General features: G+C 62.2%; 37 protein-coding genes and 2 tRNA genes (1 of these 39 running past the window's edge). 23 read left to right on the top strand and 16 right to left on the bottom strand.

All coding sequences use genetic code 11. The features are described from left to right. A protein-coding gene (gene pgi / locus BLS57_RS10565; RefSeq protein ID WP_093742015.1) for a glucose-6-phosphate isomerase crosses the window boundary here: on the top strand, nucleotides 1-1,256 show its 3' portion. The gene continues 337 nt to the left of window position 1, outside the view; the window shows 1,256 of its 1,593 coding nt (coding positions 338-1,593); the start codon falls outside the window, past its left edge; the stop codon is at nucleotides 1,254-1,256. A 129-nt stretch (nucleotides 1,257-1,385) separates the two neighbouring features. Beyond that, the gene (locus BLS57_RS10560) at nucleotides 1,386-3,014 is read left to right on the top strand and encodes a long-chain-fatty-acid--CoA ligase (protein ID WP_093742013.1); all 1,629 of its coding nucleotides are present in this window, start codon (nucleotides 1,386-1,388) and stop codon (nucleotides 3,012-3,014) included. A gap of 56 nt (nucleotides 3,015-3,070) precedes the next feature. Here BLS57_RS10560 and parA read toward each other — a convergent pair whose 3' ends face one another. The 5 genes from parA to BLS57_RS10535 form a co-directional block, all read right to left on the bottom strand. Next, nucleotides 3,071-3,706: a ParA family partition ATPase gene (gene parA, locus BLS57_RS10555; RefSeq protein ID WP_093742011.1), complete on the bottom strand. Its 636-nt coding sequence runs from the start codon at nucleotides 3,704-3,706 to the stop codon at nucleotides 3,071-3,073. A gap of 175 nt (nucleotides 3,707-3,881) precedes the next feature. After that, nucleotides 3,882-5,891, bottom strand: a complete 2,010-nt coding sequence (locus BLS57_RS10550; RefSeq protein WP_244153662.1) for an ATP-binding protein — start codon at nucleotides 5,889-5,891, stop codon at nucleotides 3,882-3,884. A 238-nt stretch (nucleotides 5,892-6,129) separates the two neighbouring features. Further along, nucleotides 6,130-6,203, bottom strand: a tRNA-Gly gene (locus BLS57_RS10545). Nucleotides 6,204-6,244: 41 nt separating this feature from the next. Beyond that, nucleotides 6,245-7,087 (bottom strand): class I SAM-dependent methyltransferase, encoded by an 843-nt coding sequence (locus BLS57_RS10540; RefSeq protein ID WP_093742007.1) that lies wholly within the window; start codon nucleotides 7,085-7,087, stop codon nucleotides 6,245-6,247. After that, nucleotides 7,084-9,141, bottom strand: a complete 2,058-nt coding sequence (locus BLS57_RS10535) for an ASKHA domain-containing protein (RefSeq protein WP_093742005.1) — start codon at nucleotides 9,139-9,141, stop codon at nucleotides 7,084-7,086. Before BLS57_RS10535 ends, BLS57_RS10540 begins: the two co-directional genes overlap by 4 nt. Nucleotides 9,142-9,332: 191 nt before the next feature. Between BLS57_RS10535 and guaB the strand changes: the two genes are divergently transcribed. After that, the gene (gene guaB, locus BLS57_RS10530) at nucleotides 9,333-10,781 is read left to right on the top strand and encodes an IMP dehydrogenase (RefSeq protein WP_093742003.1); all 1,449 of its coding nucleotides are present in this window, start codon (nucleotides 9,333-9,335) and stop codon (nucleotides 10,779-10,781) included. Nucleotides 10,782-10,850: 69 nt separating this feature from the next. Here the strand turns inward: guaB and BLS57_RS10525 are convergent, their stop codons facing one another. After that, nucleotides 10,851-12,395, bottom strand: coding sequence for a PAS domain S-box protein (locus BLS57_RS10525; RefSeq protein WP_093742001.1), 1,545 nt, complete (start codon nucleotides 12,393-12,395; stop codon nucleotides 10,851-10,853). 352 nt (nucleotides 12,396-12,747) lie between these two features. Here BLS57_RS10525 and BLS57_RS10520 point away from each other — a divergent pair, with 352 nt between their 5' ends. Together BLS57_RS10520 and BLS57_RS10515 are read left to right on the top strand one after the other, a co-directional pair. Continuing rightward, nucleotides 12,748-13,908 carry an RsmB/NOP family class I SAM-dependent RNA methyltransferase gene (locus BLS57_RS10520; protein ID WP_093742361.1) on the top strand — a complete coding sequence of 387 codons (1,161 nt, stop codon included), beginning with the start codon at nucleotides 12,748-12,750 and terminating at the stop codon, nucleotides 13,906-13,908. 787 nt (nucleotides 13,909-14,695) lie between these two features. Next, nucleotides 14,696-16,330 carry an ATP-binding protein gene (locus tag BLS57_RS10515; protein WP_244153666.1) on the top strand — a complete coding sequence of 545 codons (1,635 nt, stop codon included), beginning with the start codon at nucleotides 14,696-14,698 and terminating at the stop codon, nucleotides 16,328-16,330. A gap of 17 nt (nucleotides 16,331-16,347) precedes the next feature. On the opposite strand, the gene BLS57_RS10510 is transcribed toward BLS57_RS10515, so the two are convergent. Next, complete coding sequence (locus BLS57_RS10510) at nucleotides 16,348-16,941, bottom strand: gamma-glutamyl kinase (RefSeq protein ID WP_093741998.1); 594 nt, start codon at nucleotides 16,939-16,941, stop codon at nucleotides 16,348-16,350. 214 nt (nucleotides 16,942-17,155) lie between these two features. On the opposite strand from BLS57_RS10510, the gene recA reads away from it, so the two are divergent. The 5 genes from recA to BLS57_RS19605 all read left to right on the top strand — a co-directional run bounded on the left by recA (nucleotide 17,156) and on the right by BLS57_RS19605 (nucleotide 22,530). Continuing rightward, nucleotides 17,156-18,226 carry a recombinase RecA gene (gene recA, locus BLS57_RS10505; protein WP_093741996.1) on the top strand — a complete coding sequence of 357 codons (1,071 nt, stop codon included), beginning with the start codon at nucleotides 17,156-17,158 and terminating at the stop codon, nucleotides 18,224-18,226. 139 nt (nucleotides 18,227-18,365) lie between these two features. Continuing rightward, nucleotides 18,366-21,023 carry an alanine--tRNA ligase gene (gene alaS, locus BLS57_RS10500; protein WP_093741994.1) on the top strand — a complete coding sequence of 886 codons (2,658 nt, stop codon included), beginning with the start codon at nucleotides 18,366-18,368 and terminating at the stop codon, nucleotides 21,021-21,023. A gap of 5 nt (nucleotides 21,024-21,028) precedes the next feature. Beyond that, nucleotides 21,029-21,316, top strand: a complete 288-nt coding sequence (locus tag BLS57_RS10495) for a DUF1330 domain-containing protein (RefSeq protein WP_093741992.1) — start codon at nucleotides 21,029-21,031, stop codon at nucleotides 21,314-21,316. A gap of 61 nt (nucleotides 21,317-21,377) precedes the next feature. Beyond that, nucleotides 21,378-22,109, top strand: a complete 732-nt coding sequence (locus BLS57_RS10490; RefSeq protein ID WP_093741990.1) for a phosphatase PAP2 family protein — start codon at nucleotides 21,378-21,380, stop codon at nucleotides 22,107-22,109. Nucleotides 22,110-22,206: 97 nt separating this feature from the next. Then, a complete protein-coding gene (locus BLS57_RS19605) occupies nucleotides 22,207-22,530 on the top strand; it encodes an RcnB family protein (RefSeq protein WP_167356407.1) in 324 nt (107 codons plus the stop codon). A 95-nt stretch (nucleotides 22,531-22,625) separates the two neighbouring features. Here BLS57_RS19605 and typA read toward each other — a convergent pair whose 3' ends face one another. From typA to BLS57_RS10470, 3 genes are all read right to left on the bottom strand, one after another. Continuing rightward, nucleotides 22,626-24,443, bottom strand: coding sequence for a translational GTPase TypA (gene typA, locus BLS57_RS10480; RefSeq protein WP_093741986.1), 1,818 nt, complete (start codon nucleotides 24,441-24,443; stop codon nucleotides 22,626-22,628). A 146-nt stretch (nucleotides 24,444-24,589) separates the two neighbouring features. Continuing rightward, nucleotides 24,590-24,919: a DMT family transporter gene (locus tag BLS57_RS10475; protein WP_093741984.1), complete on the bottom strand. Its 330-nt coding sequence runs from the start codon at nucleotides 24,917-24,919 to the stop codon at nucleotides 24,590-24,592. A gap of 15 nt (nucleotides 24,920-24,934) precedes the next feature. Continuing rightward, nucleotides 24,935-25,393: an Lrp/AsnC family transcriptional regulator gene (locus tag BLS57_RS10470; protein WP_093741982.1), complete on the bottom strand. Its 459-nt coding sequence runs from the start codon at nucleotides 25,391-25,393 to the stop codon at nucleotides 24,935-24,937. A 115-nt stretch (nucleotides 25,394-25,508) separates the two neighbouring features. Here BLS57_RS10470 and BLS57_RS10465 point away from each other — a divergent pair, with 115 nt between their 5' ends. Further along, nucleotides 25,509-25,715 (top strand): DUF6356 family protein, encoded by a 207-nt coding sequence (locus tag BLS57_RS10465; RefSeq protein ID WP_093741980.1) that lies wholly within the window; start codon nucleotides 25,509-25,511, stop codon nucleotides 25,713-25,715. Nucleotides 25,716-25,953: 238 nt separating this feature from the next. On the opposite strand, the gene BLS57_RS10460 is transcribed toward BLS57_RS10465, so the two are convergent. The 4 genes from BLS57_RS10460 to BLS57_RS10445 form a co-directional block, all read right to left on the bottom strand. Next, a complete protein-coding gene (locus BLS57_RS10460) occupies nucleotides 25,954-27,168 on the bottom strand; it encodes an NADP-dependent isocitrate dehydrogenase (protein WP_093741978.1) in 1,215 nt (404 codons plus the stop codon). A gap of 96 nt (nucleotides 27,169-27,264) precedes the next feature. Further along, nucleotides 27,265-27,849: an HD domain-containing protein gene (locus tag BLS57_RS10455; protein WP_093741976.1), complete on the bottom strand. Its 585-nt coding sequence runs from the start codon at nucleotides 27,847-27,849 to the stop codon at nucleotides 27,265-27,267. After that, nucleotides 27,846-28,082: a hypothetical protein gene (locus tag BLS57_RS10450; protein WP_093741974.1), complete on the bottom strand. Its 237-nt coding sequence runs from the start codon at nucleotides 28,080-28,082 to the stop codon at nucleotides 27,846-27,848. The genes BLS57_RS10455 and BLS57_RS10450 overlap by 4 nt, the downstream gene beginning before the upstream one ends. Continuing rightward, nucleotides 28,082-28,735: an alpha/beta hydrolase gene (locus BLS57_RS10445; protein ID WP_093741973.1), complete on the bottom strand. Its 654-nt coding sequence runs from the start codon at nucleotides 28,733-28,735 to the stop codon at nucleotides 28,082-28,084. The genes BLS57_RS10450 and BLS57_RS10445 overlap by 1 nt, the downstream gene beginning before the upstream one ends. A 173-nt stretch (nucleotides 28,736-28,908) precedes the next feature. Here BLS57_RS10445 and iscR point away from each other — a divergent pair, with 173 nt between their 5' ends. From iscR to BLS57_RS10385, 12 genes are all read left to right on the top strand, one after another. Beyond that, nucleotides 28,909-29,370 (top strand): Fe-S cluster assembly transcriptional regulator IscR, encoded by a 462-nt coding sequence (gene iscR, locus BLS57_RS10440; protein ID WP_093741971.1) that lies wholly within the window; start codon nucleotides 28,909-28,911, stop codon nucleotides 29,368-29,370. Further along, nucleotides 29,367-30,461, top strand: coding sequence for a cysteine desulfurase family protein (locus tag BLS57_RS10435; protein WP_093741969.1), 1,095 nt, complete (start codon nucleotides 29,367-29,369; stop codon nucleotides 30,459-30,461). The genes iscR and BLS57_RS10435 overlap by 4 nt, the downstream gene beginning before the upstream one ends. A 35-nt stretch (nucleotides 30,462-30,496) precedes the next feature. Then, entirely contained in the window at nucleotides 30,497-32,020 is a 1,524-nt protein-coding gene (gene sufB, locus BLS57_RS10430; protein WP_093741967.1) for a Fe-S cluster assembly protein SufB, read from the top strand. Further along, nucleotides 32,020-32,826 (top strand): polysaccharide pyruvyl transferase family protein, encoded by an 807-nt coding sequence (locus tag BLS57_RS10425; RefSeq protein WP_093741965.1) that lies wholly within the window; start codon nucleotides 32,020-32,022, stop codon nucleotides 32,824-32,826. The genes sufB and BLS57_RS10425 overlap by 1 nt, the downstream gene beginning before the upstream one ends. Nucleotides 32,827-32,910: 84 nt before the next feature. Further along, complete coding sequence (gene sufC, locus BLS57_RS10420) at nucleotides 32,911-33,666, top strand: Fe-S cluster assembly ATPase SufC (RefSeq protein WP_093741963.1); 756 nt, start codon at nucleotides 32,911-32,913, stop codon at nucleotides 33,664-33,666. Then, the gene (locus BLS57_RS10415; RefSeq protein WP_093741961.1) at nucleotides 33,666-34,946 is read left to right on the top strand and encodes a SufB/SufD family protein; all 1,281 of its coding nucleotides are present in this window, start codon (nucleotides 33,666-33,668) and stop codon (nucleotides 34,944-34,946) included. Before sufC ends, BLS57_RS10415 begins: the two co-directional genes overlap by 1 nt. Beyond that, entirely contained in the window at nucleotides 34,946-35,428 is a 483-nt protein-coding gene (locus BLS57_RS10410) for a hypothetical protein (protein ID WP_093741958.1), read from the top strand. Before BLS57_RS10415 ends, BLS57_RS10410 begins: the two co-directional genes overlap by 1 nt. 19 nt (nucleotides 35,429-35,447) lie before the next feature. Then, nucleotides 35,448-36,008: a YIP1 family protein gene (locus tag BLS57_RS10405; protein WP_244153661.1), complete on the top strand. Its 561-nt coding sequence runs from the start codon at nucleotides 35,448-35,450 to the stop codon at nucleotides 36,006-36,008. Between the two features lie 3 nt (nucleotides 36,009-36,011). Next, on the top strand, nucleotides 36,012-37,232 hold the full coding sequence (locus BLS57_RS10400) for a cysteine desulfurase (RefSeq protein WP_093741954.1): 1,221 nt from the start codon (nucleotides 36,012-36,014) through the stop codon (nucleotides 37,230-37,232). Between the two features lie 248 nt (nucleotides 37,233-37,480). Then, nucleotides 37,481-37,557: transfer RNA gene (locus BLS57_RS10395), tRNA-Arg, on the top strand. Nucleotides 37,558-38,315: 758 nt separating this feature from the next. After that, on the top strand, nucleotides 38,316-38,666 hold the full coding sequence (locus BLS57_RS10390) for a hypothetical protein (RefSeq protein WP_093742359.1): 351 nt from the start codon (nucleotides 38,316-38,318) through the stop codon (nucleotides 38,664-38,666). A 130-nt stretch (nucleotides 38,667-38,796) separates the two neighbouring features. Further along, the gene (locus tag BLS57_RS10385) at nucleotides 38,797-39,792 is read left to right on the top strand and encodes a JmjC domain-containing protein (RefSeq protein WP_093741952.1); all 996 of its coding nucleotides are present in this window, start codon (nucleotides 38,797-38,799) and stop codon (nucleotides 39,790-39,792) included. Nucleotides 39,793-39,797: 5 nt separating this feature from the next. On the opposite strand, the gene BLS57_RS10380 is transcribed toward BLS57_RS10385, so the two are convergent. Together BLS57_RS10380 and BLS57_RS10375 are read right to left on the bottom strand one after the other, a co-directional pair. After that, the gene (locus BLS57_RS10380; protein WP_093741950.1) at nucleotides 39,798-41,234 is read right to left on the bottom strand and encodes an aminopeptidase; all 1,437 of its coding nucleotides are present in this window, start codon (nucleotides 41,232-41,234) and stop codon (nucleotides 39,798-39,800) included. Then, complete coding sequence (locus tag BLS57_RS10375; RefSeq protein WP_167356406.1) at nucleotides 41,234-57,598, bottom strand: non-ribosomal peptide synthetase; 16,365 nt, start codon at nucleotides 57,596-57,598, stop codon at nucleotides 41,234-41,236. Before BLS57_RS10375 ends, BLS57_RS10380 begins: the two co-directional genes overlap by 1 nt. Nucleotides 57,599-57,671 lie beyond the last annotated feature (73 nt).

The raw sequence follows: 57,671 nt of genomic DNA, 5'->3' as shown, positions 1-57,671 counted from the left end.
ACACTTTGGCCCGGATGCGTCGCTTTGCCGATGAGGTCCGCGAAAGTGGCATCACCGATGTGGTCAACATCGGCATCGGTGGATCCGACCTTGGCCCCGCCATGGCGACCCGTGCGCTGTCACCCTATCACGACGGGCCGCGCTGCCATTTTGTCTCCAACGTCGACGGCGCCCATATATCGGATACGTTGCGCGGGCTGGAGGCGAAAACGACGCTGGTGATCGTCGCGTCAAAGACCTTTACCACCATTGAGACCATGACCAACGCCCGCACCGCCCGCGCATGGATGCAGGATCATGGAGGCGACCCATCGCAACAGTTTGCCGCGCTGAGCAGCGCGGAAGAGAAGACGGCTGAGTTCGGCATCGACCCGTCGCGCGTCTTCGGGTTTGAAGATTGGGTCGGGGGGCGCTACTCGCTCTGGGGGCCGATTGGCCTGTCGCTGATGATCGCCATCGGGCCTAAGGCCTTTGACAACTTCCTGCGCGGCGGGCAGGAGATGGACCGCCACTTCCGCGCCGCCGCGCCGCATGAAAACATGCCGATGATGCTGGCCTTGGTTGGCGTCTGGCACAATCAAATCTGCGGCTACGCGACCCGCGCCGTGCTGCCCTATGACCAACGGCTGGAAATGCTGCCGGATTACCTTCAGCAGCTCGAGATGGAATCGAACGGCAAAAGCGTTTTGATGAACGGTGAGGGCAGCCCACGCGACACCGGTCCGATTGTTTGGGGCGCTGCGGGGACCAATGGACAGCATGCATTCTATCAGTTGATCCACCAGGGCACGCGCGTCGTGCCTTGCGAATTCCTCGTCGCGGCCAACGGACATGAGCCGGATCTGAAGCACCACCATGATCTGCTACTTGCCAACTGTCTGGCCCAATCCGAAGCGCTGATGCGCGGTCGCTCTCTGGACGAAGCCAGCGCCCTTATGCGCGACAAAGGGCTGGCGGGGGCGGAGCTAGAACGCCAAGCTCGCCACCGCGTGTTCCCCGGCAATCGCCCTTCGACCACGCTTATCTACCCGCGGCTTGATCCGTTCACGTTGGGCCAGATCGTTGCACTTTATGAGCATCGGGTCTTTGTCGAAGGTGTGATCCTCGGGATTAACTCCTTTGACCAATGGGGTGTGGAATTGGGCAAGGAACTCGCCAAAGCATTGCAGCCGCTGGTGGAAGGCGAAGCCTCTGCTGATGGCAAGGACGGCTCGACAGCAGGGTTGATCGATTACATCCACCGTCACCGCGACTGAGCAGCCACGCTGCGCAAGTTGGGCAACTTTGCGTAACGCAGCGTCCTACCGGCGCGGAGCCCTTGCAAGACCCCCGCCCTTTGGTCACGCTGCCGCCTGACACAGATCAAACGAGGAGGGGAGCCCAATATGCTTGGCCAAATGATGACGCAGCCGCTGCTGATTTCGAGCCTGATCGCCCATGCTGAACGCTATCATGCGGAAGGCGAGATCATTTCGGTCAACACCACTGGCGGGGTGGAGGAAACCAACTGGGGCACGGTGGCTGAGAACGCGCGGCGGCTTGCCTCGGCGCTGACCAATCTCGGGCTGCCCGCGCAGGCGCGCTGCGGCACAATTGCTTGGAACAACCGGCGGCATCTTGAGATCTACTTTGGCACCTCGGGCGCGGGCTTTGTCTGCCATACGATCAACCCGCGGCTGTTTCCTGAACAATTGGTCTATATCCTCAACCACGCCGCTGATGAGGTTCTCTTCATCGACAAGACCTTTGTGCCGCTGGTCGCTGCGATCCGTGACAAGCTGGAGCATCTCAAACATCTCGTACTCATGTCCGGGCCTGACGCGGAAGCCGCCGAAGCGGTGCCGGGGCTGATTTTTTATGATGAGCTGGTCGCCTCCGGCGATGCCGGGTTTGATTGGCCCGAACTGGATGAAAATACGGCGTCGAGTCTTTGCTACACTTCCGGCACCACGGGCAACCCAAAGGGCGTTCTCTATTCCCATCGCTCCACCGTGTTGCACTCCTTTGGCATCAACATGGCCGACAGTATCGCTATTTCCGCGCGGGATATCGTCATGGCCGTGGTGCCGATGTTCCACGTCAACGCTTGGGGCAGCCCCTATGCCAGCGCCATGACCGGCGCGCGGATGGTGCTGCCGGGGCCGAACCTTGACGGGGCGTCGCTGGTCGGGTTGATCGACGATTACCGCGTCTCCCTGGCGCTCGGGGTGCCGACGATCTGGCTGGGGCTTTTGGGCGCGGCCAAACAGTCGGGCAGCAAGCTGGAAAGCCTTGAGCGCACGGTTGTGGGCGGCTCGGCCTGTCCGCCGTCGATGATCAAGACCTTCCGCGAGGACTACGGTGTTGAGACGATCCACGCTTGGGGCATGACCGAGATGTCACCGGTGGGCAGCGTCAACAAGCCGCTGGCCAAACATGCCGATTTGCCTGAAGCGGAGCAGCACAAGCTGCGCGAAAACCAAGGCCGCCCGGTTTTTGGCGTCGAGTTGGACATTTGGAGCGATGACGGCAAACCGCTGCCCCATGACGGTGAAACCCAAGGCGCGCTGGTAACGCGGGGGCATTGGATTTTGGACGCCTATTACCGCTCGGACCGCGACAGCACCCTGCGCGATGGTTGGTTTGACACCGGCGATATCGCCACGATGGACGCCGACGGCTATGTCACCATCCGCGACCGGGCCAAGGACATCATCAAATCTGGAGGCGAATGGATCAGTTCGGTTGAGCTTGAGAACATTGCCATCGCCCATCCCGATCTGGCGGATGCCGCCGTGATCGGTGCAACCCATCCCAAATGGGATGAACGTCCCGTGCTGGTGGCGGTCAAGGCCGAGGGGGCCAACCCGTCTGAGGCCGATGTGCTTAAGGTCTTCGAAGATCAGATTGCGAAATGGCAGGTGCCGGACCGCGTGGTCTTTACCGACGCACTTCCGCGTAATGCGACGGGCAAAGTGCTCAAGCGTGACCTGCGGGATCAGTTTGGCGATGTGTTGATGGATGCAGAAGGCTAGGGCGCAAAGGCCTTAGTGGTCAAACGGCGGCAGCGGGGAAGGTTTCGCTGCCGCCCTCAGGGGGCAAGGAGCGCCGCAACCTCCTGTGCAAGCGCGCGCACCTCATCTGCCGCAGGGCCGGACTTTTTGGCTTCGATCACACCCAAACCACGTCCAAGCGCCTCGGCATAGATCACCCTATTGGCCAGCGCGGTCTGCAGCGGTGCAACGCCCAACTCGGCAACCGACGCCGCCACCTCGGCGCTGACGCGGGTGCCGGCGCGGGCGCGGTTCATTACGATATGGCGCGGTTTCCCCGCCCGTTCGGCAAGGTCCAGCACGTCATGGGTTGCCCAGACATCCGCTTGGCTGGTTGAGACTGGCACAAGCACCAGATCCGCTTCGCGCAGAACCCATCGCACGTCACTGTCGGCTTTGGGGGGCGTGTCGATCAGGATCACATCGACGGCGCTCATTTTCCGAATGGCGCGGGAGATGCCATAGGCGGTGGCGGTGGCAAACTGCAGCTTTGGGTCTTCCCCCAGCGTCTCTTCACGCACATCCAGCCATTTGCCGAGACTGCCCTGCGGATCGGTGTCGAACAGCGCCACGCTCTTGCCCTGCGCCAGATAGGCGGTGGCGAGGTTGGACACGAGGGTGGTCTTGCCAGCGCCCCCTTTCTGTTGGGCGATACAGATGATACGCGCGCTCATGGCTCAGGCCTCCAATGCTTCCTCTGCAGCGCAGCATACCGTGGTCGGATAAGCAAGCCTAAGAACCATCCGGGAGGTGTTTTGCCCCCCGCGCGGTTGGTTTTCGCGCAGGGGAGAGGATGTGCAGCGGTACGGCGTTAGACGATCCGCTGCCAATCAGAACGACAGCTGCGCCTTAGGCCGACTGGCGTACTTCGCAGTCCACCGCAGGGCGCGGGAGGGTCAGGCGGAAGGTGCTGCCGATTTCGACTTCGCTTTCCAACGCCAGCGCACCGCCGTGGAGCGAGGCCAATTGCTCGGCAATTGCCAAGCCCAGCCCAAGCCCGCCATTTTCGCGCGACATGGAGCCATCGACCTGCTGGAACCGCAGGAAGACACGGTCGAGGTTCTCAGGCGAGATGCCGCAACCGGTGTCGGTGACGCTAAAGGTGATCTCTTCCGCGTCCTGCACCATCGACAGGTGGATATTGCCGGTCTTGGTGAATTTGATCGCGTTGGAAATGAGGTTGTAGAGGATCTGGCGCAGGCGCACCGGGTCAGCATTAACGATAGCCGTGCCATTGTCGTCATAGGTCAGCGTCAGGCCCTTGGCTTCGGCATCAGGGCGCAGGTCTTCGGCGACGGAGCGGGCGATGTCGCTGGCTTCAATCTCTTGCAGGTCCAATTCCATCTTGCCGCGCGCAACTTTGGTCCAGTCGAGCAGGTCTTCGACCAGACGCAGCATATGTTTGGAAGACCCCGCGATGCCGCCTGCCTGTTCGGAAACGAAGGTCTGATAGTCTTCGACACCCCCGCGAATTTCCGGGGACGTGCCGGTGCTGTTGTCGAGCGCGGTCTGCAGACGGCGTGCCTGCGGCAGGCGCTCGGCATGTTGTAGGAAGGTGGCGCGGCCCGAGATCACCGTGAGCGGGGTGCGCAGCTCGTGGCTGACATTGTTGAGGAATTCGGTCTTCTCGCGGTCGGCGGCTTCAGCCGCGTCGATGGCCCGCTTTTCGGCGGTGATATTTGTCCAGATGCCAACGGTATAGCCATGGGGCGTCTTAGCCTCATTGACCTTGACCCAAAAGTCCTTGGTCACTTCGAGCAGGAAAGATCCGGTTGGATTGCGGAAGCGCGCCATGCGTTTGGCGATCCATTCCTCGCGTTCACTGATCTCAACGGGGAATTGGTTTTTCTCAACCCAGAGGCGGAGCAGTTCTTCCATCGTGCGGCCCGGAACCATGCCATCCGCGATCTTGGGATGATATTCGAGGAACTTCTGGTTCACAGATACCAGACGTTCCTTTTCATCAAAGGCGATAAAGCCTTCCTGAATGGTGTTAATCGCCTCCGTCAGCAGGGTGTGCGCTTCCTGTTTTTTCAGCGTCACCCGACGGAAGGCCCAGAGGCCAGCAAGCAGCGCGATCGTGGCGAAAAGGGCGAAGGCCACCAGATAGGGGCTTTGCGGCGAGTAGGGCGGCAGGCCGTGTGTAAGGCGTGCGGTGGCTTCCCATGTCTTGCCGTGCAACTCGAAACGGCTGCTGACGACATGGGAGTTGGCGGCCTCGGCCTCACTGGGCAGCGCGGCAGGGCTGTTGGCGGGCAGGGCGCTAAGGCCAAAAGTGTATTCGCCAGAAAGATGCGGGTTGTTCTGCTGCAGGTTAAAGAGCGTGTCGCAATCGAAGACGATGGAAATAACACCCCAGAACCTTGGCGCGCCAAGACCTTGCGGGCGTTCGAACACGGGGTAGTGCATGATGTAGCCCTTGCCGCCTTGGACCAGCGGCAGTGGGCCTTCGATCACCGGGGTTTGACGGCGGTAGGCATTGGCGACACCCGAGAGCTGAGCGGGTATGTTCTTGTATTCGAGGCCGACAACCTTGCTGTCAGGTGTCTCGGGGAAACTACGGGTGATCTTCAGCCCGGGCGCGAGCGCATAGGCGATGATTCCGGGATTTTGCTCAAGCAGATCATTGATCAGCAGTTCGATCTTCTTGTCCTTGAAAGACTCACTCGACAGCAGAATATTCTCGATATTCTTGGTCACCAGCACGGTTTCCTGAAACTGGTGTTGGACCTGATTGGTGACTTCATGCAGCGCCTGCCGCGCGTCTTGGCGCAGGCTGGCGATATGTTGTTCGTGATCCAGTTTGATGATCGAATAGGTAATGCCTGCGACACAGCACAGCACGATGATGTTCAGCACGATATATGCCTTAGATCTCGCGTTCTCCCGAAACGTGTTTGCCACGCTTTTATCCTTTTTCCTGGGCGCGGTGGTCGGTCTGTGCCGACTGCGCTGCCATTAAATGTCCTGCTCTGAGGTCACCTTTGTGCGAAAAAATGGCAGAATAAGGACAGAAAGCGGCTAATCCCGGGGTAAGGGCCGGATGACCTAGGGGAAACTAGCGAGAATTGCTTGGATATATTGGAGAGGAAAGCGCTGGAGCGGGTAACGAGAATCGAACTCGTAACTAAAGCTTGGGAAGCTGCCGTGATACCTTTTCACCATACCCGCGCGCTGAGGCTGAGATAATCGGCAGGGCCGGAAACGTCAAGTCAGGGTTTGGTCGCGGTGACGAAATTGATCTGTGCGGGCAGGTGGAATGTGTCGTTCTGGGCAAAGGGTTGCAGGGCATCCGCGATGGCTTGGCGAAGGTCCGCGATTTGCGCTTCGGTGGCGTCAAAATGCGTAATCGCACCGCCCGCCGGGCCGATGTCGCACATTTGGTCGGCGAGGTCGTCTGGGCCGCCAACCGGTGTGAGATTTAGCGCCACCACTTCGCAGGTGATCTCCTTCCATCCCGCATCATGTAGAACTTGCTCAATGCGCTCGGGATCTCGAAACGCGAAGGGGCCGGGCGCGTCCGGATCGCTTTTCGGCATTGCACCGAGCGTTTCACGCGCCGCGCGGGCGGGCAGGGTGAAGAACGGGTTTTCGGGGATCTGCCCCCATGCCGCAAAGCTGAGCTTTGCGCCGGGGTGCATTTGTCGCGCCAACTGGGCGAAGCTCGCAGCCGGGTTGGAGAAGAACATAACGCCGAAGCGGGAAATGAGCCGATGATAGGGTGGGTCGAGGTCTAACTCAGTGGCGTCCCCGTGGTGGAAGTTGACATGGGGCAGGTCGGCTGCCCGCTCGCGGGCGAGGTTTAGAAGTGGCGGAGACACATCGACCCCCAGCACCGCGCCCGCATCGCCCACCGCCTCTGCCGCCGCAAGACTGGCCGCTCCGGAGCCGCAACCAATGTCGAGCACCCTATGTCCGCTATGCAAATCCGCCCGCGCCAAGATGCCATCCAACACCGGTTGCATCAGAGCGTCCAAGCTTGTTTGCCGCCGGACCCATTTCTGACCGACGTGGCTGCTCCAGAACTCGACCTGATCGCGGTTTTCCTGGCTCATGTGCTCGCCTTTCTCCGCCGCCGACGCCCGCCGCGCTCGCCTCCTGCACCGCCGGACCCGCCGGTGTTGAAGTTCACATCCGGCAGCGCCACGAGACTGTTGAGAATTGGGAAGGGTTCGACGGCGTTGGGGATCGCGGAGGCATTGACGAAATGCTCCTGAAAGCGCGGCTCGACGGCGGTTTCGACCTTGTGGATCGCTTTCACAGTGGCTTCGATCTCGGCCCGCGCTTCGGTGTTCAAAAGCGCAATTCGCGCGCCGGTGCCTGCGGCGTTCCCTGCACTGGTGACCTTGTCGAGCGGGGCGTCGGGGATCATGCCCAGCACCATCGCATGGCGCGGGCTGATATGCGCACCAAATGCGCCTGCGAGCACCACGCGGTCCACCTTGTCGACGCCGAATTTGTCCATCAAGAGCCGCGCGCCGGAATAGAGCGCCGCTTTGGCCATCTGGATTTCGCGGATGTCGCGGTTGGTCACGGTGATCTTGGGGCCGCCCTTGTCGGTGCCGTCATAAACCAGATAGCTGTTGGTGCGGCCATCGGCAAAGACGGACGGTGAGCCCGTCTGTTCCGCCGTGCCGATCAGCCCCGGTGCGTCGACGATGCCATGAATGCGCATCTCGGCGACCATTTCGATAATGCCCGAGCCGCAGATGCCGGTAATGCCAGTACTGGCAACGGCCTCCTCAAAACCTTCGTCGTCGGACCAGATGTCACAGCCAATCACCTTGAACCGTGCGACCTTGGTTTCGGGGTCGATCTCTACCCGCTCAATGGCGCCGGGGGCCGCGCGCTGGCCGGAACTGATCTGCGCACCTTCAAACGCGGGGCCGGTGGGGGAGGAACAGGCCAGCACCTTTTCGCGGTTGCCCAGCAGGATTTCCGCATTGGTGCCCACATCGACGACCAACATCAGATCTTCGGACTTCTCTGGCGCCTCGGACAGCGCCACAGCTGCCGCATCCGCGCCCACGTGGCCCGCGATACAAGGCAGCATATAGACCCGCGCTGAGGGGTGAATGTTCAGGTCCAGATCATCCGCCCGCAAGCGCATCGCGCCGGAGGTCGCAAGCGCGAAGGGGGCTTGGCCGAGCTCGAACGGATCGATGCCCAAAAGCAGGTGGTGCATTACCGGGTTACAGACAAAGACCGCATCAACGATCAGGTTCTTGTCGACATTGCCCTCAGTGGCGATTTGGCTGAACAGCCCGTTCATGCCTTCACGCACGGCGCGGGTCATCTCGTCCGCGCCCTTGGGGTTCATCATCGAATAGCTGACCCGGCTCATCAGGTCTTCACCAAACCGGATCTGGGGGTTCATCACGCCAGAGGAGGCGACGACCTCGCCGGTTTGCAGATCGCACAGATGCGCCGCGATGGTTGTGGAGCCGAGGTCGACGGCCAGCCCGTAAACCGTGCCCTCATAATATCCCGGCCAAATGTTCATGATCCGGGCCGCGTTCTCTTGGTCGCCTAGATGAACAGCAACCGTTACCTTCCATGCGCCTTTGCGCAGAACAGGTTGCATCATTTGCAGAATGTGCAGATCAGCGGTGACCTTTTCCAACTCCCATTGTTCGGACAACGCCTTGCGCAGACGCTCAAGATCTCCGGAGGGTTCATGCATGTCGGGTTCTGTCACCTCGACGTAGAACAGCTTGACCGAAGGGTTCAGCACGATCTCCCGCGCCTCGGCGCGTTTGCGGACCACCTGTTTGTGCACCTGGCTCTCGGGCGGTACGTCGATCACCACATCGCCTTGCACCGTGGCCTGACAGCCCAGACGGCGGCCTTCTTTCAGGCCCCGCTTCTCGTCGTAGCGCGCTTCCACCGCGTTCCATTCGCTCAGCGCATCCGGTTCGACCGTGACCCCGTGCTTGGAGAAGTTTCCATAGCCCGGCGAGACCTGACATTTCGAGCAAATTCCGCGCCCGCCGCAGACAGAATCCAGATCGACTCCCAACTGCCGCGCCGCTGTTAGCACGGGGGTGCCTTTGGGAAAGCGCCCTCTCTTGCCGGAGGGCGTGAAAATCACGAGGGGATCACTGCTCATCGGGGCCGTCCTTTACTGCTTTGCGCCACCATAGCGTTCCGCGCGGCAGGGGAAAGGCGATGGGCGGCAATTAGTGCGCAGCCTGCGTCATTCCAGCTATGCAAGGGGCGCGGGGGAATAGGCCTTTCCAATCTGGACCATCCGTGAAATAGGAAACCGCCAAATGAACCCATCCAGACACGAGGTGTACCATGGAGATTCGTGAGGCCCTGACCTTTGATGACGTATTGCTGGTTCCCGGCGCATCCTCGGTGCTGCCGTCCACCGCAGATACCAGAACAAGGGTCACACAGAGTATCTCTCTGAACATCCCGCTGTTGAGTTCGGCCATGGACACGGTGACCGAAAGCCGCATGGCGATTGCGCTGGCACAGGCTGGCGGCATGGGGGTGGTGCACCGCAACCTCACAATCGAAGAACAGGCCCGCGAAGTGCGCCGGGTCAAACGTTTTGAGTCCGGCATCGTCTACAACCCAATCACCCTACGTCCGGACCAGACGCTCGCGGATGCCAAAGAACTGCAAGAGCGCTACCGCGTGACAGGCTTCCCGGTGGTCGATGAAAAGGGCCGCGTATTGGGTATTGTGACCAACCGCGACATGCGTTTCGCCAGCGATGACCGCACGCCGGTCTCGGTGATGATGACCTCGGACCGTTTGGCAATTCTGCACGAACCCGCAGACCGCGAAGAAGCAATCAGCCTGATGAAATCGCGCCGGATCGAGAAACTGCTCGTTACGGATGCCGAAGGCAAACTCACCGGCCTGTTGACCCTGCGCGATACCGAACAAGCTGTTTTGAACCCAACGGCTTGCAAGGACGACTTGGGCCGCCTCCGGGTCGCCGCGGCCACGACAGTGGGCGATGCGGGCTTTGAACGGTCTGAGGCGCTGGTGGATGCGGGCGTCGATATGATCGTGATCGACACGGCGCATGGGCACTCCGAAGGTGTGGCCCATGCGGTCACACGCGCCAAGAAACACTTCGGCGATGTGCAGGTCGTGGCAGGCAACGTCGCTACCGGTGCGGCCACCCGCGCACTGATCGACGCAGGCGCCGACGCGGTGAAAGTGGGCATTGGCCCCGGCTCCATCTGCACCACGCGGATGGTGGCAGGTGTCGGTGTTCCTCAATTGACTGCCATTATGGATTGCGCAGCGGCAGCGGGCGACGTGCCAATCATCGCGGACGGTGGCATCAAATTCTCAGGCGATTTCGCCAAGGCGATTGCGGCGGGCGCGTCCTGCGCGATGGTCGGCAGCATGATCGCTGGCACAGATGAAAGCCCCGGCGAAGTTGTGCTTTATCAAGGCCGTAGCTTCAAAAGCTACCGCGGCATGGGCAGCATGGGCGCCATGGCGCGCGGCTCGGCGGACCGGTATTTCCAGAAAGACGCGGCCAGTGACAAACTTGTGCCGGAAGGGATCGAAGGGCAGGTGCCTTACAAAGGCAGTGCGGGCAATGTGTTGCACCAACTGGTCGGCGGTTTGCGCGCCGCAATGGGCTATACCGGCTGTGCGACGGTCGAGGACATGCGCCGCGACTGTACGTTCGTGAAGATCACCGGCGCGGGGCTGAAGGAAAGTCACGTGCATGACGTGCAGATCACGCGGGAAAGCCCGAACTACCGTATCGGATAATTTTTCAGACGCACATCCAAGCATCTGCGGTCTTTTCGAAGGTCGCAGATGCAGCACAACTTCCTAAGGCTAGGGCGTTCCGGCCAATTCTTCGCCAGCCCCCTGCGGCGTGCTCTCAGCGTCGCCCGCCAATCGGACCCGCGGAATATGAGCCACCATGCGGAAACCACCCTCGGTGATTTCACGCTCAAACCGGCCCGCCAGTTGTTCTTCGATCATCACTTGCATCAGCGTTGTGCCAAAACCGCTGCGCTCGGGCAGCGTGGCGGCCTGTTGCGGACATTCCCCGGCGGTTTCTTCCCATTCGAGCACGACCTCATCCTTTGCCGGGTCTATCTGTGCATGAATGTTCAACTTTCCGCCCTGCCGATGCTTAAGCGTGTTCGTGGCGAGTTCGTTAAGTACTAGAGCCAGTGGCATCACACTGTCGCTCTGGACCATCATCTGCGGCACATCCACAGTGATGCCGTCGCGGTCAGGAAAGATGTCGATCGCAGCGTCCACCAGGTCCCGCAAGGGCGCGTCATGGCTGGCGTGGTCGAGCGCGAGCCGGCTCGCGCGCGCCACGGCTGTGATGCGGCTGAGGTAGAGCGCGTCGAGTTCGTCTTTGGTCTTTGCCGTGCGTGAACAGCTTCGGTAGATTGAGGACAACACAGCCAGAGAGTTGCCAACCCTGTGGCTCATTTCGCGCCGCAGCGTCTCACGGTATTCAGAATGTTCCTTGCGCCGGATGGCGACCCCGATCTGACTGCCGATGGTCTGGATCATACGCAGCACCTGCGGCTCAAGATGCGACTTCGCAGTGCCGAAAAACTCTAGTACGCCATAGACTTGGCTGCCTTGCCAAAGTGGAAGGGCCACGGCGCAGGACAGTCCGACGCTGGTAAAAATCTTGCGCCGCACGAAGACGGGAGCTGCCGCCACATTCTCCACGATCTGCAACTCGCCAGTTTCCCAAGCCCGACCGGGCACACCTTCGCCACGCCGGAACTTCAGGCGGTGGGTGAAATCGATGACCGGGGCATATTTCTCGTCAGAGAGATGCCAGACATTCGTCGGGTAAAGCCGCGCACCGTCGCCTTTTCCGCGCACAGTCTGCAGATGCCCCGCTTCCATCCCGGTCACCCGACAGATGGTAGCAAGACAGAACTGGGTGAAATCCTCAAGCGAGGTATCGTCGAGCAATTTTTCCGCCACGGCGAGCAGGGCTTTGCCTTCTTCAGCGCGCGCCTCTTGTTCGCGTTGTACCGCCTGTTCAAGCTGGAGGCTGCGGATAAAGGCATAAAAGCTGACGCTGCCTTCTGCGTCTAACATCGGAAAGATGGACAGCTCGATCGGAAGCTCTTGGCCATCCCGGTGCAGCGCCGTGATTGTCACCCGCTTTTCCAACACCGGACCTTCGCCGGTTTTCTTATAGTGTTCCAACCCCTTGGCATGATTTTCCCGATGCTGCAGCGGTACGATCAGATCGCCCATTGAACGCCCAAGCGCCTCATCCCGCGACCAGCCGAAAATCTCTTCGGCTGCCGCATTCCAGGCGATGACCATGCCTTGGTCATCCATGCCGACAACCGCATCGAGTGCGCGTTCAAAAAGGGATTCAAGATGCTTCAACCGTGCAACCTTCCAAGTGTTTCAGCGTCCCTATAGGGTAGCCTGCCGATCAAGGCCACAGTGTCAATATACTTGCAGCAGAGCGCTCAATTTATCCATATTTTTAAGGGCGATTGAGGCGGCAGTTAGGACCCCGAGCCGGGCGGTCGGCGCATTGCCGCCCATCATATTGCACCTTTTCGTGATCTTTTGGCGCGTTGAACCTTAAGAGTGGCCAGATTGGACACAATTCAAGGCGCCCGGCCTCTTGTTATTACAAGACAGGCCGTGCAGATCAGGATGGAATGTTGAGCCCCGCTGCATGCCCACTTCAGCGGTCGGCTCCGACCAGAATAATTACAAGGACGATGCCATGACCCCCGGCGCGCGCGTATCTGCTGCTATTGAAATACTTGATGCCATGTCGGAAGGCCTCGCCGCCGAACAAGCGCTGACGCGGTGGGCGCGGCAAAGCCGATTTGCCGGTTCAAAGGACCGAGCAGCCGTGCGCGACCATGTCTTTGATGTGCTGCGACGCCGCCGTACCGCGGCGTATTACGGGCAGGGGGAAAGCGGCCGCGCGCTGATGGCAGGATTGCTTTATGAACAGGATGCGGATTTAGACAACCTATTCAACGGCCAAGGCCACGCGCCGCAGCCCTTGACTGACCAAGAGCGCGCCTTTCCTTCAGCTCCCGCCGACCGCGCGACGCGGCTTAATTTGCCCGATTGGCTCGTACCGCTCTTCGACCAAGCTCTCGGAGAGAAGGCGGATGCAACCGCACTTGCCTTGCAGGATCGTGCGCCAATCTGTCTGCGGGTTAATCTGGCGCGGACGGATGTTGCGAAAGCTCAAGATTTGCTGCGTGAGGAAGGAGTAGAAACGCAACCTAATCCTCTGGCAGATGCGGCGTTAACCGTAACAGAAGGCGCGCGACGTATCCGCAATTCGCGTGCGTTTTCAGAGGGTTTTGTAGAGTTGCAGGATGCGGCCAGCCAAGCTGTCGTCGCTGCATTGCCCGGCGGCGGTCGCGTGCTGGACTACTGTGCCGGTGGCGGCGGGAAGGCTCTGGCGCTCGCCATGGATGGCACGCGGAAGATTACAGCACATGATATCGATCCCCGTCGCATGGGAGATCTGCCCGCGCGCGCGGCCCGTTCTGGAGTCCAGATCGATACGGCGGCTACGGCAGAGGTAAAGGCTGGTAGACCCTATGATCTGGTGCTTTGTGACGCCCCTTGTTCGGGGTCCGGGGCGTGGCGCCGGGCGGCAGAAGGCAAATGGACCCTTACCGCTGAACGGCTCATTGAACTAAACGGCATTCAAGATATCATCCTCGATGAGGCGGCGACATTGGTGGCGCCGAAGGGGACGCTCGCCTATGCCACTTGTTCGCTGTTACGCGAAGAGAATGAAGACCGCGTCGCCGCCTTTTTGGCGCGCCACGATGGCTGGAAAATTTCGCAAATGCAGCGTTTCGACGTAACCCCCGAAGGCGACGGGTTCTTTTCAACACAGTTGACGCGGGAGTAATTTTCGCCATACTCAATCATAACGTGCAATTAGAGATCGGGTTAAAGGCTGCTTAACCCTTCTTGCGCGTAATAGTCAGACGATTCGCGGATATCGGGGGACTTACGTGCAGCAAGGCGTCCAACATTCTACGGCCCCAAGCGCGCCAATCCTTCCGGGTGTCGGGCGGCTAAAAGTCCTTGTTTTGTTGGCGGTTTTTGCTGGCGGGCTGGCGCTGATCGCACCGCATCCTCTAGCGGTCAAAGGATTGTCCGCCGCCGCGGTTACGCTTGCCGTGATCGCAGGTATTGCTTTTGGCTTTCGGCAACGGTCCGGCCGCGAACAACAGTTGGCATCTGCAGGTGTGGTGGATTTTATCGCCAAAGACAGCACACCTAGCTTCATCACCACGGCCGAAGGTGCAATTCTCAGTCAAAACCAAGCGGCTGATGAACAATTTGGGATACCCCAAGAGGGAACCCTCGCATCGGCGCTCAGAGAGCGTTTCGCCAATCCCGTAGGGATTTTATACCGGCTCCAGTCGCGTGCGGCGGCCACCGGCAGCGCCCGAGAAGAGGTCATTACCCGCCGCGGTACCGTACGACTTCAGGTTCACGAGTTAGCGGAGAATAGTTTCGTCTGGCGGATTGAGGCCGCCTCTGCCCGGGAGGCTCCACGCGCGGCACAGGAGGGGGTAAATCTCCCGATGCTAATGGCCGGACGCAGCGGGGCAATTCTATTTATGAATGACGCGGCCCGCAGCCTCGCAGGCGGACGCATCAAATCTTTGGATCGTCTGTTCACCTCCATGCCGATCACGGCGGGCGCAGTTTCAGAGATCACCACAGCGGAAGGCAACAAACAGGTACTCGTCGCAGAGGTTTCGGCCGGGGCAGGACGTCGCGCGATTTACCTTTTGCCCCCTCCAGAAGGCGCGATGCCCACGGGCGAACAGGGATGGGAAGCCTTACAAGACCTGCCGGTGCCACTGATCAAAGTCGGACCGGACGGAACCGTTCAAACTTTCAACCGTATGGCCGCTAAATTGATCGGTGTGTCTTTGCGCCAAGACATTCAGTTGTCGCACCTCATGGAGGGGCTTGGGCGGTCGATATCAGATTGGTTGGACGACACGCTGGCCGGGCGGCTGGTGCAAAAGTCTGAATTTCTGCGGCTGACCCGAACCGATCGGGAAGTCTTTGTTCAAGTGACCCTCAATCGGATTACCGAAGACGGGCAACCTGCGCTAATCGCGGTGCTGCAGGATGCGACGGAGCTGAAATCCCTAGAGGCGCAGTTCGTGCAGAGCCAAAAAATGCAGGCCATTGGTCAACTGGCCGGCGGCGTGGCGCATGATTTCAATAACCTTTTGACCGCGATTTCCGGCCATTGCGATTTGCTGTTGTTGCGTCATGATCAAGGGGATCCGGATTACAGCGACCTCGTGCAGATTAACCAGAACGCCAACCGCGCGGCGGCTTTGGTCGGTCAATTGCTCGCCTTTTCGCGCAAGCAAACGCTACGCCCGGAAACGCTCGACATGCGCGATACGCTCGCCGACCTAACCCATCTGCTGAACCGTTTGGTGGGCGAGAAGGTAACTCTCACTCTCAGCCACGACCCAGTTCTAGCACCAATCCGGGCGGACAAACGTCAGTTGGAGCAGGTGTTGATGAACCTCGTGGTCAACGCCCGCGATGCGATGCCCGCTGGGGGCGAAATACGTATCGTCACCGAAGTCTGTGAGTTGGACAAACCGCTCGAGCGCGACCGCGTCAGCGTCCCTGCCGGGCAATATGTGACGGTGCAGGTAAGCGATGACGGCTCCGGCATCGCGCCAGATAAGCTGCAAAAGGTGTTTGAGCCGTTCTTTACCACCAAGCGTACTGGGGAGGGGACGGGGCTCGGCCTATCGACCGCTTATGGGATTGTGAAGCAGACCGGCGGTTTCATTTTCGTAGATAGCGTGCCGGGGCAGGGCACCTCCTTCACGCTCTACTTCCCTGTGCTCGAAGCGCAACCGGCTCCCACGCCGCGCGCCGCAGTCTCCCAACCTGAAAAAGGCCCAGCGGAACGCGCAGATGGCGTCATTCTGCTCGTTGAAGACGAAGCCCCAGTACGTGCATTTGCCAGTCGCGCTCTCCGGTTGCGGGGCTATACCGTGTTAGAAGCTGAATCTGCCGAGGCTGCTTTGAAGACTTTGGAAGACGAGAGTCTCGACATTGATGTTTTTGTGACTGATGTGGTGATGCCGGGCATGGACGGGCCCAGTTGGGTGCGCCAAGCGCTCAAAGACCGCCCAGGTGTTCGGGTGGTATTCGTCTCAGGCTACGCAGAAGACAATTTTGGCGAGGCGCAGGCCCGAATCCCCAATTCGGTCTTTCTGCCCAAACCGTTCTCGTTAACGGATTTAACCGATACGGTGCACAACCAGCTTCACTGAACATAAGCTCGGAGTTCTTACGGGATCGAGTCGTATAGTGCGAACTCATCCGCGAATTTGCGCCGGAACCGTTTTTCGACATTCGAGGACAGCTCTAAGTCCATTTCCGGGGATACATTTTCTCGACTGAGCGCAAGCTCCACTTCAAGCCGATCTTGCAGGAACTGCTGCAAGCGCGGCTGATCTTCATATCGAAAATGATGGGTGATCCCGGTCCCGTTGGGCTGGGTCTCCATGAACTTAAGCTGGCTGCCCACATCGGCAAATCCCGGCTTGTTGCCTTTCATATAGGCGAGGACAAACTCATCGAAGCTCACATCAAAGGTGTTGTTCGGCTTCCCCTCCATGAACGGGCGGCGGCGATAGCGATACCAGCTGCCCAACCATGAGATCGGTTCACGCATAACGGCCATCAGCTCAAGCTCTGCATCGCAAACCTTGAGGAACATCGGACGGATGAAGCGATTGTAGCGGTACACCGGCGCGTGTTTCAGCATCGGTGGGTCTGAAATGACCATATCAGCGCGCGGAGCGAGCGCCTTTTCATAGGCCGTGGTCCCAGTCTTTGGCACCGACAGGAAAGCCAGACGCTCTTTGAAGAAAACAATCACTTAAGGCCCATCCCTCGCTTCTTTGACGACATCTCTGACGGGTAAACTATTTCTTTACCCTTGGGGAGGAAAGATGATCTGCAAATAATTTGATTGAAATGTTCTCGCTTTTCCCCCATACGGAACATTAGAGGAACATGAGCGGCGTAACGCACAGGGGACCGCGCAGGCGATTGCCGCCGGGGCGCCACTGTGACACTAAGGGATAAACCTAATGGCAACGGCAGATCTTTTGACAATGGACAGCAAGAAAACCGCAGAAAAGCAAAAGGCGCTCGACAGTGCGCTGGCTCAGATCGAACGTCAGTTCGGCAAAGGGTCGATCATGAAGCTGGGCGCCGAAGGGGCGATCCAGGATATCAAGGCAAGCTCGACGGGCTCGCTTGGCCTCGACATCGCGCTTGGCATCGGCGGTCTGCCGATGGGGCGGATCATCGAGATCTACGGCCCTGAATCTTCGGGTAAGACAACGCTGACGCTGCACTGTGTGGCGGAACAGCAGAAGGCGGGCGGCGTCTGCGCTTTTGTGGATGCGGAACACGCGCTCGATCCGCAATACGCCAAGAAGCTTGGCGTTGATATTGACGAGTTGCTGATCTCGCAGCCCGACACGGGTGAGCAAGCGCTGGAAATCACCGATACATTGGTCCGCTCCGGCGCGGTCAACATGGTCATCGTCGACTCCGTGGCTGCGCTGACGCCGAAGTCCGAGCTAGAGGGCGAAATGGGCGACAGCAGCGTTGGTGTTCAGGCGCGTCTGATGAGCCAAGCGATGCGTAAGCTGACCGGTTCGATCAGCCGCTCAAACTGCATGGTGATCTTCATCAACCAAATCCGGATGAAGATCGGCGTCATGTTCGGCTCGCCTGAGACCACGACCGGCGGTAACGCATTGAAGTTCTACTCCTCTGTGCGTCTCGACATTCGCCGCATTGGCGCGCTGAAAGACCGCGACGAGGTTGTCGGCAACGCGACTAAGGTGAAGATCGTTAAGAACAAAGTCGCGCCGCCCTTCAAGCAGGTCGAGTTCGACATCATGTATGGCGAAGGTATTTCTAAGATGGGCGAGTTGCTCGATCTTGGGGTGAAAGCTGGTGTTGTCGATAAGTCCGGCTCTTGGTTCAGCTATGGCGATGAGCGGATCGGGCAGGGGCGTGAAAACGCTAAGAACTTCCTGAAAGAGAACACGGCGATGGCCTCGGAAATCGAAGATAAAATCCGTGCGGCGCATGGGTTGGATTTCGAAGGCTCAAACAGTGATGACGCGGATATTCTCGAAGCCTGATCCAGCTCAGGCTGGAACAGCTTAATGAAAGGGGGCGTGGCCATGGGCTGCGCCCCTTTTTCATGCGCCGTTGCGGTGGACAGCGCCGAGGCTGGCGGGTATTTGGGACCGATCCAATCTGCCCCGGAAGGCCTCGCCCATGAAGACGCTGAACGACATTCGCTCCACCTTTTTGAACTATTTTGATGCGCAGGGGCATCAGGTCGTGCCTTCCAGCCCGCTGGTGCCGCGCAATGACCCGACGCTGATGTTCACCGCGGCGGGCATGGTTCAGTTCAAAAACCTCTTCACCGGAGTCGAGACGCGCGACTACTCGCGCGCCGCTTCGGCGCAGAAATGTGTGCGCGCGGGCGGCAAGCATAACGACCTTGATAACGTCGGCTATACCGCTCGCCACCACACGTTTTTCGAAATGCTCGGCAATTTCAGCTTTGGCGATTACTTCAAAGCCGAGGCGATCCCTTTTGCGTGGGACCTGCTGACCAAGGAGTTCGGCATTGACCCGGATCGCCTGCTGGTCACGGTTTACCACACGGATGAAGAAGCTGTGAAAATCTGGAAGGCCCACACCGGTCTTTCGGACGATCGGATCATCCGGATTGCGACGGACGATAACTTCTGGTCCGCCGGCCCAACCGGCCCCTGCGGTCCTTGCACCGAGATTTTCTACGACCACGGCGACCACATCTGGGGCGGCCCTCCGGGATCGCCTGAGGAAGACGGCGACCGCTTTGTCGAGATATGGAACCTCGTCTTCATGCAATACGAGCAGTTCGAGGATGGCACCCGCCAGCCGCTGCCGAACCAGTCAATCGATACTGGCATGGGGATCGAGCGCGTTGCGGCGCTCTTGCAGGGCACCAACGACAACTATGCCACCGACCTCATGCGCAACCTGATCGAGGCCAGCGCCCATGCCTCCTCGACCGATCCCGACGGGCCGGGCAAGACCCATCACCGGGTGATCGCAGACCACCTGCGCTCGACGTCCTTCCTGATTGCCGATGGTGTCATGCCGTCCAACGAAGGGCGCGGCTACGTACTGCGCCGCATTATGCGCCGCGCGATGCGGCACGCGCATTTGTTGGGTGTTAAGGACCCGCTGATGCACCAACTGGTGCCGTCGCTGGTGCAGCAGATGGGGGCGGCTTACCCAGAGTTGGGGCAAGCGCAGTCGCTGATCCGTGAGACATTGCTTCTGGAAGAAACCCGTTTCCGTCAAACGCTTGACCGGGGCCTCAAGCTCTTGGACGACGAACTGCGCGACCTGCCCGAAGGTGCGACCCTGCCGGGCGAAGCAGCTTTCAAACTCTATGACACCTATGGCTTCCCGCTTGACCTCACGCAGGACGCGCTGCGCGAAAAGGGCCGCGCAGTGGATACCGAAGGCTTTGACACCGCGATGGAAGCGCAGAAGGCCAAAGCCCGCGCGGCATGGGCCGGCTCGGGCGAAGCTGCGGATGCGACCGTTTGGTTCGACGTGGCCGACAAACACGGCGTCACCGAGTTCCTCGGCTATGACACCGAAAGCGCCGAAGGCCAGATCGTGGCGCTGGTTCAGGGGAACAACCCGGTCGAAGTCGCGGCGATCGATAGCGAAGTTCAGGTCGCCCTGAACCAGACACCTTTCTACGCCGAAAGCGGCGGGCAGGTGGGAGACACCGGTCTCATCCGCACACAGACGGGCCGTGTTAAGGTGACAGACACGCGGAAATCGGCGGGCGTTTTCGTACATTTCGGCCATGTGGTCGAGGGCGAAGTGAAGCCTGGCCAGACCGCTGTGCTCGAAGTGGACGCCAGCCGCCGCACGGCGATCCGGGCCAATCACTCGGCGACGCACCTGTTGCACGAAGCGCTGCGGAATGCGCTTGGCGACCACGTCTCGCAGCGCGGCTCGCTGAACGCGCATGACCGGCTGCGGTTTGACTTTTCTCATGCCAAAGGGCTGTCGGAGGACGAACTGCGTCAGGTTGAGCGCGAGGTAAACGACTACATCCGCCAAAATACCCCCGTGGAGACCCGGATTATGACGCCGGACGACGCGCGGGCGATGGGCGCGCAGGCGCTCTTTGGTGAGAAATACGGGGACGAAGTGCGTGTCGTGTCGATGGGCCAGCTTGATGGTTCGGGCAAGGGCAGCGACAAATCGACCTATTCTCTAGAGCTTTGCGGCGGCACCCATGTGCGGCAGACGGGCGACATCGGTGCATTCGTTCTGCTCGGCGACAGCGCCAGCAGTGCGGGTGTGCGTCGCATCGAGGCATTGACCGGCACCGAAGCCTTAAACTGGCTGCGCGAGCAGGAAGCGGCGCTGAGCCGCGTCGCGGCGGAACTTAAGACGTCGACGAGTGATGTACCGGAGCGGGTGCGGGCGCTGATGGACGAACGCCGGAGCCTTGCCAATGAAGTGGCGCAGTTGCGCCGCGAATTGGCGATGTCGGGCGGCGGCGCCGCCGCGCCGGAAGCGCGCGAGGTCAATGGCGTAAAATTCGTCGCGCAAGTTCTCAACGGCGTCACGGGCAAGGATCTTCCGGGGTTGGTGGACGAACACAAGGCCAAGCTTGGCTCGGGCGCGGTGCTTCTGATTGCGGACACGGGCGGTAAAGCAGCGGTTGCAGGCGGCGTGACCAAGGATTTGACAGAGCGCGTTTCGGCAGTCGACATGGTCAAAGCGGCGGTGGCAGAACTGGGCGGCAAGGGCGGCGGCGGCCGGCCTGACATGGCACAGGGTGGCGGCGCATCGGCTGAAAACGCAGAGGCGGCGATTGCTGCCGCAGAGAATATTTTGAAAGGATAAGGCTCATGGGCGCACTTTGGATTGCACATGTCACCGTCACCGACGAGGAGGCATACAAGAAATACGCCGCGGGAGCTACCGAGGCGATCGCGGCTCATGGCGGCAAGTTTATCGCCCGCGGTGGCCGTTTTGTGCAGCTGGAAGGCAAGGAGCGTCCGCGCAATGTTGTTGCGCGGTTCCCGGATGTAGAGACAGCTGAAAAGTGCTATCATTCAGACGCTTATCAGGCTGCGCTAAGCCATGCGCGCGGCGCGTCGGAACGTGAGTTGATGATCGTCGAAACCGACGAATGATCCAATTCCCCGGGGGCCGCGCCTCCGGGGAACAACCCCTCGCATGTTGAGGTTGGTCCCCATGAACCTCACCCGCATATCAAACTTCGCTCGCTGGTGTCGCAAGCACATCGAAGTCACCACGCTGGTTTTGCTCAGCCTATCCATCGGCGCCGTTTGGACCTTGGCGGAACTGACCGAAGAAGTCGTCGCGGGTAGCACCAGCAGCCTGGACCGCGATATTTTGCTGCTTCTGCGTACACCGGGAGACCTCTCCGATCCGATCGGCCCTTGGTGGCTGGAAGAAATGGGGCGCGACCTCACGGCCTTGGGCGGGGTGGCGGTCTTAGTTCTCACCACTGTCGTTGTTTCGCTTTTTTTCCTGCTGCAGCGGCGTTGGTCGACCATGCTCTATATCCTCGTCACCGTGGGGGGCGGGATTGTTCTGAGCAGCATTGCCAAAGAGTTTTTCGATCGGCCCCGCCCGGATCTGGTGCCGCATGGCTCGCTGGTCCATACGGCGAGCTTTCCGTCGGGCCATTCGATGATGGCCGCCGTGGCCTATCTGACCCTTGGTGCCCTGATTGCCCGTGTGCAACCGCGATTGGCGCTAAAGATTTTCACGCTCTCGGTCGCGGTTCTACTAACACTGTTGGTTGGAATGAGCCGAATTTATATGGGGGTGCATTGGCCAACCGATGTCGCCGCGGGTTGGCTGGCTGGCGGGGCTTGGGCGGTTGCCTGCTTGCTCGCTGCGCGCCAGCTGGCCAAACGCGGGCATATTGAGGATGAGGCGAAGAACAGCGCAGGCTAATCTGCGCGATCTATCGTTCGGCACCTTTTCTAACTTTCTCCGACGGAAAGCCATCGGCCTTTCGTTGAATAAGGAGTTAGAAACGAGGAGGGATCCAATGCGGAATTCAATCAAACGCGGCGTGGCTATTTGTGCTTTGGCAATCGGAGTAGCGTCGATAGTACCGGTGGCGGCCATGGCGGACCGGGTTGTCGTCAAACGCGGGGCGCAGGTTCACACGTCCAAGGTGGTGGTGGTGAAGCAGCAACGTCACAAACATAAAGTGGGCCATCGCTTTCGGAAGCAGGATGTTGTGGTGGTGAAAAACTGGCGTGCGCGTGGTTTGGCAAAACCGGGGCGCAACGAAGTATATGTGGCGAATGGCGACAGTATTTACTTGGCAGCGGCGGCGACGCTCTTGGTGAAGGCTTTGGTGAACTGATCAGCGGGCTGAACTGCGCTAGGAGTCCGGGACCATCTTTACAGTCTTTAAGAACAAAAAAGCCCCCGCGGTGATCCGCGGGGGCTTTTGATTGTTTAGCCTGCTTTGGCCATCCGCTTACGCTCGTGCGGGTCGAGGAAGCGTTTGCGCAGACGGATCGCGTTGGGCGTGACTTCGACCAGCTCATCGTCGTCGATATAGGCAATCGCCTCTTCGAGGCTCAGCGTCATCGGCGTGGTCAGGCGGACCGCTTCGTCGGTGCCCGAGGCACGGACGTTGGTCAGCTTTTTGCCCTTCAGCGGGTTCACTTCGAGATCGTTCTCGCGGGAATGCTCGCCGATGATCATGCCGGTATAGACGTCAGCCTGAGCGCCGATCATCATCTTGCCACGCTCTTCGAGGTTCCACAGAGCGAAGGCCACCGAGGTGCCGTTTTCCATGGAGATCAGAACGCCAGCGCGACGGCCTGGGATCGGACCTTTGTGCGGCGCCCAAGAGTGGAAGACGCGGTTGATGACGCCTGTGCCGCGGGTGTCGGTCAGGAATTCGCCATGGTAGCCGATCAGGCCGCGCGAGGGCACATGGGCCACGATGCGGGTCTTGCCAGCACCGGCGGGCTTCATCTCGACCAGCTCGCCTTTGCGCGCGCCGGTGATCTTTTCGATGACCGCGCCGGAGTATTCGTCATCCACGTCAATCGTGGCTTCTTCGATCGGCTCGTGGCGGACGCCGTCGATTTCCTGAAACAGAACCTGCGGGCGGGAGATCGAAAGTTCAAACCCCTCGCGGCGCATGTTTTCGATCAGAACGCCCATCTGCAATTCGCCACGGCCCGCCACTTCGAAAGCGTCGCCGCCCGGCGTGTCGGAGATTTTGATCGCGACGTTGGATTCGGCTTCTTTCATCAGGCGCTCGCGGATCACGCGGGACTGAACTTTCTTGCCATCACGGCCAGCCAGTGGGCTGTCGTTGATGCCAAAGGTCACGGTGATGGTGGGCGGATCGATCGGCTGGGCCGGGATCGCTTCGCTGACGGAAGCCTCGGCCAGCGTGTCGGCCACGGTCGCCTTGGTCATGCCCGCGATAGAGACGATGTCACCCGCTTCGGCAAGCTCGATGGCCGTCTGCTCCAACCCGCGGAAGGCGAGGATTTTGGTGCAGCGGAAGTTCTCGATCAGCGTGCCGTCACGCGACATCGCCTTGATCGTCTGGCCCGCTTTCAGCGTGCCGGTTTCCACACGACCAGTCAGCAGGCGGCCCAAGAAGGGATCGCCGCCCAATGTGGTGGCCAGCATGGTGAAAGGCTTGTCGGCGTTTTCGATCTGCTTGGGGGCAGGGACGTGCTCAAGGATCAGATCAAACAGCGCGGTCAGGTCTTTGCGCGGGCCGTCAAGCTCGGCATCGGCCCAGCCGGAGCGGCCAGAGGCGTACATATGCGGGAATTCAAGCTGCTCATCGGTGGCGTCGAGGCTGGCGAAAAGGTCAAAGCATTCGTCGAGCGCGCGGTCGGGCTCGGCGTCGGGTTTGTCGACCTTGTTCAGCACAACAATGGGGCGCAGGCCCAGTTTCAGTGCTTTGGAGGTAACGAATTTGGTCTGGGGCATCGGGCCTTCAGCGGCGTCCACCAGCAGAACCACACCGTCGACCATCGACAGGATGCGCTCAACTTCACCGCCAAAGTCTGCGTGGCCGGGAGTGTCGACGATGTTGATGCGGGTGTTGTTCCAGACGACCGAGGTCGGCTTGGCAAAGATGGTGATGCCGCGCTCGCGCTCGAGATCGTTGCTGTCCATGGCCCGCTCGGTGGTGGCCTGGTTTTCACGGTAGGTGCCGGATTGCTTGAGAAGCTCGTCTACCAGCGTGGTTTTGCCGTGGTCAACGTGGGCGATAATTGCGATGTTGCGCAGATCCATTAAGTAAGCCTTTGGATAGGGGAGTGGCGCGCAGGCCAAAAGCCGCGCGAGAGATTGCGCCGCCAATAACGTGCCAAGGCGTTAATTGCTAGCCCTAATGGTGATACCGCAAAAGTTGCGCGGTCTTACGCCACAGTCTGATTGGGCTAATGGGTGCTGGATTGGGAAAACAGATGGATGATCAGAATGCCCGAAATGATCAGCGCCAGCCCCAATAGCGCAGGCCCGTCGAGCCGCTGGTCAAACAGCAGATAACCGATGGCGGCAATGCAGACGATCCCCAGCCCCGCCCAAAATGCATAGACGATCCCCACCGGCATGACCTTGAGCGCCAGCGACATGCAGTAAAAGGACACCAGATAAAAGGCCACGACTGCAACCGAGGGCCAAAGCCGGGTGAACTGCTGCGAGGCTTGCAGCGCGGTTGTGCCGAGAGTTTCCGCGACAATCGCGATGAACAGCCACAGGTAGTGCATGAGGGGTGACCTTATTCAGAGGGGCAGTTGCGTGGTTTCCTTGATCTCTTCCATGACGAAACTCGCCGAGACGTCCGAGAGCGGCACTTTGCGGATGAGATCTTGGTACAGTTGATCGTATCCCGCCATATCTGCAACCCGCGCGCGGATCAAATAGTCCAGATCGCCGGTCATGCGGTAAACGCCGAGGATTTCGGGCATGGCGGCGGTGGCTTTGGAGAATTTCTCGAGCCAGTCGGGGGCGTGGGCGTTGGTGCGCACTTGGATAAAGACGCTGAGTCCAAGGCCGAGCTTGGCGGCATCCAGCAGGGTGACGCGGCCTTTGATGATGCCCGCTGTCTCAAGCGCCCGGATGCGCCGCCAGGAGGCATTGCGCGAAAGGTTCACGCTCTCGCCGAGCGCCTCTAGCGATTGGGTGGCGTCGCGTTGCAGTTCTACCAGAATGCGGCGGTCTATGTCATCAAGCGTTGTCATTAAGGCAATCTGGCGGGAAGATTTCCCAAGGGCAAGCGAAACTGCGCAAGGAATTGAGAAAACGTCACAGGGCGCATGGGGTAGGCTGGGGGAAAGCAAGCTACAGGAGGTCTTTATGATCGCGCGCATTTTTCTGGATCACCCGGCCAAGGTCGATGAGTCGTTTTTCGAGCATATGGCTTTTGCTTTGAAGTTCTCGGGCTTGCTCTTCGCCGCTGCCGGCGCTGCGCTGGTGCATGCGCTGATCCCTTGTTTGTTTGAGAAGACGGCGAGCCGGATCATCGCGACGCTTTACGCGCGGACGCATAACCGGGGCCAGTAAGCCACAAGGGCCAGCGTCTGCCCGCGGGTCGGCGATCCAAAGTTTTGTTCCTGCCACTTTATGGCTCAGCCGTGACGTGACTTAGCCAAGTCTTACCCAGCCTCACCAAATCGCCTACCCGGGGGGCGGGCAGGCGATGGCCCGGCGCCTGCGGCTTGATTCCGGGCTGGGGTGGCGGACTGCACTTGTAAAAAAGGCCGCATCGCTACGGCCCTTTTACGTTCGACGGTCTCAAGGCTTAGCCTTGCAGCGCCTTGCTCAAGTTCTCATCGACCTTCTCAAGGAAGCCCATCGTGGTCAGCCACCCCTGGTCCGGACCAACCAAAAGCGCAAGGTCCTTGGTCATGTGACCCGATTCAACCGTATCGACGACCACCTTCTCCAGTGTCTCGGCAAAATTGATCAGTGCGGCGTTGTCGTCCAGCTTGCCCCGGTGCTTCAGACCCCCCGTCCAAGCATAGATCGAAGCGATAGAGTTGGTCGAGGTTTCCTCGCCCTTCTGGTGCTGGCGGTAGTGACGCGTCACGGTGCCATGCGCCGCCTCTGCCTCGACAATCCTGCCATCGGGGGTCATCAACTGGCTGGTCATCAGCCCGAGCGAGCCAAAGCCCTGCGCCACGGTGTCGGACTGCACGTCGCCATCGTAGTTCTTGCAGGCCCAGACATAGCCGCCGGACCATTTCATCGCCGAGGCCACCATGTCGTCGATCAGGCGATGCTCGTACCAGATGCCCTTTTTCTTGAAGTCTTCGGCAAACTCGGCCTCAAAGATCTCTTTAAACAGGTCTTTGAACCGCCCGTCATAGGCCTTGAGGATCGTGTTCTTGGTCGAGAGATACACCGGCCAGCCACGATTGAGGCCGTAGTTAAACGACGCCCGCGCAAAATCGCGGATCGAATCGTCGAGGTTATACATTGCCATGGTCACACCGGCCGAAGGCGCGTCAAAGACTTCTTTTTCGATGATCTCGCCGTCGTCCCCGACAAATTTGATCTTCAGCTTGCCCTTGCCGGGAAAACGGAAATCGGTCGCGCGGTACTGATCGCCATAGGCATGACGCCCCACGACGATCGGCTGAGTCCAGCCCGGCACAAGGCGCGGCACGTTCTTGCAGATGATCGGCTCGCGAAAGATCACGCCGCCAAGGATGTTGCGGATCGTGCCATTGGGGCTGCGGTACATGCGCTTAAGGCCGAATTCTTCGACGCGGGCCTCGTCGGGGGTGATGGTCGCGCATTTGACGCCGACGCCATATTCCTTAATCGCCTCCGCCGCATCGACGGTGATCTGGTCGTCGGTGGCGTCGCGGGACTCGATGCCCAGATCGTAATATTTCAGGTCCACATCGAGATAGGGCGTGATCAGCTTTTTCTTGATGAAATCCCAGATGATGCGGGTCATTTCATCGCCGTCGAGTTCGACGATGGGGTTTTCTACCTTGATCTTCGACATGGCGAGGTCCTTTGGCTGAGGCTGCGTTTGGCCGGGCTTTAGCCTATTTGGGGCTAAAGGGAAAGATCGTATACCATGGTATGCCGAAAGTCGCGCTTAGGCGCCGACCCCGGCGAAAAAGGCGCTAATCCGGGCGCGGGCATAGGTCCAAAGGGCCGGAGCACCGATGGCGATCTTGCGGCCGACCTTCTCTTCGATCTGCGCTTCGGAAACGTTGTAGTCGGTCCAGCTGCCGCCGCCCGACGCGAGGTTCTGCATCGGCGGCTGAAAGCGGTCCAGCGATTTGGCGAAACGGGCCGAAGGGCTTTCGGCCGCCTCGAACTCTTCCCAGATGCCACGCAACTCGTCACGGAGGTCCGCGGGCAGCAGGCCAAAGATACGGTCAGCGGCGATCTGTTCCTGAGCTTCCATATCCGCGGCGTCATAGTCGCCAAAAATTGGATTGTCGCCCGCATCGATCTCAACCAAATCGTGCAGGATCAGCATTTTGATCACGCGATTAATGTCGACTTCCGGCCCAGCCTGATCGGCCAGCACCAGTGCATAGAGCGTCAGATGCCACGAATGTTCAGCGGAATTTTCGGCGCGGCTGGCATCGCAGAGCGTCGTGCCGCGCAGGATCGATTTCAGCTTATCGGCCTCATTCAAAAAGGCGATCTGCTGGTCGAGCCGTGCCGTCATGCGCCAGCCTTGGCGCGGTGGTCGCGGATCTTGCGCGCCAAAAACGCGCGCGCCTTGTCATTGGCCATGCGCGTGCGCACAGCCGTTAGAAAGGCTTCTTCGAGGGTTTGTGACGAGGTGCCGAGCACCTCGCCGACTTCCATAAACAGGCGGTCATCCCCGATCTCGGCCTGAACGGCGAGACAGTCTTCGGCCAGCTTGTTGGCCAGTTCGAGAACAACCTGATCCGCCATTAGCGCGTGGATTCCGTCAGACGGCGTTTCACATAGTCGCTGGTCGAGGTGATCAGCGTGTCCATATGCGGCTCTTCAAAGAAGTGGCCTGCGCCTTCGACTTCCTTATGGGTGATCGTAATGCCCTTCTGCTCGTGCAGCTTGCTGACCAAATTGGTGGTGTCAGCAGGCGGCGCCACACGGTCGGCGGTGCCGTTGATCACAAGGCCGGAAGCCGGGCAGGGCGCGAGGAAGGAAAAGTCGTACATATTCGCGGGCGGGCTGACCGAGATAAAGCCGGTGATCTCGGGCCGGCGCATGAGCAACTGCATACCGATCCAAGCGCCGAAGGAGAAACCCGCAACCCAGCAATGCTTGGAGTTGTTGTTCATCGACTGCAAGTAATCCAATGCGGAGGCCGCATCCGACAATTCGCCGATGCCTTGGTCGTATTCACCTTGGCTGCGGCCCACGCCGCGGAAGTTAAAGCGCAACACGGTGAAACCCATGTTGTAGAACGCATAGTGCAGGTTATAGACGACCTTGTGGTTCATCGTCCCGCCGAACTGCGGGTGCGGATGCAGCACGATGGCAATCGGGGCGTCGCGTTCTTTTTGGGGGTGGTAGCGGCCTTCAAGGCGGCCTTCTGGTCCGGGAAAAATAACCTCGGGCATGGGTGTCCCTGTCTGGGGGTTCAAAGGTCGCCGCGAATAGTTGACGAATTCGCTAGGCCACCTTAGAACGGTTCTAAATCTGGTTCCGCGCCGTTTCGCGTGGATCAGTCTTTGGACTTAGGCATTTAAGCCGCCCGCGTCAATCAAATGGCGCGGGAGTGAGGGGTAGGACGATGAAGCTGTCAACCAAAGGGCGCTATGCCATGGTCGCTTTGGCCGATATTGCTTTGCAACCCGAAGGCGCGCTGGTTTCGCTGGGCGACATTGCCGAGCGGCAGTCGGTGTCCTTGCCCTATCTTGAGCAACTCTTTGTCAAACTGCGCCGCGCCGAGCTGGTCACTTCTGTACGCGGCCCGGGCGGCGGCTACCGTCTGGCACGCCCAGCGACCGACATTCGCGTGGTCGATGTGCTGGCGGCGGTCGATGAAACCGTGGACGCGATGCACAAGGGCGCGGGCGCTTCTGGCGGCCTCTCGGGCAGCCGTGCGCAATCGCTGACCAACCGGCTTTGGCAAGGCTTGAGCGCGCATGTCTATGTCTTCCTGCACCAGACGCGCCTGTCGGATGTGGTGCAGAACGAATTGGCCCCGTGTCCGGCGGTGCCGAACCTCTTTGCCGTGGTGGATGAGACGTGAGAACCTATCTCGATCATAATGCCACCACGCCGCTGCGGGCCGAGGCCCGCGAGGCGATGATCGCGGCGCTGGACCTGCCGGGCAATCCGTCTTCGGTCCATGGCGAGGGCCGTGCGGCGAAAGCCGTGGTGGAGAAGGCGCGGGGGCAGGTGGCGGCTTTGGTTGGCTGCGATCCAGTGGATGTGATCTTTACTTCTGGGGCGACCGAGGCGGCGGCACTTGCGGCCTCTGTTGGCGCGCGGGTCGTGACCTCGGCCGTGGAACATGACGCGGTTTTGTCATGGGGGCAGGCGGATCGGCTTGGTGTGGACGCGAATGGCATCTGGGACGGCGATCTGACCGCAGCGCAGGGCGCTGATGTGGTGGCGCTTCAGGCCGCCAATAGCGAGACCGGCGTCTTGCAGCAGACCATGCCACTGGCGCAGCAATGTTGGGCGATGAAGACTTCGCCCTACGTTCTGGTCGACGCGGTACAGGCGCTTGGCAAGACCAAGTTCAAGATGGCGACATCGGGCGCGGATTTCATCCTCGTCTCGGCCCATAAACTGGGCGGGCCAAAGGGCATCGGCGCGTTGATCGTCAAGCGCGGCATCGACGTGCAAGCGCTGCTGCGCGGGGGTGGGCAGGAGATGGGGCGGCGCTCTGGGACCGAAAACATCCCGGGCATCGCGGGCTTTGGCGCGGCGGCGGAAGCGGCGGCGGCGGATGTGGCCGCGGGGCGGTGGGAAGAAGTCGCCGAACACCGTGATTTGCTTGAAACAGCCCTTGCGGATGCAACAAAGCTGACTATTTTTGTAGGGAAAGCCGCGCCGCGTCTGCCGAACACATCCTGCATCATCACGCCCGGTTGGAAGGGCGAGACCCAAGTGATGCAGATGGACCTCGCAGGCTTTGCGATTTCGGCGGGCTCCGCCTGTTCCAGCGGCAAGGTCCGGGCCAGTGCCGTATTGCGCGCCATGGGCTTTGATGAAACACAGGCCGCCAGCGCGATCCGGGTGTCGCTGGGCCTGCAAACCACCCGGGAAGATGTCTTGCGGTTCGCGTCAAGCTGGACCGCAAAAATGAAAAAGCACGAAACGCGGGCCGCCTGAGCGCCCCCACGGAAAGGAACGAGACCTTGGATAATATGACCCTGAATGAAAAAGATGGCGTCAAGGAAGGCGTCGATCAGGAGACCGTGGACGCCGTGCGCGAAGTCGGCGGCAAGTACAAATACGGCTGGTCCACGGACATCGAGATGGAATATGCCCCCAAGGGGCTGACGCCGGACATCGTGCGTCTGATCTCGGAAAAGAACGAAGAGCCGGAGTGGATGCTCGAATGGCGCCTCGCGGCTTATGACCGTTGGTTGACCAAGAAAGAGCCCGACTGGGCGATGGTCGACTATCCTGAGATCGATTTTCAGGACCAGTATTACTATGCGCGTCCGAAAAGCATGGCGGAAAAGCCCAAGTCGCTTGATGACGTGGACCCCAAGCTCTTGGATACCTACAAGAAACTGGGCATTCCGCTGAAAGAGCAGATGATCTTGGCTGGCGTCGAAGGGGCTGAGGATGCACCCGCCGAGGGCCGCAAGGTGGCCGTCGATGCGGTATTTGATTCCGTCTCTGTCGGCACGACCTTTCAGGAAGAGTTGAAGAAGGCGGGCGTCATTTTCTGTTCGATTTCTGAGGCGATCCGCGAGCATCCCGAACTGGTGAAGAAGTACCTCGGCTCGGTCGTGCCGGTGTCGGATAACTTCTATGCGACGCTGAACTCCGCCGTCTTCTCCGACGGGTCCTTTGTCTATGTCCCGCCGGGTGTACGCTGCCCGATGGAGCTATCGACCTATTTCCGCATCAACGCCGAAAACACCGGCCAGTTCGAGCGGACGCTGATCATCGCGGACAAGGGTTCTTACGTCAGCTACCTCGAAGGCTGCACCGCACCGCAGCGCGACGAGAGCCAGCTGCACGCGGCGGTCGTTGAGATCATCATCGAAGAAGACGCCGAAGTGAAATACTCCACCGTTCAGAACTGGTACCCCGGTGATGAGAACGGCAAGGGCGGCATCTATAACTTTGTGACCAAACGCGCCGATTGCCGGGGCGACCGGGCCAAGGTGATGTGGACACAGGTCGAGACCGGCTCTGCCGTGACTTGGAAATACCCGTCCTGCATCCTGCGCGGCGACGACAGCCAGGGCGAGTTCTACTCCATCGCCATCGCCAACAACATGCAGCAGGCCGACACCGGCACCAAAATGATCCACCTCGGCAAGCGCACCAAGTCGCGCATCGTCTCCAAAGGGATCTCGGCGGGCAAGGCGCAGAACACCTACCGCGGTCTGGTGTCGATGCACCCCAAAGCCAAGGAATCGCGCAACTATACCCAGTGCGACAGCCTGTTGATCGGCTCGGAATGCGGGGCGCATACGGTGCCTTACATTGAGGTCAAGAACAACTCGAGCCGGGTTGAGCATGAGGCGACGACCTCAAAGGTCGATGATGACCAGATGTTCTACTGCCGCTCCCGTGGCATGGACGAGGAAGAGGCCGTGGCGCTGGTTGTGAACGGGTTCTGTAAGGACGTGTTGCAGGCGCTGCCGATGGAATTTGCCATGGAAGCACAAGCGCTTGTGGCGATTTCGCTCGAAGGCTCTGTCGGCTAATGAGCCTTGACGCGGCGCATACCCCCCTCCGCCTGCATTGGTGGAAGGCGCAGCCGAACTTCGGCGATGCGCTGAGCCCGCTGATCCTGAGCCATGTCTCGGGGCGGCGGGTGGTGCATGCGTCCGTGGATGAGGCTGACGTCTTTGCGCTTGGGTCGCTTTTGCAGATCGTGCGGCGCAATTTCGACACGCCGCGCGACGGCGGCAAGCCTGTGATCTGGGGCAGCGGTTTGCTGCGGCCCCCGGGCGGGCGCGGGTTTTTGAAGAACGTCGAGGTTGCGCTGCTGCGCGGCCCGGTGACAGCGGCGCTGCTGGGGATCGAGACTGACGTCTTTGGTGATCCGGGGCTGCTGGTGAACGCGGTGTTGCCCAGCGATGCACCGCGCAGCGATAAGATCGGCATCGTGCCGCATCACACGCTGGCGGATGACCCGGAGTTGCTGGAGCTTGCGGCGTCCGACAGCGCCTATGTTCTGATCGACCCGCGTGATCCAGCAGAGCAGGTCTGCGCCGCCATCGCCTCCTGCGCCCATGTCTTTGCCTCCTCCCTGCATGGGTTGATCACGGCAGATGCCTACGGCGTGGCGAATACTTGGGTCGCACCTGAAGGGCAGGGACGGCTCAAGTTCCACGACTACGCTGCCTCTCTGGGCCGTTCCATGCGCGCACCGATTGCTCTGGGCGACATCGCTAACGCCCCAAAACCAGACGCGGCGCCGATCTATCAGGACGGCATCGACGCTTGCCGCGCGGCGCTGGTTGAAACCTTTCCCGCCGCGCTATGCGCCCGTCAGGGGGCGGCATGAACTTTAACACGCAGGGGCAAGTCCCTGATAAAACACTGAAATAATGACAATTGCGGCGCGACCCGGCGCCAGAAGGAGACCGAAATGCTGAGCATCAAAAACCTGCACGTGAAACTGGAAGAAGAGGACAAGCAGATCCTCAAAGGCGTCGATCTGGAGGTCGAAGCTGGCAAGGTGCACGCCATCATGGGGCCGAACGGCTCGGGCAAGTCCACGCTGAGCTATGTGCTCTCGGGCAAGGACGGCTATGAGGTCACCGACGGCTCCGCCACGCTTGAAGGCGAAGACCTGCTGGATCTGGAGCCCGAAGAGCGCGCTGCGGCGGGCCTTTTCTTGGCGTTCCAGTATCCGGTCGAAATCCCCGGCGTCGGCAACATGACCTTCCTGCGCACCGCGGTGAACGCACAGCGCAAGGCGCGCGGCGAAGAGGAAATGTCGGCGGCTGACTTCCTCAAGGTGATCCGCGCCAAAGCGAAGGATCTGAAGATCGACGCTGATATGCTCAAGCGTCCCGTCAACATGGGCTTTTCGGGCGGTGAGAAAAAGCGCAACGAAATCTTGCAGATGGCAATGCTTGAGCCAAAGATGTGCATCTTGGACGAGACTGACTCGGGCCTTGATGTCGATGCGATGAAACTAGTTGCCGAAGGCGTGAACGCGCTGCGCACCGAAGGCCGCGGTTTCCTCGTGATCACCCACTACCAGCGTCTGCTCGATCACATCAAACCCGACGTTGTGCACATCATGTCCGATGGCCGCATCATCAAGACCGGCGGCCCTGAGCTGGCGCTCGAAGTTGAAAACAACGGTTACGCCGACATCCTCGCCGAGGTGGCGTAATGGCCGAAGCGAAACTGCAAGAAACCCCGACCGAGGCGATGATCGCGCGGCAAAGCATGCCGCAGGGTGGCTGGGCGCAGGCGGCACGCGAAGACGCGCTGGCGCGTTTGCGCACGATGGGCCTCCCGCAGCGGCGCGATGAATACTGGAAATTCACCCGCCCCGACACGCTGACACAGGCCGAACCGCTGCCCGCAGCGGTGTTTGACCACGGCGACGCGCCCTTGTTTGACGACACCGAGCGTCTGCGCATCGTTTTCGTTGACGGCGCGTTTGACGCCGAAGCCTCTGACGATCTGTCGCTCGAAGGTGTCAGCATCGAACGGCTGGCCACGGCCACAACCGATCTACATTGGGCGCGTGACCTCTATGGTACGCTGGAGAAGGCAGGCCAAAGCCCGGTCGTCCGCCCGCTTGCTGCGCTGAATACGGCTTTTGCGACGGATGGTGTTTTGATCCATGTGACCGGCAAGCCAAGCAAGCCGATCAACTTGGTTTATCAACATAAATCAGAGACTTCTGATGCGATGTTGCACCATGTGGTGAAGCTTGATGCCGGTGCCGAAGTGACGCTGCTGGAGAACGGCCCGGCGGCGGCACGTTTCAACACCGTCATGGAAGTCGACGTGGCCGACACAGCGCGCTTTCACCATGTCCGCGCGCAGGGCCGCGACCATGAACGCCGCGCGGCGACCCATGTGTTTACCCGTCTCGGAACGGAGTCGCTGTTCAAAAGCTTCACCGTCACCGTGAACGGCGCAATGACACGCAATGAGTGTGTGATCGAGTTGACCGGCGATGACGCTTCGGCCCATGTCGCTGGTGCTTGCGTGGGGGACGGCGATTTCCACCACGACGACACGGTCTTCATCACCCATGACGCGGTCAACTGCGAAAGCCGTCAGGTCTTCAAGAAGGTCCTGCGTAACGGCGCGACCGGCGTGTTCCAGGGTAAGATCCTTGTGAAAGAAGGCGCTCAGAAGACCGATGGCTATCAGATCAGCCAGTCGCTTCTCTTGGACGGCGACAGCCAGTTCCTCGCCAAGCCCGAGCTTGAGATTTACGCCGATGATGTGGCCTGTTCGCATGGCTCCACCTCCGGTGCGATCGACGAAGAGGCGCTCTTCTACCTGCGCGCGCGCGGCGTGTCTCACGCCGAGGCAACTGACCTGCTGACGCTCGCCTTCCTCGCCGAAGCAGTCGAGGAGATTGAGGCCGAAGGTCTACGTGAAGAGATCACCGGGCGCCTTAGCGCTTGGCTGGAGCGTCGTAGCGCCTGATGGCTGTCACCAGCGATATCGTTGCGACCTATCGTGGCCCCGGCAAAGTGGTGTCGGGGCTGCTTTCGCAGGGGCGCAACGAAGTGCGCGTGCTGATGTTCGCGCTGATGGCGGGGTTGCTGATCTTCGTGGCGCTCTCGCCCTATCAGGCACGCGCTGCGCATATTGACCCAGAAGGTCCGCTTTCGGTCCGCCAATACTGGAGCGCGTTCTTCTGGATCTTCGTGATGCCGCTGCTGCTCTATGTTTTCGCCGCGATGGTCTGGGCCGTTACACGCGTCTCGGGGCAGCGGGTAAGCGGCTATGCTGTGCGTCTCACTTTGGTGTGGTCGCTGCTGGCGTCATCGCCGTTGCTGCTGCTCATGGGCCTTGCGCTTGGTTTCATCGGACCGGGGCTGCAGGCGCAGATTGTTGGCGTGATCTGGCTGGGCGTTTTCTTTTGGTTCTGGCTTTCGGGCCTTTTGGCGGCGGTGCGGGGCTAAGATGGTTGCGCAGTCTCTCATGCCGCTTGTGCGTACCACGCTGCGCGACCCTCGGGCAGCTGCTGCGATGATCGCAGCGTTGCCGCTGGGCCGTGACGTCATCTGGACCGGTGTTGCTTTGATCGCAGCGCTGAACGCGCTTGTGATTTCGGGTGGCTTCGTGCTTGCCCCTCCGGCGATGGAGTTGCCGGGTTATTTCCAGATGCCGCTGGCGCTTTTTGTTCTGCTGGCGGGGCTGATGGTGCTCTACGTCCATGCGCTCTATTGGGTCGGACGCGCGATGGGTGGGCAGGGCCGGACCGAGACCCTCTTGGCCACGGTCGTCTGGCTCCAAGGTCTGCGTCTTGTGGCGCAAATCGGGGTGCTGGTGCTGACCCTCGTACTGCCGGCTGCGGCCCTCTTGGCATCGCTGGTGGTGACCTTTTGGGGGCTATGGATACTGCTCAACTTCGTGGCGGAAATCCTCAACCTGCCGGGCCTTTTTCATGCCGCTGCCGTCTTGGCGGGCGCGGCGCTTGGGGTTTTGCTGGGCCTCGGCTTTCTGCTGTCATTGATCGGGCTGACCGCCCAAGGAGTGTAAGTCATGTTCGACGTTGAAGCCGTCCGGGCGCAGTTTCCAATCCTGTCGCGGGAGGTCAATGGCAAGCCGCTGGTCTATCTCGACAACGGCGCCTCGGCGCAAAAACCGCAGGTGGTGATCGATGCGGTGACACAGGCCTATGCAATGGAATATTCCAATGTTCACCGTGGTTTGCACTATCTTTCTAATCTTGCGACCGACAAGTATGAGGGCGTCCGCGGTACTGTTGCACGCTTTCTGAACGCAGGGTCGGAGGATGAAATCGTCCTGAACACCGGCGCCACGATGGGCATTAACACTGTGGCCTATGGCTGGGCCATGCCGCGCATGGAAGCGGGCGATGAGATCGTGCTGTCGGTGATGGAGCATCACGCGAATATCGTGCCTTGGCATTTCCTGCGCGAACGGCAGGGGGTCGTCCTCAAATGGGTCGATGTGGACGCCAGTGGTGCGCTCGATCCGCAGGCGGTTATTGATGCGATTGGACCGAAGACGAAGCTTGTCGCAATTTCTCATCTTTCCAATGTGTTGGGCACCAAAGTTGACGTAAAGTCGATCACGAAAGCAGCGCATGAACGCGGCGTACCGGTATTGGTCGACGGGTCCCAGGCCGCGGTCCACATGCCGGTGGATGTGCAAGACCTCGGCTGTGATTTCTATGCAGTTACCGGTCATAAGCTTTATGGGCCTTCGGGGTCTGGCGCGATCTATATTAAGAAAGAGCGTATGGCCGAGATGCGTCCCTTCATCGGGGGCGGTGATATGATCCGCGACGTGAGCAAGGAAACGGTGACCTATAATGACCCACCGATGATGTTCGAAGCGGGTACGCCGGGAATCGTCGCGACCATCGGACTCGGCGTGGCGCTGGAGTTCATGATGGACCTCGGCATGGCCAATATCGCCGCTCATGAAGACGATCTGCGCGATTATGCCGTCTCGCGGCTCGGGGGGCTGAACTGGCTGAACCTTCAGGGCACCACGCCGGACAAAGCAGCGATCTTCAGCTTCACCCTCGACGGTGCCGCCCATGCGCATGACATTTCGACCGTGCTGGACAAAAAGGGCGTCGCCGTGCGTGCGGGGCACCATTGCGCGGGGCCGCTGATGGACCATCTGGGGGTCTCGGCCACCTGCCGTGCGTCCTTTGGCATGTATAACACCCGCGGCGAGGTCGATGTCTTGGTTGACGCCCTCGAACTGGCACACGACCTTTTCGCCTAAACTTCCCGGGGCCTGCGGTTTGATTTCCCATTGCAGGCCCTGCGCGGGCTGGCTATACCGCCCCTCAGTGGACCCTTAGCTCAGCTGGATAGAGCGCTGCCCTCCGAAGGCAGAAGTCAAGGCTGGTGATGCTTGGTTGTGTTGGAAGAAAGAAGTGACTAAACAACGGTTTGAGCGAATGTCGGGTTTGCTCTTCATGCCGACGAAATTCTCGCGTAAGCATAGCGTAAGCATCTCGCGAACGGTATGCACCCGTAGCTCAGCTGGATAGAGCGCTGCCCTCCGAAGGCAGAGGCCAGAGGTTCGAATCCTCTCGGGTGCGCCAAAAAACAATATAAATCAATAACTTACACTTCCGCGCATTTGTGGACCTAGTGCTTACGTGGGAAATTCGCGTAAGCAGTGCAATCGCGGCAGTGAGCTGAAGCTGTATCGATATCCCATCGAATCTTTAGCGCGGCCTCCTGGTCGAAGGCGCATGACTTCAGCGTTCCTGCTTGCATCGCCTTCTTTCATCTCGCCAAGCATCGCATCGAGAAAGACGGAGCTGCTGGTTCCGGCAGGCACTGCAGGGGATATGGCGGCAGACCACATTTTCGTGTGCACTGTGTGTGCAACGTGTCGTCGTAGAGGGGCAAATTCTGGCATACTGCGCCGTAATCCAGCGTAGTCATTTCCGCCGCCAGAATTCTGCCCGATAAAGAATATATACTATAAAACAATATGTTAGAACGAGAGGCGGCCCGATGATGGATGGTAGCGATTTGTCTTTCGAATCAGATAGTTGTTCGGATTCGTGTGCGGTTTATGTTCAAGTTTTGATCGAGTAACAGGCTGTTCTGGCGAGTCATGGCGAAGCCCGGTCTTGCGGGTGACGCGATTGGATCGACACATATTCCACAAAGTTGGGACGGCGCATGTACCATCGACGGCAGTTCAAAGGCTTCGAGGTCGCTTGTTCAAATGCCAATGGTTTACAAGTTGCCTTGGCGCTATGGGCTCTGCGTTGCATTTCCCTTTTCCGACAAGAGGATTACCCTACCGTTCGCAACCCGCTTATGCATGAAGGACCGGGCGACACACATGAACCGTAAATTCACAGTTGTTTTTGTTTGCACAGCGAACCGTCTGCGATCACCTACAGCGGAAGACATTTTCAGCGACTGGCCGGGCATCGACGTTGTTTCAGCAGGTACGGACAGCGCAGCGCCGCGAGTTTTGACGAAAGAACTCGTGGAGACCGCTGACGCGATCTTTACCATGGAGGCGCATCATCGCGAGAAGATCAGAAAGAAGTTCAAGAAACGCCCTCGGGACAATCGGATCATCGCTTTGTACATTCCGGACGAATTCGAACGCGGCGATCCAGAACTCGTCACTCTCCTTCGGAAGAAGGTTGAACCCAAGCTGAAGGAATGGGTCTGCCCCTGCTAGCATCGCGCCATACGCTCTTGGCGTATACAGGTCGTCGGACAGGTAAGTGCGGTTCAGTGTACATGCAGTGGATGCGGTTGCACGGTGAGGGCGCACGCAACTGGCGACAAAGGTAGCTTGGAGTGGACCAATGACGAAGACGAACGACTTGACGGCGCTTGCAATCCGGTTGACCGGGCCGGGCGGCGTGCAATTCTTTGATACGAAGATTCGAGAACGTCGTGCGCAGGCGTTCAGTGGCGCGCTTGACCCGGAGGCGGCGCGCGACTTGATGTGCCTGTCTGCACTTGAAAAGTTGCTTGACGGGCCTGATGCGCCACTCGAGGGGACGGATATTTTTCACGGGGGCCATATCCTGCGCCTTATGGACATTCATCACCGAAGCAATCGCCGGGTTAGCGACGTGTCGGCGGAGTATATCGCCAAGGGTGCGACCTTGCGTGTGCGGGATATTGATCGCTCCTCTCCGATGCTCGCGGCCTTCACCAGAACAGTGTCCCGGGTATACGCGGCAAAGTCGCAGATCAACCTCTATCTCACGCCCCCGGCGACTGCTGGCTTTCCGCCTCATTTCGACAATACCGACGTCTTCATTCTTCAGGTCGCCGGTTCCAAGAAATGGTCACTGTACCACGAGTACAGCAATCGCGTGCCGCTGCCAGATCCCGATGTCGCATGGGAACCAGAGCGTTTCCAACCGTTGGGAGAGGCCGAAACACATACCGTGAAGGTTGGCGATGTGCTGTATCTTCCACGCGGTGCGATGCATTCGGCGGTCTGTACCGATGAGGAATCGCTGCACCTTACCATCAGTCTGAAGCCCCTGACGGTGGCGGAATTACTGCAACGCGAACTGCACCGGCTTTCGCAGATCGAACCGGGCTTGCGTGAACGGGCCGTCTGGTCGGTCGACGGTGGCGAGGCGGAAGAAGACGACCTGCGCGAGACCATGCGCGGTTGGCTGGAACGACTGGCCGGGTGCCTTGACCCGGCGCGGACCATTGCCGCTGAACGCGAGGCCCTGAATGCGGCAGAGTTTGCATCGCGCTCTTCCGCCATTTCAGATGTGATCGACCGACTGAGACGTCGGACCGACCGATCCCGCGAGGTCCACGAAGACCGGTGAGCGGGTTAGTCAGTGTCGCCTTGCGCCCTCTCGATTGCATTCCTTGCCGCTTCGGCGATCTTCAGTCGATCCATCTGCTGATACCTGCTTTCCCAGTCGGCAGCGCTGATCCTGAACTGGCGAAAGCATTCCCGGGCGAGGCTTTCGGTTTCGACAAGGGCGGCGATACCGTCTTCGATCCTTCCGTTCTCGATGAGTGTCAAGCCATCCCGAAGCTTGTTGTCGAGGTCGCCGACGCGGCAATCCTCGTATCCCAGGATGCCCATTTCTTTCGTCCGTGCCTTCAGGGCCTCCGGCGAGCTGAGCAACGAATCCAATTCATGGACCGACCCGTTTTCGTCCGTGCCTTCGATCGTGAGGTCGTCGTCGAAAAAGAGATCGAAGCGCAGCGCGCCGGCCGTCTCTGGGTCTGTCAGGGTCAACCCGCAGGCCGTCGTGGCGTCCATCATCGGATTGCAGAAGACGTCGTTCCCGGGTGCCGAAAAATGCCCCGAAACCGGCAGGGACACGGCTGCGAGTTGCCGCGTGGCAGGCGAGTCACGCAGGAAAGCTTCCAGGATCTCGCCGCCTTCGGCTGCGTTCTCGACAGTGACCAGCCCGTCCCGGATCGTCAGGTCGAGACCGCTGACTCGCCTCCCGGCAAGCGTGAGCGGCCGGTTGATGTGGACATGGCCGTGGCTGCCGGGACGCGCGACTTGTGCCGACGTGCCGCCGACAGGAAAAGCGGTTTGAAAACCGAGGCCGTAGAAAGCGTACCGGGTCTTGCCAAGCCAGTCTCCCGAAGGTTCGAGAGCAATTTCCAGCTCGGTTCGCCTTCCCTTTAATGCGAGCGTTGTCAAACGTAGTCTCCTGATCTCGCCGATGACCCGATCCTTGAACCAAATTCGCCGCTTCCACGCCTCTCCAGGATCATCGAGGTGCAGAAGGAAGCTGCGCGCGAGCGCGTGCGACAGGCGGTCGAGCGCGTCTTTCGAACCAAGGCCGGGATAAACGCGAGTGGCCCATGCCTCGGTTGGGTAGGGAATGGACATGTCGACAGGTTGCCGACGCGACAGGGCTGTCACCGCTTCGTTGACGTCGGCCGCGACGGTGTCGTGCAGTCGCAGCAGCTCTTTGACCGGGACGCCGTCCAGCAAGTCGGGCCTGGGTGCGACGACACGCACCCGCGCGGCCACTCCGGCCAGCAGTTCCCGGGCTTCCTTTTGTTGCCTGCCCGGCGGTGGCGCGCCTTTTCCGTCCTTGAGCCGGGTGAGTATGGCGTCAGGATCGGTATCGACTCGCAGAATTCGGCGGGGCGACAACCTCAGGGCCTCCTGTTCCAGCGCGTCGGCCATCGCTTTCGCCTCGACCGGGGCTTCGATCACCAGCGGATGGCTGACCGAGGATAGATTTGCCCCCTCGGTCAACGCCAAGGCGGCGATCTTCTGCACCGGAAAGTCCATCACAGGAGCCCCTCGATCTGGCGAAGGGCGTCGGGTGACAGCATCTTGTGATGTTCCGCCTGAAGCGGAATCCGGATGACCCGCCCGCTTACGAACGGCCTCCAGAGCGCGGGGTTCGCAGCACTCCTGTCCAGATCGCCGGTCTGAAGCTCCGCCGTGATGAGCGTCATGTCACCCATGAAGGGAACAAGCCTTGCCGTCGGCAAAAGGCGGGTGTTTGTCCTGAGCTGATCGCGCAGCGCATTGAGTTGGTCTGGCGTGAACGCGCCGAGAAGATGCTCGGCCCGCCGCGCCTGTTCCCTGATGCGCTCTGCCGACAGGTTCCGCGTTCCGGGGGCCAGATGAAGCCCGGCGCCGAGGGCGACATCGCGCCACAGGGCGTCGATATCGCCGTAATCCGGTTCAGCCTCGCGCGGCATCGGGTAGCTGTCGAAAAGTATCAGGTTCTCGACGACGGCTCCCCGAGCCTGCAACTCCGTCGCTACGGAATGGGCGACGACTCCGCCGAAAGACCAACCCAGGATGCTGTAGGGTCCCTCGCTCTGTTGCGACAGCAGTGCATCGAGGCTCGTTGTCACGATCTCGTCGAAGCTCTCGGCGACGGGGCAGGCACCGGAGAGGGCTGGCGGTTGCAGGGCGATGACGGGACGCTCCGGCGGTATCGTCGATAGGAGGTTGGCGTATTGCCAACCGATGCCGAGCCCGGGGTAAAGGCAGAAAATGGGGGGCGCGTCGCCCTCGCCCCGCAGTGCCAGGATCGGCGAGAACGCGCTTGTGGCATCTTGGGCAAGGCCGATTGCCTTGCAGAGATCATCCAGCCGGGGGGACCGGAAGACCGCTTCGACAGGCAGGTCCTGCCCCATCCGGTCGCGCACCGCGGTGCAGAGGCGCGCAGCCGTCAGGGAATTTCCGCCGAGGTCGAAGAAATTCTCTGCAAGTCCCGGGGCAGGGATGTTCAGAAGGCGTCCGACGAGGTCGCACAGCATGCGTTGAAGCGGGGACAGGGGTGCGCCCGGCTCTGCGGTTCCGCTCGCGATGGGCGCGGGTGCGGGAATTGCCGCGCGGTCCACCTTGCCGGAGTTCGTCAACGGCAGGCGCGATACCGGCACGAAAACGCTCGGGATCATGTAGGCGGGCAGGCGCAGGGCGAGCCATTTCCTGATGCTCTGGGTGTCTGGCATGGCGTCGGGGCGGTCCCCCGGAAACTCGAGCCACGCCACCAGTTGGGCATGCGCCCCGTCGGCTGCGGGACGGATATCGGCGACGGCACCGGTGACGTCCGGCAAACCGGCAAGCGCGGCTTCGACCTCGCCCAGTTCGATACGGTAGCCGCGAAGCTTGACCTGCGCGTCAGTACGGCCGCGATACCGAAGCTGGCCGTCAGCGTCCCAGGCCGCCCTGTCGCCCGTGCGGTAAAGACGCGTGCCCGGCGGGCCGAAGGGATGCGCCACGAAACGCGTCGCCGTCAGGCCGGGTCGCTTCAGATAGCCGCGCGCAAGACCGACGCCGGCGAGATAAAGATCACCCGTCACCCCGATCGGACAAGGACGCAGACGACGGTCGAGAACGTAGGCCTGGGTGTTCGGAAGCGGCCAGCCGATGGCGGGATCGGTATCGACGCTGTCAAGCGGCTGGCCGAGGCTGGCGAAAATGGTGGCTTCGGTGGGGCCATAGACGTTGCGGAGGTCGAATCCCCCAAGGTTGCCCGCAATCCGATCCGGTGCCCATGCCTCGCCTCCGACGAGTGCGGTTCGCAGGGAGGGCGGGAGCGGTTGCTCGGGATGCCGTCGTTCCGAAACAAGCCGCGCGAAAACGGACGGTGTCATGCTCAGCACGTTCACCCTTTCGCGTGCGATGATCCCGCAAAACGCGTCGGGGTCTAGCACCTCGGCCCGCGACACGACAACAAGACGACCACCGGACAGGAGCGGCCCCCACAATTCCCAGACTGCGAAGTCGAAGGAGTAATCATGAACCATCGTCCAGACCTCGTCCGGGCCGAAGTCGAAGTCCATGCCCTTTGACGTGAAGAGCCGCATCACGTTCCGGTGCGAGGTTATGACGCCCTTCGGTTTGCCGGTACTGCCGGAGGTGAATATCAGATAGGCCGGGTTTTCGGGGGCGAGTGGACCGATGCGATCGGCGTCCCGGGGCGCGCGTTCGTCCATGGATGCAAGCATCGCATCCGTTTCGACGGTCCCCGGTCGGAACGTGACCGGCGCAAGCCCCAGCTCGACATCGGGGGCGCAGATCGCCGCGACCGGGGCCGCGTCGGCGACCATGGAGGCCACGCGATCGGCGGGCGCATCGGGTTCGATTGGCAGATAGCCGGCACCGGATTTCAGAACCGCGATCATGGCGACGATCCGTTCCATCCCGCGGTGCAAGCAAAGTGCCACGATCCGTTCGGGCCCCGCGCCGGAAGTGATCAGCGCCCACGCCATCCTGTTCGCGGCGCGATCCAGCTCGGCATAGCTGAGGTGAATGGTTCCCTGCGTCACGGCGATGCGGTCGGGTGTTTGCGCTACCTGCCGTTCGAAGACTTCTACGAGTGTCTTGTCCTCGAAGTCCGCCGGGGCCCCGGCGAAGTCCGACAGGATCTGCCGCCGCTCTTTGGCCGGAAGCAACTCCAGCGCGCCGGTCGCCACCCCGGGCCCTTTCACGACTGTCTCCAGCAAGCACTCCAGTTGTTCCAACACTCTGTCGCCGTCGACGAGCCCCCCTCGGAACTGGAGATGCAGCTCGAACGTCTCGCCCGGAACGACGGCGAGGGCGAGCGGATAGTGCGAAACGCTTTCAGTGTGCGCCACCGTCAGGGCTTTCGCCGTGACGGCAGTCTTTTTCATCGGAGTGTCGAAGCTTTCATAGGCAAAGAGCGTTTCGAAGAGCGGCCCGCCGACAGACTTGCCAATCTGGTCGAGGGGCAGGGTGCTGTGGGGTTGAAGTCGCGCGAGGTCTTCCTGTAGGCGGCGCGCCGTGTCGAAGAAACCGGCCTTCTGGGCGGCGGGAACGCGCAGGGGAGTCGTCGTGATCATGAACCCGACCATGCGGTCGATCCCGTCGACCGGTTCGTGCCGCCCGGATTGGACGACCCCCATGCAGAACTCCCCGAGATCAAAGGTCCTTTGCAGGATCATCGCCCAAGCGCCCTGGAGAACGGCCGCAAGCGTGACGCCCCTTGCCTTGGCCTCCCGTTCCAGGTGCTCGACGAGCCGAGGGGGAAGCCGGCGGCGGCTCTCTAGCGCCTCGCCCGTGGCGCCGAGCACCTCGGGGGGGTCGAACCCGTCAAGATATCTCTCCCAGGCTGCCCTGGCCGCCGAGATGTCAAGACCGGCGCGATGGACGATGAGCGGCTTCAGGGAAGGCGGCGAAGGCAGATTGGCCTCCTCTGCGGCCTCGTAGAGGTAGGTCAGTTCATCGAGCAGGATCGCCCCTGACCAGCCGTCGGCAAGGATATGGTGGAAGCTCCAGACGAGGCGGGCCCGCCTGGGTCCCAGGATCAGGAGATGCGCACGCATCAGCGGGGCCTTATCGAGCCGGAAGGCGGTGGCGCGGTCCGCCTGGGCGATCTCGGCGCTGCGGTTCTCGGCGTCCGATGGGTCGAGAGCCGACAGGTCGCTTATCTCGAGCGACAACCTCACGCCGGCTTGAAGCGCGAGAACCGATATGAGTTCGCGGGTATCCTGAAGTGAGAGGCGCAATGCCTCGTGCCGATCGAGGAGAGTCTGGAGTGCCTTTTCGAGTCGATCGGGATCGGCCGGGCCGTCTAGGTCGCAGATCACCTGCACATGGTAAGGGTCGGGCCCCACGAGTTCACGCGCGTGAAAGGCCAAGCCTTCCTGCAGACCCGACAGCGGCCAGATCTCGGTGAGATCCGGCACCCGACGTTCGAGATCCTCTATCGTCGATTGGGAAAGTGCCAGCCCCGGCACTTCGTGGCTGCATAGTCCGGGCAACGCCTTGTGCCCGCCAGCCCTGGACAGCGTGGTCAGGGTCCGGCTGAAGAAATGCACCAGACGCTCGGCGCGGGCGCGGTCCACCGCGGCGGGAGCGAAGCGAAGCGATGCCTCGAAGCGAGGCCCGTCGGGATCCGTGAGGATCATCGCGTTGATGTTCATGGCGTGTGGCAACGGCCAGTCGGCATCGGCCTCGCCGAAGAGGCCCGGGCGTTCCGGGGCGGGCTGCCAGGCACCATTCGCCGGGACAGGAACCAGACCGAGGTAGTTCCAACCGATCTCGGGGGCGGGATCCTCTCGGAAAACCTCGGCGCCGTCGGGGTCGAGCCAGCGCAGGGCTCCGTAACCGAGACCGCCATCGGGTACTGCCGCAAGGCACGTCTTGACCCGTTTCAGCGCCGTGACGACCGTGTCGGCATCCTCCGTGCCGAGCCGAGTCATGTCGCCGGGGTCGAGGCGCAGGGGGTAGAGCGCGGTGAACCACCCGAGAGTCGCGCTGATGTCGGGATCGCCCGGCTGCATGTCGCGGCCATGGCCCTCGATGGCTACGCGAAGCGGGGCCGCGTCGCCGTCGTGACAGGCATTCGCGGCGATCAGGAGGGCCGTGAGGAAAAGTTCGTTCGGCTTCGCACGCGCCGACCCGGCGATCCGATGCAGAAGGGCGGTCGTGACTTCGGTGGGCAGGACGATGTCGAGGTGGTCGGCAGCCGCAACGGTATCGCGCCGGGGGTCGAGAGGGGCAGCCAGCACGAGATCGAAATCGGACCTCATCTGGCTTTTCCAAAAGTCGCCTTGGGTCTGCCAGCGGGACAGGTCAGACGCGACCGTCCGCGCCCATCGACGGAAGGTTGCATGACTGCGGCGCGGCGGCATTGGCGCGCCGCGCAGGGCCGCAAGATAGGCCCGGGCAAGATCCTCGGACAGGATAGGCCATGACACTGCGTCCACTGCGATGTGGTGGGCGACCAGGAGGACCCGCGCGACCCCGCCTTCGGCACCGGGTAGAACAATCGCACGCAGGATGTCCCCGTCGGAAGGTGAGAGCGTCTCGGCCCCGAACACGGTTTCCACATCCATCCCGGAGGGCATGACCTTGACCGCGCGCCTCGCCGCTCCGGTGTCGAAAGGAGCGACATCGACCGTCCCGTCCGCCGCAAGGCGCGCGCGCAGCATGCCGTGCTTCTCGATCACATGCGCGACGGCCCGCTCGAAGGCCGCGAGGTTCAGGTCGGGCGGTGCCTGAAGCAGAATGGCCTGACGAAACTGGTCGATTGGACCACCGCGCCCGATCAGCCAGCGCAGCATGGGCGTGTCGGGGACCGGTCCGGTGTCCGGGTCGTCGGCGGCTGGCACAACCTCGGCGAGTTCATTTGCGGTGGCCGCGAGGGACCGGATGACAGGGTTCAGCACCACGTCGCGGGCCGTGATTTCGAACCCGCGCTGTCGAAGTAGGTTCACGAGACGTATCGCGCTGATGCTGTCGCCGCCGATGGTCAGGAAATTATCCTCGGGACCGACGCGAGAAAGTCCGAGTATCGTTGCCGCTGTCTCGCAGAAGACCTGCTCGCGCAGGCTTGCCGGACGTTCAACAGACCGACCATCCGCGGCCGTCCAGGGGTCCGGCAGCTTGCGACGGTCAAGTTTCCCGCTCGGCAATCTCGGCAGTTCGTCGACCACGACGATGCGCGCGGGGCGCATTGCCTCCGGCAGGTTCTTTTGGCAGAGCGCGTCGGCATGATCGCGGATTTCGCGAAGCAGGGCGGCTGCCAACGGATCGTTCGACACCGACCCGTACCGGGTTGCGGCTTTCCGGTGCCTGGTCCAGTCGATGCTCGGCAGTCTTGCGTGTGACCGCCGGAACACCGCGTCAAAACGCGCGTCTTCCGCACCAGGAACCAGGGACAGGTCAAGCCTGTAGCCCCGTGATCGCGCCAACTCGAAAAGAGCGGAGACATCGACGCCACCATCTGAAACCCAGGCGTTCCCAAGGTCGGATATTGCGAGGTTCGCCGGTTGTTTCGCAAGCGCCGAAGCGACATCGGCGAGGTTGGAAAGCCCATGGTCTTCCGCGCCATGCCATTCGAGCGCGTCGTCGCACAGGATCGCGCCCCCAGTCGTGATCACCGCATCGAAGCGGAACCGCGACAACTCGTTCCGGGTGATCATGGCCTTTGGCATGGCCTGCACCGCACGAATTCGGCCATGACGCGACCGCTGGGCGTGAAAGAAGCCCGGATCGAGTGCCAGTTCCCGGTCTTCGGTCAGGTCCGGCGGTGCAACGCCCGCCGTTCCGCAATGCAACAGTTCCGTGTTCAATGCCGACGACAATGGCAGGCTGCGGACGTCTCCGAAAAAGACCGAGCCTCCGGGAGAGAGCAGGTGTTTCATGAGACCGTCCACCACGGTCTGGAGGTAGTCGGCGTCGGGGAAATACTGCACCACCGAAGGCAGGATGATCGTGTCGAAACGCTCGCCTTCGATCTTCTGAAAGTCGTGCGCCGCGGCATGCCGGAAGCGCGCGCGGCCCAGGCCGGGAAAGCGATGCCGAAGTTCCGGGTCCGCCTGAAGCGCGTTCAGGCGCTCGATATTCCTGCCCGACGCGTCGGTGCCGACATAGCTTTCGACGAGACCGAGAAGCGGGAACATGATCAAACCCGCACCGCTCCCGATCTCGAGCACACGGCGCGGCTTCAGATCCGCTATCCGGGCGACCGTGGCGCTGACGTAGTCGCGCATGTCGGCGTCGGGAAGCCGCTGGCCGGTGAAGCTGCTCGTCCAGCCGCGGGTGTCGAAGGCCGGATCCTCGGTGAGAGCGTCCGGGTTTTCGAATGTCTCCTCCAGCTTCGCCCAGTCACCCAAGCGTTCCGCCCGCAGGGACGCCCGCATCCCGATGACGGCTTCAGAGCCACGCTCGGGGACGATCCAGGCGATCAGACGCGAATTGCCGTCGCTGTCGGGAAGCGTCGATACAGCGGCTTGCGCGATTGCATCGTTCGCGAGCAGGGCAGTCTCGATCTCGGCCGGTTCGATCCGGTGCCCCCGGATCTTCACCTGCTCGTCCTCTCGGCCCTCGAAACAGAGCTGACCTTCGGAATTCCAGACGGCCAAGTCGCCCGTCCGGTACATTCTCGCGCCCGGCGGCCCGAAGGGATCTGCCACGAACCTTTGGGCCGACAGGCCCGGCCGGCCGCGATACCCCCGGGCCAATCCCGGCCCGGCTAGGTAGAGCGCGCCTCTTTGGCCAGCGGGACAAAGCCGCAGCCGGTCGTCGAGCACGTAGGCGGAAACGTTGTCGATGGGCGTGCCGATCGGTGGCGGGCCGTCCGATGCGGTCACCTTGCCCATGGTTGCGCAGACCGTGGCCTCGGAGGGCCCGTAGGCGTTCAAGATCAGAGGTACGTCGCCCCAGGGCGCGATATGGGATCGCGCGACCGCCTCGCCCGCCACGACAAGAGCTTCGAGACCGTGGGACACCGGAGGCGTGACCGAAAGCGCCGTCGGAGTGATCGTAACATGCGTGATCGCCTGAGCCGAAAGAAAGTCCGCAAGCGGCTTGCCAGCCCGCGCCGTGTCCGGAACGATGACCAGGGCCGCACCCCGGGTCAAGGCCATGGCCACTTCGCTGATGGCGGCGTCAAAGCCCGCACTTGCAAGTTGCGCGACGCGACTTTCCGGTCCAATCCCCAGCCGTTCGGACTGGACCCTCGCAAGGTTGGGCAGGCCGCGGTGTGGCACTGCTACAGGCTTCGGCTGGCCTGTGCTGCCTGACGTGTAGATCAGATACGCCGTCTGATCGGGATGCCGGGCCGCGAGGCGCTCACGATCTTCAAGCGGACTGGACGAATGTGCGTCGAGGGCGTCCCGGATGTCCACCGCGTCGAGATCCAACCCGCCCATTCCGAGGATGATGTCAGGCGCGGCTGCGTCCAGGATCCACGTGCTTCGTTCCGAGGACTCGGCAGGATCGACCGGCAGGAACGCCGCCCCTGTCTTCATGACCCCGATCATCGCGACAATGAACCGACACGACCGGGGCAAGGCCACAGCCACGAGCTTCTCGGGACCGATGCCCCGGGCAATCAGGAGGCGGGCGAGTTGATTGGAGCGTGCGTCGAGATCCGCATATGTCAGCCGGTCCCGACCGCTGGCGACAGCCAGTGCCCGGGGCCGCGCTCCGGCCGCGGCCGCGAAGATGTCGACGAGATATGCCACCTCTTCAACGGTCCCTGCGCCACGCGATTGCGCCAGTATCCGCTCGGCCTCTCCCTCGAAGAGCGTCGGATAGTCCAGCACTGCCGCGTCGGGGTTCCGGATCAGCCAGGCCAGCACCGCGAGATATTGCGACATCAGGCGTTTGGCGCGGTGCGAGCCGATCAACGTCGGAGCGAAATGAAGCCTGAGGGTGGTTTCGTCGCCCGGGATCACGGCAAGGCTGAGCGGGTAGTGATTGCCGTTGCGGCCGCTGATCCCGGTGACCGGCAGTTCGCCGCCGGTCGCCGGGTCGGGGTTGGTCTGGAGTGGGTAGTTTTCGTAGGTGAAGAGCGTGTCGAAGAGGGCGGGCATCCCGAGCCGCTGGTGAATGTCCGCAAGCGGAACATGGGCCGCATCAAGAAGTTCGGCTTGCGATCTCTGGAGGTGCCGAATGACGCCGCCGGTGGTTTCGCCTTCCTGGACGGCCATCCGCACAGGAGTCGTCGTCAAGAGGAGCCCAAGCATGCCTTCGATACCGTCGACCGGCGCGTGGCGGCCCGAATTGACAGTACCGAAGCAGATATCCCGGCGACCGGTCACGCCGGCCAGCAACAGGCCCCAAGCCGTCTGGAAGATGCTGGCGCGGGTCACCCCGAGCGTCTGCGCGGCATGGGCGAGGTCTCTGTCGAGATCGGCGACGACGCTGCGTTCGATCTGGTCTTGTGAATAAAGCAGGTCGGCCCGAATCTTCGGGGCGACGAGCGTTGGTTCCTCCATGTGCTCGAGATACCGCGCCCAGGTCTCGATCAGGTGCACCTTGTTCTGGCGCGCGATCCAGGCCAGATACGCCTCGGGACTTGCGGCGGGTGGCAGCACCGTTGTGTCCGCCTCGTTCCGATAAAGGTCGAAGAGATCGCGCATGAATATCCCGCTGGACCAGCCATCGGCGAGAAGGTGGTGCTGGGTGATCAGCAGAACGTGGCCGGAGGTTCCGGTACGGAACAGAGTGGCGCGGATCAGCGATGGCCCGGAGGGCGATATGCGCTCTGACCGGTCCCGCTGCTCGATGTCGGCAATGGCCGCATCTTCCACCGTACCGGCTTTCCCGCGCAAATCCACCTCGCGCCAGTCGATGCGGCGGTCGCGATGGACGACCTGGACAGGCGCGTCCGCGTCATGCGCTGTCTCAAACGAGACCCTGAGACCCGGGTGGCGCGCCACGACCGCATCGAGGGCGTGTCGAAGACGGAGCGGGTCAAGCGACGCGCCGAGGTCGACCCGTATCTGCACAAGATAGGGATCGATGCTCTCTGGCGTGCATTGCGCGTGATACCACAGGCCCGCCTGCAAGGGCGTGAGCGGCCAGATCGCCTCGGCATCGGGGAACCGCGTGGCGATCGCCTGCCGGGCCGGTTCTTCCGTCGGCGAAAGCGTAGCGGATGCCGTGCGCGACCCCTCCTCGAAGCGGGTCCGACCTGCAATATCGCGCAGCACCGGTGTCAGGAATACGTCCCGGACCCTCAGCGTGGCGCCCGCCTCTCTCAGGCGATTGACCAGCCGTATCGCAAGGATGCTGTCGCCGCCGAGATGCAGGAAGTTCTCGTCGGGACCTACTTCGGAAAGTCCGATCAGTTCGGCGGCAACGGAACAGACGAGTGCCTCGGCGCGGGTCCCGGGCGAGATGGGCGCGCGGTTCCGCGCCGGAACGAGCCCTGACAGTGCCGCGCGGTCGAGTTTGCCGTTCGGCGTCAGGGGAAGTGCGTGCAGCACCACGTAATCTGCGGGGTGCATGTAGTCGGGTAGATGCGCATCAGACCATGTGCGCAAGTCGGTCTCGCTGGCGCCTCCCGTCACGAATGCGATGATTTTGCTTGGATTTTTTGTGATTATGGCGGCGGCGTTTTTGATTTTGGGGTGTTTTGCGAGGGTTTTTTCGATTTCGCCGAGTTCGATACGGAAGCCTCTGAGTTTGACCTGGTGGTCTTCGCGTCCGAGGAATTTGATTTCGCCGTTCGGCAGGCGCGTTCCGAGGTCGCCGGTATCGTAGAGGCGTTCTTGTGTCCCGGGATGATGGAAGAAGCTTTTTGCGGAGAGGTCCGGGTCGTTCCAGTAGCCCATGGCGAGGCCGTCGCCGGCGATGTGGAGTCGTCCTGTCGTGTGGACCGGGCAAGGGTCGAGGTCGTCGTTGAGGACGTGGATGCGCTGGTTTGCGAGGGGACGTCCGTAGGGGATGGATGTCCAGTCGGGGTCGATGCGGTTGATGGGATGGGCGATGGACCAGATGGCGGCTTCGGTTGCGCCGCCGAGGGAGATGCAGGCGGCGTCCGGAGCGGCTTTGGCGAGGGCGCCCGGCAGGCCCAGCGGGATCCAGTCTCCCGAAAGCAGGATGTGCCGCAGGCTGGTCAGGTCGGCGGTTGCGGGTGCGGCCTGGAGCATCAGTTCGGCGATGGCGGGAACGGAGTTCCAGACGGTGACGCGGTGGTCCTGGACGAGACGGGCGAAGCATTCCGGTGTGCGGGCGGCGTCTGGGGGCGGGATGACGAGGCTTCCGCCCTGGCCGAGAAGGCCGAAGATATCGAAGATGGAGAGGTCGAATTCGAATGACGAGGCCCAGAGCCCGCGGGCGGTCCGATCGATACGGAAGCGCCGGGTCACGTCGTCGAGCGTCGTGCGGGCGGCGCGGTGCGAGATGGCGACGCCCTTGGGGGCACCGGTGGATCCGGAGGTATAGATGACATAGGCCAGGTCGTCGGGGCCCGCCTGCGGACTGACCGGCAGGATGTCAGGCTCGGTGTCGGGCGGTCCACCGGGCACGTCGATCAGGAGGACGGCGCTCTGCCATCCGCGCCCGCGTTCGATGGCGGGCTGGGTGAGGGCGATGCGGACACCGGCGGCCTTGAGGATTGCGGCGATGCGGGTATCGGGCTGACCGGCGGAGATCGGCAGGAAGGCGCGTCCGGTGGCAAGGATGGCTAGGGCGGCGACGATCTGTTCGGGGCCTTTCTCCATGACCACGGCCACGAGGCGGTCGTCGGCGCAGAGGGTACGATGCAGCGCGTGGGCGGTGGCGCGGATGCGGGCGGCCAACTCGCGATAGCGGATGCTGGCGGTGCCGTGGACGAGGGCGATGCGCTCGGGATGGGCGGCGGCCGCGTCGAGGACGGGATCGTGCAGCAGCCCGTCGGCGCGGGGGGCTTTTGTGTCGTTTGCGCTGGCGATGAGCCGGGTCTCGGCCTCGGGCAGCAGCGGGGCCGGGGGCGTGTGCCACGCGGCCTCGTCACGGGCGAGGCGGCGTATGAGGCGCGTGTAGACATCGAACATGGCCGCGAGCAAGCCCTCGGGGAAGAGGGCGGGGGGGGCATCCCAGTCCAGCGTCAGGGCGGGGCCGTCGGCGGTGGCGATCTCGTAGACCTTGTTGTCCAGCCAAGTTTGCGGGGTCTGGGTGATGGCGTGGACGACCCGGGCCCCGTGGGCGGCCGGATCGAAGCCGGCCTCGCCGAGCAGGCTGGTGAAGACGACGGGCAGCAGCCCGGCGGCCGTTTCGCCCGCACGCTGCGCCAGCAGCCGCTGGACCTCGACACCGGAAAAGGCGCGGTGGTCCAGCGCCTGAGCGAGGTCGTGTTGCAGGCGGCGGGCGCGGGTCTCGAAGGCCGCGCTGCGGGCTGCCTTCATGCCGAGCGGCACGAGGCTTGTGAAGACGCCGAGCATGGTGTCGACCCCGGCGCCCAGATCGTGGCGGCGGTCACCGACGGTGAGGTTCAGGCTGAAGTCGGCTTCGCGGGTCCAGGTCGCCAGTGTCTGGGCATAGGCGGTGAGCAAAACCGCCGAAGGGGTCAGCCCGGCGCGGGCGGCGCGGGCGGCAAGGGCGGCCCAGTCGGCGGGATCGATCCGGTCGGTGAGGCGCGCGAAGCGGGGATCGTCGAGGCTTTCGGGATCGCAGGCGAGCGGCAGGGCGGGCGGCGGCGGCAGGTGATCCAGTCTGGCTTCCCACCAAGCCCGGTCGGCGGCGCGGTCGGCGGCGCGGGCGGGATCGCGGGCCTGGTTCAGCAGGTAGTCGCGGAAACTGGGGGCGTCGGCTGCGGGTGCGGCGGCGTCCCGGGAGGCGGGGTCGCGATAGAGCGCGAACAGGTCGTCCAGCATCAGCGCGGTGCTCTCGCCATCAAGGATCAACGCGTCGATCGACAGGTGCATGCGCCAGTCGTCGCGTGTCACGCGGGTCAGGCGCACATCGAACATCGGCCAGCGGCCCAAGGGCAGGATCTGGTGGGACATTGCCGCGCGTTGGGGCTCGGCCGGGCCTTCGGCGACGGGCAGGACAAAGGTCGCGGCGGTGTCCTCGACGGGCAGGATCTCCTGCGTGCCGTCGGCGGACACGCGGGCGCGCAGCATGGGGTGGCGGGCGATGAGGGTGCGCCAGGCGGCTTGCATGCGGGCGGGATCGAGGGTGTCGAAGGTCAGTTCGGTATAGGCATGGCAGGCGACGCGGCCCAGGGCTACGAGGTCCTGGCGCCCCAGCCAGTAGGCCTCTTGCACCGGGGAAAGCGGGAAGGGTTCGCCGCCGGCGTCGGGATCGGCGGTGAGCGGTTCGGTGCTGTCATCCGGCGCGATCCCGGCCAGACGGCGGGCCAGGTCGCGCAGGCGCGGTGCCTCGAAGACGGCGCGGATCGGCAGGGCGCGCCCGGTCTCCTGGCGCAACCGGGCGACCAGGCGGGCGGCCATCAGGGAATGCCCGCCAAGGTGGAAGAAATTGTCGTCGCGTCCCAATGCCTTTTGGCCGGTCAGTTCCTGCAGAATGGCGGCGATCTGGCGCTCCTGGGGGGTTTCGGGCGGGGCGAAGACCGGTGCGGTGCGGCCAAAGACCGGGGTCGGCAGGGCGGCGCGGTCGCGCTTGCCGTGGGCGGTGAGGGGCAAGCGGTCGAGGGGCGCCAGTGCCTCGGGCAGAAGGGCCTCGGGCAGGTGGCGGGCCAGCGCGGCGCGGAGCGTGTCGGGATCCGGGACGACGGAACCGTCCCTGTCCGGTTCGTCGGGGCGGTACCAGGCGGCGAGACGGGGGGTGCCATCGGGGCCGTCCACGGCGATGACCACGGCCTCGGCGACGCCATCGAGTGCGGACAGGGCGGCTTCGATCTCGCCCGGCTCGACCCGGTGGCCGCGGATCTTGACCTGGTCGTCTTCGCGTCCGAGGAAGCGCAGGCGCCCGTCGGCCCCCCAGAGCCCGCGATCGCCGGTCCGGTAGAGCCGTGCGCCGGCGGGGCCCGTGGGATCGGCGATGAAGCGTTCGGCGGTCAGCTCGGGGCGCCCGAAATAGCCCCGCGCAACACCCACTCCCCCCAGATAGAGCGCACCCGGCAGGCCCGGGGGGCAGGGGCGCAGTGCCTCGTCAAGCACATGGGCGGTGACGCCGGGATAGGGCCGGCCGATCGGCGTGCGTGTGCCATCGGCGGCGGTGACCCATCCCGCGACGGCGCCAATGGTGGCCTCGGTCGGGCCATACTCGTTCAGGACCCGTATCCCGGGCAGTCGGGCGGCGAGACGGTCGAGTTGGGCGGCGCTGAGCGCTTCGCCCCCGAGGATGACATGTTGGAGCGCGGGAGGCGGCACCGCATGGGGCAATGCGTCGAGAAGCGCCAGATGCGCCGGTGTCATCTTGACTGCGGTGACCTGGCTTGCGGCCCCGAATATGGCGGCAAGGGCGTCTTCGGGATGATCCGGATCATGGGGTTCGACAGCCCCCCCGGTGGCGAGCGGCACCAGCAGGCTGGTCAGGGTCAGATCGAAGCTCGGGGCCGTGAAAAGCGGCATCCTGGCCGTGTCGGGGCCGAGAAGCCCGGCCAAGGTCCGAACATATCCTGCGATCGCGCCCTGGGATATGGTGACGCCCTTCGGTGCGCCGGTGGAGCCCGAGGTGAACAGAACATAGGCCGCCTGATCGGGATGGATCGCTGGCCGGTCGGCGCGTGTGAGCGGGGCGTCGTCCAGGGCGGTGCGGGCCGCGGCCGAGGCGGGGCCATCGATGAGAAGCGGCCGGAGCGCCCCCGGCAGCCGCGCGGCCCCGCCGGCGTCGGCCAGGACCCGGACGGGGCGGGCGGCGTCCAGAAGCGCCGCGATACGAGCCTCGGGCGCGCCCATTGGCAGCGGCAGGAAAGCGGCACCCGCCTTCAGGACGGCGAGCGCCGCTTCTGGCAGCAGGGCGGTATCGGCGAGGCCGAGGGCGATGATGTCCTCGGTGCCGATGCCTTCGGCCAGAAGCCGTCGCGCAAGGCGGTTCGCCCGGCCATGGAGCGCACCGTGGCTGAGGGGGACGCCGGCGTCGGGTCCGGGATCGAGCGCAACGGCCCCGGCATGGGCGGCCCCCGCCGCGTCGATCATCTCGGTGAGCGTCGCCGCCGCATCGGCCGGGGTACCGACGGCCGATGGATCGGGCCATTCCCCGGGGTCGGCCCGTGCCAGGGCCCGGGCCTTCTCGGTCTCGCCCGGCAAGGTCAGGTCCAAGGCGTCGATGGCGCGGTCGGGCGCCGCGGCCCCGGCTTCGAGCAGCCTCAGATAGCGCTGCAGGATCTGCTCGGCGGTGGTGGCGTCGAACATCTGCGCGTCATGGACCAGCCGGGCCCGGAGGATGCCGCCGGGTCCCGGCGTGAACGCGAAATCCAGGTCGAACTTCGCGGCCTGGGGGGCGGGCTCGGAGAGGGCGACCGTCAACCCATTGAGCGTGAGGTCGGGCGGCGGCTGGTTGTGCAGCGCCAGCATGGTCTGGAACAGCGGATGCCGTCCGGCGCGGCGCGGCGGGGCCAGCGCTTCTACAAGCTGCTCGAAGGGCAGGTCCTGATGGGTCTGGGCGGCCAGGCAGACCGGGCGGGCGCGCCGCACCAATTTGGCAAGGCCGGGGGTGCCCGAGGCGTCCACCCGAAGGACGGCGGTATTGACGAAGAGCCCGACAAGCGGGTCGAGCGCGGCCTCCGTCCGCCCGGCAAGCGGCACGCCGACAGGGATATCATCGCCCGCGCCCAGGCGGCGACAAAGCCCCGCTAGCCCGGCCAGAAGCACCATGTAGAGGCTGCCCCCCAGGCGCGCAGCCAGCCCGGCAAGCTCTGACACCAGGGGCGCGGGCACGTCGATCGCGACCTGGCCCGCCGGGGCGGGGCCGTCGCGGCCCGGGCGTGCCCGATCCCGCGGCAGGGGCAACTCCTCGGGCAGCCCCGCGAGGACCTCGCGCCAATGCGCAAGCTGGCGGCCGAGGACGCTGTCGGCCTCTCCGGCCCGGCCGAGCGCCGCGTCGCGCCACAGCATATGGTCGGCCGGTTGCACGTCGAGAGGGGATCGGGCCGCCATCCGGGCCTGAACCTGCGCTGCCGTGTCTCCCTCGCGCCGCGCCTCGTAGGCGAGCGAAAGATCGGCCAGCAGCGGCCGCATCGACCAACCGTCGGCGGCATGGTGGTGCACCGCCAGCGCCAGAACGTGGCGCGCCGGGTCAAGCCCGAACAGCCGCGCCCGGATCGGCAGATCGCGACCCAGATCGAAACCCGTCCCGAAAAACCCGGCCATCCGGTCGGCCAGAGCCGCAGCCGCTACCGTCTCTTCCTCCAGCAACGTCCCGGCCGCACCCGGCGCGAGAATGCGCTGGTAGGGCACGCCCTCCTCAGCCTCGATCAGCGTCCGCAGCGCCTCGTGGCGGTCGACAAGATCGCCCAGGGCCGCCGAAAGCGCCGGGATGTCCAGCGCCCCCGAGAGATCGGCCGAAACCCCGATGACATAGGCTGATCCCGCGCCCGTTCCCGCGCCATCTTCAAACCAGAGCCGCGCCTGTGCCGGCGTGGCCGGCAGCCGCGCCGGACGCGCCTGCGCAACCAGCGGACGCCCGGCGCGCGGCGCTGCGCGCAAGACCTCTGCCAGATCCGCCAGAACCGGATGCTCAAACACCGCCCGGATCGGCAGATCCCGCCCCAGACGGGACCGGATCAGAGACACCAGACGCGTCGCAAGGAGCGAATGCCCCCCCAAGCGAAAAAAATGATCCTCAAAGCCGACAGTCGGAAGACCCAGTACCTCGGCAACCAGACCCAGAAGCGCATCGGATCCACCCAGGACAGACCCAGGATCCGAAAGGGATCCCGACCTGCCCCCCAGGTCCTCAGCAATCCTCAGCAACGCCTCGCGATCCAGCTTCCCGTTCGGCGTCAACGGAAAGGACTCCAGAACGAAAACCCGGGACGGGATCATATAAGACGGCAAAAACAGACCACAATACGACTCAAGAGCCTCGTCCGATAAAGACGTGCCAGACGTCGTGGCT

Origin of the sequence: Sulfitobacter delicatus, from assembly GCF_900102535.1 — a bacterium.
GTDB classification, from domain to species: Bacteria; Pseudomonadota; Alphaproteobacteria; order Rhodobacterales; family Rhodobacteraceae; genus Sulfitobacter; species Sulfitobacter delicatus.
The sequence above is the reverse complement of the archived record's forward strand: the minus strand, read 5'-3'. Positions and strand labels throughout refer to the sequence as shown.

What these genes read in the sequence shown, in the direction of transcription:
- BLS57_RS10560 (WP_093742013.1), top strand. Translation starts at nt 1,386, where the DNA reads ATGCTTGGCCAAATGATGACGCAGCCGCTGCTGATTTCGAGCCTGATC.
- parA (WP_093742011.1), bottom strand. Translation starts at nt 3,706, where the DNA reads ATGAGCGCGCGTATCATCTGTATCGCCCAACAGAAAGGGGGCGCTGGC.
- BLS57_RS10540 (WP_093742007.1), bottom strand. Translation starts at nt 7,087, where the DNA reads ATGAGCCAGGAAAACCGCGATCAGGTCGAGTTCTGGAGCAGCCACGTC.
- BLS57_RS10535 (WP_093742005.1), bottom strand. Translation starts at nt 9,141, where the DNA reads ATGAGCAGTGATCCCCTCGTGATTTTCACGCCCTCCGGCAAGAGAGGG.
- guaB (WP_093742003.1), top strand. Translation starts at nt 9,333, where the DNA reads ATGGAGATTCGTGAGGCCCTGACCTTTGATGACGTATTGCTGGTTCCC.
- BLS57_RS10520 (WP_093742361.1), top strand. Translation starts at nt 12,748, where the DNA reads ATGACCCCCGGCGCGCGCGTATCTGCTGCTATTGAAATACTTGATGCC.
- BLS57_RS10515 (WP_244153666.1), top strand. Translation starts at nt 14,696, where the DNA reads ATGCCGATCACGGCGGGCGCAGTTTCAGAGATCACCACAGCGGAAGGC.
- recA (WP_093741996.1), top strand. Translation starts at nt 17,156, where the DNA reads ATGGCAACGGCAGATCTTTTGACAATGGACAGCAAGAAAACCGCAGAA.
- alaS (WP_093741994.1), top strand. Translation starts at nt 18,366, where the DNA reads ATGAAGACGCTGAACGACATTCGCTCCACCTTTTTGAACTATTTTGAT.
- BLS57_RS10495 (WP_093741992.1), top strand. Translation starts at nt 21,029, where the DNA reads ATGGGCGCACTTTGGATTGCACATGTCACCGTCACCGACGAGGAGGCA.
- BLS57_RS10490 (WP_093741990.1), top strand. Translation starts at nt 21,378, where the DNA reads ATGAACCTCACCCGCATATCAAACTTCGCTCGCTGGTGTCGCAAGCAC.
- BLS57_RS19605 (WP_167356407.1), top strand. Translation starts at nt 22,207, where the DNA reads ATGCGGAATTCAATCAAACGCGGCGTGGCTATTTGTGCTTTGGCAATC.
- typA (WP_093741986.1), bottom strand. Translation starts at nt 24,443, where the DNA reads ATGGATCTGCGCAACATCGCAATTATCGCCCACGTTGACCACGGCAAA.
- BLS57_RS10475 (WP_093741984.1), bottom strand. Translation starts at nt 24,919, where the DNA reads ATGCACTACCTGTGGCTGTTCATCGCGATTGTCGCGGAAACTCTCGGC.
- BLS57_RS10470 (WP_093741982.1), bottom strand. Translation starts at nt 25,393, where the DNA reads ATGACAACGCTTGATGACATAGACCGCCGCATTCTGGTAGAACTGCAA.
- BLS57_RS10465 (WP_093741980.1), top strand. Translation starts at nt 25,509, where the DNA reads ATGATCGCGCGCATTTTTCTGGATCACCCGGCCAAGGTCGATGAGTCG.
- BLS57_RS10460 (WP_093741978.1), bottom strand. Translation starts at nt 27,168, where the DNA reads ATGTCGAAGATCAAGGTAGAAAACCCCATCGTCGAACTCGACGGCGAT.
- BLS57_RS10455 (WP_093741976.1), bottom strand. Translation starts at nt 27,849, where the DNA reads ATGACGGCACGGCTCGACCAGCAGATCGCCTTTTTGAATGAGGCCGAT.
- BLS57_RS10450 (WP_093741974.1), bottom strand. Translation starts at nt 28,082, where the DNA reads ATGGCGGATCAGGTTGTTCTCGAACTGGCCAACAAGCTGGCCGAAGAC.
- BLS57_RS10445 (WP_093741973.1), bottom strand. Translation starts at nt 28,735, where the DNA reads ATGCCCGAGGTTATTTTTCCCGGACCAGAAGGCCGCCTTGAAGGCCGC.
- iscR (WP_093741971.1), top strand. Translation starts at nt 28,909, where the DNA reads ATGAAGCTGTCAACCAAAGGGCGCTATGCCATGGTCGCTTTGGCCGAT.
- sufB (WP_093741967.1), top strand. Translation starts at nt 30,497, where the DNA reads ATGACCCTGAATGAAAAAGATGGCGTCAAGGAAGGCGTCGATCAGGAG.
- BLS57_RS10425 (WP_093741965.1), top strand. Translation starts at nt 32,020, where the DNA reads ATGAGCCTTGACGCGGCGCATACCCCCCTCCGCCTGCATTGGTGGAAG.
- sufC (WP_093741963.1), top strand. Translation starts at nt 32,911, where the DNA reads ATGCTGAGCATCAAAAACCTGCACGTGAAACTGGAAGAAGAGGACAAG.
- BLS57_RS10415 (WP_093741961.1), top strand. Translation starts at nt 33,666, where the DNA reads ATGGCCGAAGCGAAACTGCAAGAAACCCCGACCGAGGCGATGATCGCG.
- BLS57_RS10410 (WP_093741958.1), top strand. Translation starts at nt 34,946, where the DNA reads ATGGCTGTCACCAGCGATATCGTTGCGACCTATCGTGGCCCCGGCAAA.
- BLS57_RS10405 (WP_244153661.1), top strand. Translation starts at nt 35,448, where the DNA reads ATGCCGCTTGTGCGTACCACGCTGCGCGACCCTCGGGCAGCTGCTGCG.
- BLS57_RS10400 (WP_093741954.1), top strand. Translation starts at nt 36,012, where the DNA reads ATGTTCGACGTTGAAGCCGTCCGGGCGCAGTTTCCAATCCTGTCGCGG.
- BLS57_RS10390 (WP_093742359.1), top strand. Translation starts at nt 38,316, where the DNA reads ATGAACCGTAAATTCACAGTTGTTTTTGTTTGCACAGCGAACCGTCTG.
- BLS57_RS10385 (WP_093741952.1), top strand. Translation starts at nt 38,797, where the DNA reads ATGACGAAGACGAACGACTTGACGGCGCTTGCAATCCGGTTGACCGGG.
- BLS57_RS10380 (WP_093741950.1), bottom strand. Translation starts at nt 41,234, where the DNA reads ATGGACTTTCCGGTGCAGAAGATCGCCGCCTTGGCGTTGACCGAGGGG.
- BLS57_RS10375 (WP_167356406.1), bottom strand. Translation starts at nt 57,598, where the DNA reads ATGATCCCGTCCCGGGTTTTCGTTCTGGAGTCCTTTCCGTTGACGCCG.